Genomic DNA, 50,939 nt, shown 5'->3' on the forward strand with positions numbered 1-50,939 from the left:
CATTGCCCCGCTGAAGCGGCAGGCAGTGTACGATTCGCTCGTACTGGGCTTGAGTGATTTCCATGCCCGCAAGTATACCTAAATACATGCAATATGGCTATTAGAGTTAACAGGCCCTAGACACATTAAATATCAGTTCTCACTCTAAGTACTCGCCGCAGTGTTCGAGCGCCATGTGTACCGCACGCTCATGAACCTCGAGCGAAAACTTGTTTGATTTTTCATGGCTCCATTCTCTTCGGAAACACTTAGATGTAACAGCTCACCAAAGCTTATTCCGGGAAGGGAGGATCGGGGCGCTTTGGACAATGCGCCGACTTGATGACATCGCGCGCCTCCTCGGATTTTTCATATGCTTTATTTCTGAATAAAAACTGCTTTGAGAAATTGATAAAATCCTTCGGAACAGAAATCGAGAACCCCTTAGATTCTTCGATAAAACGCTGCGTATAACCTAATTTGTTCAACAAACCGACAAATTCAACTACTTGGGATGGGGACCACAAAATTGGTTCGTCTCCTTTATACAAGAATGGCTCTTCCATATTACCTCCTAAGTTGCGCTGTGAGCGCTTCACCTAATAATTTTCCGATAGAATCTCTTGCACTACCAGCTCTTTTATAAAAAGAGCTGGAATCCCAATATAAATCAATTTTACCTCCTGATCTAGATTTAGTCAGACTTTAATGTGAAGTAGGTAGATGTCTCCGGCGCGGCTGAGATCATCTCTACCTAAATCTCTACCTAAAGGAGGTCCTTCATCCCCGTTCCATCAGGGAACTGTCCGGAACTCGAGTGACCTCAAATCAGAAAGGCCTTGCTACTGGCGACTTAATCTTATGGACCCTGAAGGGGCAAAAAAGAAAAAAATAAGACAATTTTCACCCTTGATAACCTATTTTATGATGTGTTGAATTAGGACAAGTGGGGATGAACATCTTTCTTTCTAGCGCTAATTTGATGTGCCCCCGGTAATAGTGCCAAGGGCACATCAATACAAATAATCATTTAAAACAAGTATATTGGATGAAATATGTCCGAGAGCGTCTATAGCGGATAAGAGCTCAGAGACCATGACGGGTAAAATACCCTCCAGGTAAATTATTTACCCGTATTTTCACCCATGTTTACCCGGAAGTCAGTGGAAGCAAGTATATTGAAATCCGCAACGCGAAACCAGGGGACAAGCCGCAAGTTGCGCGATGGAAACGGTTCGAACCTGCTGGTGCAAGCAAGGTCGATACGGCCCGTGCCGTGGCGGTGTTTACCGATATCATTGCCGAGGTTCTTCAAAAGGGCGATTCCCTCTCGCTGCTGGGATTCGGCACCTTCGAAGTGCGCAGCCGCGCTGCGCGCATCTGCCGCAATCCAAAGACCGGCGAAGAACTGAAGATTACCGCAGCAAAAGTGCCGGCATTCAAGCCGGGCGCCGCGCTTAAAGCAGCAGTCAATGGTGGATAAAATGAATCGCTTCTCTTCCTCGGCCGCCCCTGCACCTGGGTATTATTAGCGGTGCTTCCTTTCCCCTACGTCATTCTTGACCTGGAAACCACGGGCACCACGCCCCTGCATGACCGCATTATCGAAATTGCGCTCATTCGCTTCGAAGAGGGAATGGAAAGCGACCGCTGGGAAACGCTGGTCAATCCAGGCATGCCCATTTCACCTTTCATCACTCGCCTGACCGGCATCAGCAATGGAATGGTGCAGGATGCACCGTCATTTGAAGAAGTCGCGCACAAACTCTACAGTTTTCTTGAGGGGGCGGTACTGGCCGCGCATAACGTCCGCTTCGACTATGGTTTCCTCAAGAACGAATACCGCCGCATAGGCGCCCTGCTCCAGCATCGGGTGCTATGCACCGTCCGGCTCTCGCGCAAGCTCTATCCCCAACACAAGGGTCACGGGCTGGATGCCATCGTACAGCGTCATGGGCTCCATACCGATGTGCGCCACCGGGCGATGGGTGATGTGGAACTGGTGGTGGCCTATTTGGAGGTAGCCCGGCGCGAACTGGGTTCAAGGCAGTTGCTTGATGCGGCCAGTGCGCTGCTGAAAGATCCCAGTCTACCCGCAAGACTGGATGCGGCGATGATTGACTGTATTCCCGACAGCCCCGGCGTCTATTTCTTCTACGGCAAAAATGACCTTCCGCTCTATATCGGCAAGAGCGTTACGCTAAGATCCCGGGTGATGTCCCATTTCAGCAATGATCATGCCTCTTCCAGCGATATGCGCATTGCTCAGGAGGTCGAGCGGGTCGAATGGACGGAAACAGCCGGAGAGCTGGGGGCCCTTCTCCTGGAATCAAGATTGATCAAGGAACACCAGCCGGTACACAACAAACGGCTGCGACGTTCCTGCACGCTCTTTTCCCTGGCGGTGGCCGATGGGCCGGGCAAGATCCCGCTGGTCAATATCGTAACGGAGGAGGACATCCGCCCAGAAGTGTTCGAACATTTGTATGGACTGTTCCGCTCGAAAACGAAAGCGATCGATGCGCTGCGCGAAATTATCCGGGAAAACAGACTATGTCCCCGGCTCGTGGGCCTGGAAAAAGGGCATGGGGCCTGTTTTTCCCATCAGCTCAACCGCTGCAACGGGGTATGTGCCGGCAGAGAAGCGCCTGAGCTGCATTTTCTGCGGCTGAAACAGGCGTTGATTCCGCTCAGGCTCAAGTCATGGCCTTATCCGGGACAGATCGGTATTCGTGAATACTGCAAATCGTCCGGACGCGCACAACTGCATGTCTTTAACTACTGGTGCCACCTGGGAACAGTGGACAATGAAAGCGATCTTGATGAGATGCTGAAGGTCCGCTCCGCCATGAAGTTCGATCTGGATACCTACAAATTGCTGCTAAAGACCCTGGGGAAGCAAGCCAGCGTCATTTCGCTTGGGTCGTAAACAAATTAATTCGTGAGTTAGAGATATTTACATTTTACGGAGGTGAAGATCCAACCCGGCAAAACTTTATGACTTCATGGAAAGGATGGGCCAAGCCCGACTGTTTCTGCGGACGATACAAGCACGCGAATCTCGGACTCCCAATCTTTGAGTTTCTTCATGGCATGTTTTCGCTGCGCTGCGGTCGTCGCGTTATGGAGATTTGCCACAAAGGCGCAGTTATAAACCCACACTTGTTCTGCGTACTTCCTGTAGTCATCACTCGGCGAGCTATAAATACGTTCCATATAAGCCCGAAGCGCCATTTGTGCCTTATCCTGGCTCGACTTATCCGCGTTCAACCGCCGTAGTAGGTGCACAAGATCCTGCTGGCGCCGATGGCGCTCGGTATTCCAGATATTGACTTCATAGGGTGAGAGTGTCACCCACCGCGTAATAAGCTCTTGTTGCGCGTTGTCGAGGTTACCGTAGAAGAATTCAGCTCGCTCAGCTGTGCGCTTGATTGATTTCTTGAGACGCCGCGACGCGTCGCCCTGAAGGTGTTCGTCGCGAAACTCCTCATTAATTTCGGTGTATCGCAGCTCTATATTCTGTATCTGCTGTGGCGTCAGCGTTAACATTATTTCAGCCGTCATTGGCAGGGCGCGATCCAATGCGCTGTCCATAAACCCGCGCAAGTCAGTCCACAAACCACATGTACGCTCGGCTGTAATATCTTCCAGTACGAGATTCTGCGAGTTTGCAAGTAAATTGGCGTACCCAGGCAAGTGCGCACGCCGATGCCAGGCAAACCATTTCGCGAGTGCTTCACGGGCTCGCGGTTTCTGCACATCGTTGAAATCGACAAACCGGTCAAGCCACCAGTAAGTCAAATGATTTGCCTGGTTATAACCAAAACGGACTACGCTGCATCCCGCAAACGTGGACAGCACCAAAATCAGCACGGCGATAACCGGCAGTTTCAAAGAAGATGCAGTCATGGTACGCAGCATTCGAGGTTTTATACGCCCTCGACACTCCCAGCTCATCCAATCTTATCCAATAAGAGTTTTGACACTACGCTGGAGCAAGCATCGGAAACAGTCCACGTAATCCGGTGGCCATCATCTCTATGGCCATCGCCGCAAGGATGAATCCTCCGACGCGCTGTATTACATCCAAAGTGGATTGACGAATCTTCTTTTCCGCCTGACAAGCCATATAAAAAGTTATCCAGCACACGATACCTACGATAAGAATAGGCACCACCACATGAATCAGATCGGCAGAGGTATGCCATGCACTGTTTCCCATGACATAGCTGAATGCAGCCGGACCGGCTAGCAGTGGCACAGCCAGAGGAACGATTGCGGCTTCCCGAACCCCATCTTCATTAGCAATACTGGGCGATCCCTTGAAGGTTGATTCCTTCCCGAGAACCATTGCTATTGCCAGCAACAAGACAATAACTCCGCCGCCAACCTGCATGGCCCCCAGCGATACGCCGAGCAATCCTAAAATAGGCATCCCCAGAAATGTTGCCACCAGCAACGCCACCGTGACGCTCAACCCGATAGTCCTGGCAAAGCGGCCCTTGCTGCGTGGATCAAAACCCTCCGTAGCGGCGAGAAAAACCGGGATCATGGAAACAGGTCCCATCAACACGAATAGTGTGATGGTTTTCTTGATGGTTAGAGCCAAAATTGAAAGCATTATCTAGCGAGGATGGGGTGAAATAGGTGCGCCCATCCAAGTGCGGAATGGGTGGTTTATTCTTCTCGAAGCGGGCGCTCAATGTTTGATATTAGCGTACGAGTCGGGATTCTCTGTTTACTTCTGTTCTCCGTTTTATCGCATTGTACGCTTCTGCTGCCCCAAGGATTTTACGGAACTCAGCAATATTGGATAGTGGCCCAAGGTACACCACAGAATCGGTATGGGTATGTGGTTTAACAAAGCGGCTTCGGCAATCGAGGTGATGCAACGAGATAATGGCGTAAAGCCAGTGCTCAGCGCTGTTCAAAAAAAGCACAACGCCACCTGGCGAGGACCAATATCGTAGACGGGCATGGAGTCACGCTCGATAGTACAACAAACAAGGGGCACGAAGGCCCCCTGTTCATATCTGCTTCAGTATAAGTTCCGGTCAAGCACGACGGCGGCGTGCGACCGCAGCTATTATGGCAAGACCGGCAAGTAGCATCGCATAGGTCTCGGGTTCGGGTACGGGTGCAAGGAAACCGCGTATCTCGCCCATTGGAAACATGGTGCTATGGATATTTGAATAGGCGCCGCCGGTATTCAGCCCTGTCAGCAGCGCACTGAATGCACCATCAACGTTATTTCCATTGGCTGCGACGAAAGCAGGGTTATAATTCGATGCATCCTTCATATCAAAGGTATGGTCATAGACGCCCTCCCTTACGCCAGACGGAAAATCTGGAAATGTGGGGATTGCGGTTGCCACACCTGCGGTGCCGCTGTTTGGCGCAGTGGTGCAGCAATGGATATGTGAAACTGTGGTATCCGCTATGAGTCCGCTAAAGCTTTCATGAATGTGCATTGTGCGAAGATCGGTGTCTATGCTGACCATTGCCATACCGGTACCGGGAGAAGCATTAGGCGGAGCCTCGCTGGGGCCATCAAGCCTGGCTTGGTAAAATACTTGGTCGGCGGCAGCGGGAACGGCTACTGCCGCGGCCAAAAGACCTCCTGCAAATAAGATTTTGAGTTTCATGATTGTTATCTCCTTCAAGATCAAGACGATTGGACTGCGAAGCGTTATGGATACCGCAATAGCGAGAGCGAACGTGTGTGAATGACCGTGTATCGAAGTGCGAAGAGCTAATGGAATTGTACATATCGGCCATCGTCGTTCAATAGGCCATGTGGTGGGAGTGGCGTTGATGAGCCGCTACAGCTTGAGTCGATGCAACGCCGATTAATGGGCTGTTTAAACGATGTCAGAGATTTGGAGGCTAGTCTGCTTTTTAGTCTGCTTTTTTATCAAAATAATAATTTTTTGGCTCACTCGGCCTGTCGTTATCACTGAACAACGAGGCATTTGTTAAATTAAATTAAAAGATATTTTTCACTTTCGGCTCATACAGGTAATATCAAAGGCTTCGGTACAAGACCAAAGTCTTTGGTAAAAGACGAAAGCTAAGATGTTTTCCATTTTGAGTAATCCGGGTCGACATGTTTAAGAATCTGACCATCAAATCGCGCTTGATCTTCATTCTTTCCTTCCTGCTGATCTTTGTATTAGGAATTCAAGTAGTGGGCTTGTTTGGTATGAGCAGCGCGATAGACGGCCTGAAAACCGTTTATCATGACAGGGCCATCCCGCTGAGCCAGGTGACGCATATCGAGTCGCTTCTGCTGCACAATCGGCTCGCCATCACGTCGGCTCTGGTCATGCCGACGCCCGAGATCATCGAGACCAAGACGGCGATGGTCGAGAAAAATATTGGAACGATTACCAGAACCTGGGAGGCTTACATTGCGACAAACTTGACCCCGATGGAAAGTAAGCTGGCCAATAAATTCGCTTTAGACCACAAGAAATATGTCTTCGAAGGCATCTTGCCGGCAGTAGCCGCTTTACGTGCAAATAAAATCGGCGAAGCGAACCGGATTCTGGTCGAAAAAATTCGTCCCCTCTATCCACCTGTTGGCGAATCAATTGACGCACTCGTCTTGCTGCAAGTTGATGAGACCAAAATAAAATACACGCAGGAACAAAAACGCTACGAGACCGTTCGCAATATCCTCATTGCGTCGATCGTCCTTGCTCTGGTGCTGGCTGCATTGTTCAGCCTCGTTTTCATCCGCGCCATTTTCCGGCCGCTGGAAGATGTAGTAAGCATTGCGCGGAGTGTTGCCGCGGGCAATTTAAGACAGGAAATCCAGGTCCGGTCGAAAGATGAAATCGGTCAGCTCATGCAGGCGCTGAAGGAGATGCGGGACAGCCTGGTAGATACCATCGGTCAGGTTCGCGACAGCGAAGCCCATACCCGCGCCTTACTGAACAACCTGATCGTCGGCGTTACATCGGTTGATGAACAGGGCGTGATCAGAACCTTCAATCCCGCTGCCGAGAGGATTTTTGGTTACCCGGAGAGCGAGATTATCGGGCAAAATATCGAGCTGCTATTCCCGCAACAGGATCAGAGTCAAGGTAGGCATATCGATTATCTTGAAAATTACTTGAAAACAGGCTCCAGAGCGCTTGGTGTGACTACTGAAGTGGCAGGGCTGCGCAGGAATGGCGCAACGTTCCCATTGGACATTGCCGTAGTCGAGATGCATGGCGGGGAGCGCCGGATGTTCGTGGTTATTTTGCGCGACATTAGCGAGCGCAAGCTCGTAGAGGAGCAAAAAGCCAGTTTAATGGCCGACCTGGAAAGCGCCAATGAAGAACTGAAAAGCTTCGCCTACGTAGTCTCTCACGATCTAAAGGCGCCGCTGCGGGCCATCGGCGCATTGGCGGATTGGCTTTCCACCGATTATGTGGACAAATTCGATGACGAAGGCAGGGAGCATATGCGCCTTCTTGTCAGCAGAGTACACCGCATGGGAAACTTGATCGATGGCATTTTGCAATATTCTCGCGTAGGCCGGGTAAGAGAGACACCGGTCGCAGTGGATGTCGGTGAGGTAGTGGAAGATGTGATTGAGCTTCTTGCCCCCCCGCCGAATATCAATATTACCGTGGAAAATCACTTACCCACCGTAGTCATAGAGCCGACCCGTATACAGCAAATACTTCAAAACCTGATTTCAAACGCCATTAAATACATGGATAAGCCCCGGGGCGAGATTCGCATCACTTGTATTGCTGAAGGAGAGCAGTGGAAGTTCAGCGTCGTCGACAACGGCCCTGGTATCGAATCACGCCATTTCGAAAGGATCTTTCAACTATTCCAGACGCTCGCACCTCGGGATCGTATAGAAAGCACCGGCGTCGGCTTGGCTCTGGTGAAAAAAATTGTGGAAATGTATGGCGGTAGCGTCTGGGTAGAGTCCACAATGGGTAAGGGCAGCACATTTTTCTTCACCTTACCCCAAACTTCATCAATTGATAACTCAACTAAAGGAACTGCAGCGTGAAAGTAACTAACAAACCCATTCTCCTGGTGGAAGACGATCAAGTGGATACCATGACGGTTATACGCGCGCTCAAGGAAATCCACGTAACGAATCGGCTCGTACATGTGGAGAACGGGGAGGAAGCGGTAAGCTATCTTCGAGATCCGGAAAGCGAAAAACCATGCATCATCTTGCTTGACCTGAACATGCCTATCATGAACGGGATTGAGTTTCTGCACGTGGTGAAAGGTGATGACTATTTAAGGCGTATTCCGGTAGTGGTATTGACTACATCGGAGGAACAACAGGATAAAGTGAACAGCTTCAACATGGGGGTGGCAGGCTATATGGCCAAGCCGGTCGATTATCGGCAATTCGTCGAAGTCATGCGTTCGATCGATGCCTACTGGACCATAAGCGAGATGCCATGATAAGAACTTCGGTGAGAGACTTCCAGATTTTCACCATCAGCTGATTATTCTATGATCAAACCGCTGATTCGCGTACTCCTCGTCGAAGACGACGCCGTGGATCGCATGGCCTGTCGCCGCGCCCTTGCGCGAAACCCGGACTATGATTTCGTGCTTTCCGAAGCCGAATCAGGTCACGAGGGGCTCCAGCTTGCCCATGAGCAAAAGCCGGATTGCGTTTTGCTCGACTACCACTTGCCGGACCTGAATGGTTTGGAATTTCTGGCTGCCCTGACCGACGAGGCGGGCGACGTTGCCATCCCCGTCATGATGCTTACCGGCACGGACAATGCCGCTATCGCGGTCGAGGCCATGAAACGTGGCGCCAGGGATTATCTCATCAAGGATATGGAGCACCAGTACCTGGAATTGCTGCCTGCCATCATCCAACGCGTACTGAGCGAGCGGCGGATGAGGATGGAAAAGAAGCTGGCGGAAGACAAGTTGGCCCAGGCCGAAGCCAAACATCGTTCGCTGGTGGAGACAATTCCGGCAATCGTATATATCGCTACGTTGGATGGCACTAATCGCTTTCTCTACGTCAGCTCCCGGATTAAAACACTGGGATTTCCTTCGGACGAATGGTTGAACGATCCGGACATACTTCTTGCCCGAACTTACGCGGAAGATCGGCGGCATATGCTCGACGAACGCGCAAGAAGTCGCGCTACCGGCGCGCCCTTGCGCTGCGAATACCGCCTGCTTTCCCGTGATGGATCAGTTTTATGGTTTCGCGATGAAGCGAGCGTGGTTCGGGATGAGTCGGGACGTTCGTTATTCCTCCAGGGTATTCTGGTCGATATTACAGAGAGCAAACTGGCGGAAGCTGAACTGCGGCAACATCGTTATCGTCTCGAAGAATTGGTGGCGAAGCGGACAGATGAATTGGCAAGGCTTAACGAAGAATTACGCCGTGATATTACCCAACGGAAGCTGATTGAAACGGAACTGACCAAAGCCAAGACTGATGCGGAAAAAGCCAATCTCGCCAAATCGGACTTCCTCTCCAGCATGAGCCATGAGTTGCGATCTCCGCTCAATGTCATGCTCGGCTTTGCGCAATTGATGGAATCCAGTTCGCCACCGCCAACGTTCACCCAGATGACCATGCTCAAGGAGATCAATGCCGCGGGATGGTACTTGCTGGAGCTGATCAATAAAATCCTCGATCTGGCCACGATTGAATCGGGCAAACTTGTGGTTTCCCAAGAACCCATGTGTATGGGGGAGGTCATGGTCGAATGCCGGACTATGGTGGAACCGCAGGCGCAGGAGCGCAATATCCAACTGATATTTCCGCCGGCGGATATGCATTTCTTTGTGAGAGCGGATCGAACGCGGGTGAAGCAGGTGCTGATTAACCTTCTGTCCAATGCAATCAAATATAATCGCGAGGGTGGAACGGTTGAAGTAAAGTGTAATGCGACTGCGCCGCACCGTATCCGTATCAGTGTTACGGATACCGGCGCCGGATTGCCACCCGAAAAGCTGACGCAGCTTTTCCAGCAATTCAATCGACTTGGCCAGGAGGACGGTTCAGTTGAGGGTACGGGCATCGGCCTCGTCGTGACCAAGCAATTGATTGAGCTGATGGGAGGCGAAATCGGCGTGGAAAGTACGGTCGGTGAAGGCAGTGTGTTCTGGTTCGAACTGACTGCGGACGATGTGCCCAAAAATTTGCAGGAAGCGTTGTAAAAACAAGGAACTCCAGGCCAAATAACGGTTGTGTCTGTTGGTTCAGCATGGTTATCTGTAACGACACTGCGCCAGGCTTGTAATATTTTATCTTCAGTCACGTCGTCCCGTCTCTGATTTGTCCGTCCTCATATGTTAGTCCTGACACTACATCTTGCCTCGGCAATGTAGCAGCAGCGACCGGTACTGTTCAATCCGATCCGCCATTTTTTATGGTCCTCTCCAAAAGCTATAAGCTTTTTAGATTTATTTGACCTATAAAGTTATTTCCTGGCAAATAAATTTATAAGCCACTGGCCCTGCTATATGAAGGCTACTTCAGGACATTCGTTGCATCCCGCGGAGCGGGCGGGTAACACAATCGAAGCCCTGCGTAAAGCGGCAATGGACTGTCGCGCTTGCCCACTTTGGGAGCATGCAACCCAAACCGTTTTTGGCGAAGGTCCTTCGCATGCATCGATCATGCTCGTAGGCGAGCAGCCTGGCGACAGGGAAGATCTGACAGGCCACCCGTTCGTGGGTCCAGCCGGCCAGCTTCTGGCACGAGCGTTGGCAATGGTCGAGATACCGCATGAAGATGTTTATATTACCAACGCTGTCAAGCACTTCAAATTTGAAGTTCGCGGGAAGCGTCGTATGCACAAAAAACCTGCCGACGCAGAAATTGCCGCGTGTTACGGCTGGCTTAGGCGCGAAATCGAGTTGGTCGCCCCTCGCCTTCTTGTCGCACTGGGTGCGACAGCTTCACGCTCACTGCTGGGCCGCGCAACACCGATTACGGTTAATCGGGGAAAACTACATGAATATGCACCAGGTATATCGCTGCTGATTACGGTTCATCCCTCGTTCTTGTTGCGCGTGCCCGAGCGAGACAGGGATGAGGAATATGACCGCTTTGTCGACGACCTCAAGCTGGCAAGGCCTTTTCTGCACTGACTTTCCGACAGGATCAGGCGCAGCGGGCTTGATCCAGCATACTGATGAGCATGCGGGGCGCGATCTCTTTCTCTAAAGTGCGCGAAACCGTGTCACTTTCCGGCTGTCCAATTTTTTCCTTGACGCAGGAGGCGAAATGAAAATGAAGAACCTGGCGTTCGAAATGGGGTTTGGCGTGGTCCTTGGCAACGAGGGTTCTCAGGCAGCGGAGATGGTTCTGCCACGTGGATGGAACGACTAGTACCGTGAGTGGGATATTTGTCGGGATTTCCGGCTGGCGCTACCCGCCATGGCGAGGAGTTTTCTACCCTTCTGGCCTTCCGCAGGATCGAGAGCTCGAATACGCTTCCAGGGCTCTGCCGACCATAGAGATAAATGGAACGTTTTACTCGTTACAGAAGCCGGAAAGCTTTCAACATTGGTATGAAGCCACCCCTCCGGGTTTCATTTTCAGTGTCAAGGGGCCGCGCTACGTTACTCATGTGCGACGCCTCCGCGATGTTCACGGCCCACTCGCTAACTTCTTTGCTTCCGGATTATTCAACCTTCGAGAAAAACTCGGGCCGATCCTCTGGCAGTTCCCGCCAAGCTTTCGCTATGATCCCGAAAGAATGAAACTTTTTTTTGAACTTTTGCCGCACGATACCCGACAGGCACTGAGCCTTGCTCGCCGTCGCGAGCACCGCATGACAGGTCGCGCACGACTGGCCGTCGATGCCACCCGCACCGTTCGGCACGCTATCGAGATCCGGCACGAAAGTTTCATCGACGAATCCTTTATCCAAATGCTGCGCGAGCACAACATTGCGTTCGTCGTTGCCGACACTGCCGGAAAATGGCCCTACCGGGAAGACGTTACCGCGGATTTTCTCTATCTCCGCTTGCATGGCGACAAGGAACTGTATGCAAGCGGATACACGGATGAGGCGCTGGTGCGCTGGGCAGCGAGGATTCGCGCCTGGCGCACCGGGTCCCAGCCGGACGATGCGCACCTGATCTCGGCACAATCTTCGTTGCAACTTCATGCGCGTGATGTCTATTGTTACTTTGATAATGATGTCAAAGTCAGGGCGCCGTTTGATGCCAAGGCTCTGATGGCAAAATTGTAAGGAATAAAACCACAGTTGACTCACGGTCCATGATTTGATCTTACAAATTCAACCGATAGCAATTCCAGACCGGAATCAATCCGCTGGGTAACTGTGCGAGGTGGTTCAAAAAATAGAAGAAGAGCAGACGAAAGTATTCTCCAAAATCAAAAAACGGATCTCAAGGAAATTGCTCTGAAAGGACCGGACGCGAAGAAAACGCCGGAGAACGATAATGATGTGTAGCAGCCACAGTTGAGGCTACTACACATCAATGAAAGTTGAAGAGCAAGGACAAACTGACCCTCATCACTCTGGGCCGCTATTTATTTTTATGGCTTTGGCTACCGGCTTTGGCATGTTGCTCTGATGTTCCACCCCGGGTTGAATGAGAGGAACTCTTATCATCCGAGTTGCCTTTTCCACGAGATTCTCCACCTTTCCGGCCCGCTTCGCGAGCTTCCTTCGAATCAAACTCGTGCGCCGTACCCTTGTCATGAGCTGCCTTGCCACCTTTGCTGCCGGCTTCACGAGCTTCCTCTGAATCAAACTCGTGCGCAGTGCCCTTCTCATGAGCCGCCTTGCCGCCCTTCCTGCCAGCTTCGCGAGCTTCTTCCGAATCAAACTCGTGTGCGGTACCCTTTTCATGAGCGGCTTTACCACCCTGGCTGGCTATTTCGCGTTGTCTAGCTTCATCCATGGAAGCAAAACCGCGCTTGCTTTCGCGGCCGCTGCTTCGGTCGTCACTTTTTACTTTATCTGAAGCCATCATGAATCTCCTATTATCGATATCTCAAAAGTTTCCCTCTGACATGCAATCCCTCAAACCCAATGTCTTCGGGCTTCTTGTCTCTGTTAATCGAGTTAAACACAACAGAGAGTGACTGCATCCTAATTGGGAAAATCGCTTCGCTCTGTTCGGAAGCATACATAACCTGAGCTGTGGAACCAAGGGGGTATTGGATGAGATATGGTTAAATTCGGGAACGTTAAGCTACCACGAGTTGCGGCGAACTGCCGATCAAGCGGTTGATCAGCCAATAACCGCTGCGTATACATGCCGAGCCGGTTTTTGCCACCCTCGCTGCCATCCTTTCTTACGGCTTGGCCATATTCATGAGGATGAGCCTGGGGCCGTGGAGTACGTGAAATAAGGGGAGTATCAGGAGATTTTTTAGGTTTGTCTGCAGGGTCTGCCTCAAGGCTTGAGGGAGTCTGCCCTAAGGGTTGAGTCACTACCGGTCACTACCCGGATATCCTAAAAAGAAGCCGGTGCGCCGGACAGCACAGGCGTCACATGAGCACCGGCTCGTTGAGTATCAGCTCTGAATTCTGTATGTTGTCATCAGACAATATTCCTTTTTCAGTAGCTCTACTCAAGTATCTAATGGGGTTTATTCTTTCCGTCCGCCGTCCTTAGTCATAAAGAACCAAACAGCAACGGCACCTATACCTACTATGAGAATTGCCATTTCCATGATAACCTCCTTTAAAAATTAAGATGATTCAAGAGTTGACAACTTGACGGCCGAGTACCACAGTGCACTTCTCCCGGTTTTCGTCAGCAAGCACCTTCAGAAACATCCTTCAGTTAAAGAACCCTATCCGCGAATGAAACTTGTCGTACCATCCGCCAACTTTCGACTTAAGTACAAATAAAAAGTTCTGGCTTCAAGCATCAAGAACCGTCTCCGAAGCCATAATAATCCTACTCGCTTTGTGGACAAAAGATATGTGCGGTTTCGCACGTTAGGAGGCTGTCGGTATTTTTTTATTCAGGATCCAGGTTGTGCCTCGGTCATGTCCACTGTATGGAATATAAGCTTGGCATTGGCCGCAACGTCGGCAGGATGCCGGCGACTTAAGGTCTGTCTGCTCGCTACGGTATATGCCTACCTATGACTGCGCCCTTTCTAAACGGGTGGCATCTCGACCTGCGTCCAGCCAGCGGATACAATTTCTATCATCAGTTTTTGAAACATCGGATAGAAATGTCGCTTATGCGATTATTTGCAATCGCCTATGTAATATCTTTTTGTATCACAATTGCGATAATGAAAAGACTTAAAGCAGCTCGGCTGACGCACAAGCCCAAGAGGCTGACGCAGAAGGATGTTGCTACTCGGCGCAAAAATCTCTTACAAAAACAGTTTTAATCCATGATCCGCACGGATGATCTCAACGGGCAACGATGCCAGTTGGTGATCAAGAGCATGGAAACGATGGTAGGAGTGCTGGATGGTGTCATTCAAGGCCGAATGATAAGACCAGTCATTAGAAAGGTAGAGTATGAGCAACGAAGATGATAAGCGGCGACGCGATAACGTTAAGTTCGATAATAATAAAATTTCAGACCTTTGGTCCAGCGAACTTAAGCGATCTCATTTCATTCTTGAGGGTGTTATGGCTTTGCTGTCTCCAGGCGCCCGACAGGAACTTTCAGCGATACTGGAAATTCTGGCGGTAGATGGCGACTCCCAAGAATTACATTCCGTTCGGCAGCAAGCGCTACAGCTTGTAACCGAGGTTTGCAGGCAAGATGTCCCTGGCGAAACTACGCAATATGGATCTGAGCGAAGAACAGGTGACAGACGGCAGCGTGATAGGAGACACCATTCCCGCAATCATGGCAGTCCATGGTCAACCGAAGATATTAGAATTCTGCAAACGCTCGCTGAGCAAAATGTTCCGGTGAGGCGAATCGCGCTAAAACTAGGTAGAACTTCAACTGCAGTCGAAAGCAAGGCCAAAGAGATTGGTACCCCACTAAGACTCATAAAAATACTGAGGTCTTGACCTGCCACCTACCGCTTCAACAGTAATATTTCGATTCAATTTTCCATCACTTTCCTTGGCTTGAACGATAGCGTTGGACAAGTCTTTATCGCCTTGTTTAGCGACAGCACGACGCTTGATGAGGATTCTACGAGGGAACGGGCGCCGGGAAGTTCGGTAAGTTCTTGCGATGTCCTGGGTGCGGCATCAGCGGTAGAGACACCTTCTACACTTCCGGCGGTTCGAGATTCAGGCCCGACATTACCATGATCTCCATTGGCGCGAAATGGCTCAGGTTGGATGCTCTTGCTATCACGTCCTGTTCCTGCAAAAGCTGGTACTGAAACACTTCCTCGTACATATCCTGGATCAGAAGATTCACGACCCTTTTTGGCCAGCCCATCATCCATCGGTTTGCGATCTCGATCCCGATTTCCCCCGATTGCAATATCATTTCCCGGACTTGATCGGGGTATATATCCGGGTTGTACAGTAACTGCATTTTTGTTCTCCTGATTCGTTTCAGGTGTTTTAACATACTGTGTCGGTTCTTGCTTAATCAGACCCTCTCCACGCTCCACCATCGCTTCTTCCACCGGGCTGGCCTCGACGGATCCATTCTCGCCTGCCACCGCAGCCCGTTCAGCTTCGGGTCTTCCATCGGCAACCACATCCGAGGCGGTTCAGTTCCAATACCGAGCAATTTCAAGCACTCTCCCGATATGGTTCCTGTCAGCATCGACCACCGGATGATTGAATAATTTATTCGGCCCGATACTTAACTTCTTGGCTACCTCTTGCTAGCAGTTTATTGCCTCGGCTACTCGCGCAGACTACCAGAAAGGTCATCGCGGTGACCGAGATGACAGTCAAGGGAGAGAGGTTTCATTTTGTATGGGCGTTAAAAAAACGCTGAAATTGGCAGGTCAGAATTGAAAAACCCACCGGGTTAGGGGTGGGTTAGTTTTGGAGTGAGTATTTCGCACTCTATATAAATACTTCTATCACGTTCCTGAGAAAATGCAAGTGGTCGAGAGAACTTATACGCCCAATCCTATACAATCTATAGATGAGTTACCTCCACTATAAATCGAATGCTAAAACTCACAACGCTTCATGAGCCAAGAACTTGAAAGATTAAAAACTCGGCAACGCGCAGCTGAAAGTTTATATGCGATTTTCAGGCAACCTGAGCACGTGCTTGTCATCCATTATTCTTGCGAAAGCTATTATGATCGCCCAGATGGCAGAACTCCTCGAATAACCTCCATCGCTGTTCGCAACCTTCCCTCCGGGCAAACTCAATCTTTCTCGATTCATAAGGTTGCCGAACAACGACATATCGCACTGCCTGACATCGTGCAGTATTTCGATGAACTGGAGAAAACAATGTTGGACGAATTCTTTGAATTTGCCAAGAGTCATCAAAACTTCACATGGATGCACTGGAATATGCGCGACATTAATTACGGATTTCAAGCGATTGAACACCGATACACAGTGCTTGGCGGCATACCCTTTAAAATTGACGAAGCGAAAAAGTTTGATCTTTCTCGCCAGCTTATCGCTATCTATGGAATCGGCTATGTTGGCCATCCCCGTCTTGAGAGTCTGCTCCTGAAGAATAAAATATCAGCCCGAGATTTCCTCTCTGGAGCGGATGAAGCCGCTGCGTTCGACAGCAAGGAATTTGTGAAACTACACCAGTCCACACTCCGTAAAGTGGATGTCCTCGCCAATATCGCAGAGCGCGCCTCCTCAAATTCTCTAATACAGAATGCGGGTTGGCGAGAACGTTATGGAATACATCCATCTGTTATTATTGAGTTAATTAAGGAACATTGGATTTATAGCGGTATCGGCATTGCGCTTTTATTGGTGTCAATTTTAGGACTCTTCTGATTTGGTCATTAATGATCAATGAAAACCTGCGATCGATCCCTATGCAAAATTTCTGCATAGCGTTGATCAAGCCGTGACATTCAAACTCGTCCAGCATCTCCAAAATGGGGTCGATCTGTATCTGACCGGGAAGCTCTTAAGGCATAAATCGCTTACATCAACGAAGCGGTATGCGCACTTTGCGGTTGAGCAAAAACAAAATTCGGTCAAAAAAGCGTTCGGATGATTGCTCTATATTTGCTCTACCTTAGAGCAGAAAAAACCGTTGAACTACTCAAGAACCGCATGAATACTGGAGGGGGGGTCACATTCATATTATGCATGCAAACCGGCTCTGTTGCTGTGCTTTACACACAAGCACATCCATAGTTACCACGTTTGTTACCACGAATAGCACGCCGATACCTCTTGTTTGCAACCGGTTCAAGTTGGTCAATTTACTCATTACTACTTATTTGTTTCAATATCTCTTTCAAGAGCGCTATATCGATTTCGTCCATTTTTAGACTTCTAAGGAACCCTTCGCTTTCGATCGAAGGAGGAACGACGCTGCCCGCTTCGTGCCGGTCCAGGTATTCGGAAAGCGCCAGGCTCACCAGACCGTTAAGGGATAAGCGAGAGCGCGTTAGATATTGATCCAAGCGAGAACGGACATCACTGGGAAGCCGGATTGTTGTAGTCCTGGTTGCCATAATTTATTGTAACTATTTCTGTTATCGACTGAGCAACGCCATCCTTCCCTGATCACGTACAGACATAGGTTATCTTTATAACTTTTTGTTTTTATGGATTGATTTAATGAATATTAGGAGGTAACTTACGCATAAGAGAAAGACTTAGACACACAGGCCACGATGATTAAACACTATTTCAGCGATGGGGTATACGCCAAGCAGATGCACATTGACGCAGGTCAGTACATCGTGTCGCATAAACACAAGTACAGCCACATGAGCATTCTGGCAAGTGGTGAGGTTGTGGTCAGGATTGAGGGTGAAGAGATCCGGTATGAAGCGCCAGCCTGCATAGAAATAGGCGCGGATCAGCACCATATGATCACGGCCATAAAGGATTCTGTCTGGTTCTGCATTCACGCAACGGCGGAAACAGATGTCGAACGGATTGATGAAACATTGATATCCAATCCAGATATGAAAGCTGTAGCTCAGCTTGTGATAGGAGGAAAATAATGCCAGCAATATCACCGTGGCTAGTCGCCGCTGCCGTAGCATCCGCCCTTGCATCTGCCGGCGGAACGATTGCGTCATCGCAAGCGCAGAGCGCGGTAAGGAAGAAACAAGCAACCGCTCAGAACATGGAAGCAGCCCGCCAGCGTGATATCGACCGCCGGCGCGATATCGAGATGCAGAACGCCACGCCTGAGTACACGCCACAGCAGCAGGATGAAAAACAGCAAGGCCTGGCGGATCAGCTGCAACAGTACATGACGCCCACGACGAATACCGCGACCGAGTATATGGCGGATAACTCCAGTGTGCCGCGAGAGATCAAGGATTCGATGTCGCAGCAAATGGTGGGCGCCCTGCAAAAGGGCAAGGACTATGCGAAGAATATGGCGCAAGTGTCCTCGCTGGGTCGACTCAATCTCGACAACAAACTCAGCATGAACCGCCTGGGTGAGCGTGTGGGCATGCTCAATAACGAATCCGCGCGATCAAGCGGAATCTTTCCGATGGAACTGGACGACGCGAACTATGCAGGTGTGGGCGGGACCAATGCCGCTGGTGTTCTGAACGGGATAGGCGGCATCGCCGACGCTATTGGAAAATATTCCATCCTGACGGGTGGGCTTGGCGGCGGGGTTGGCAAGACTTTAGCGAAAGGTTCCCCACTACCGCTTAACTCGAACATTGGTTAAATACAGGACAGTCACGCATGAATAAGATTGGGCTATTTGCTCTCCTGCTTTTAACCAGCTGTGCCGCACAGATTACCGAGGAGGGGCTACAGGTGCGCCAACTCCAGAACAGGCTATCGGAAGGTTGTGAATTTATCGGGATCGTGCAAACCGAAGGCGGACTCTTTTACTCGAGCAAGCCGGAAGCAACGCGGGATATGCTAAACAAGGTCCGCAACGAAACCGCCAACCTGGGCGGAAACGCATTCACGATCACCACCGTAGAAGTCGAGCGTGGATTCAGCCTGCCATTCGCGCAGGCCGACGCTTATATCTGCCCCCGCTTGATTGGCTCTGATCGCCGGGCGGATGGATTGTAGAGCTTCCGCTGCGGCGCTCTTGAGTGTGTGGAAGGTCCGCTCCGCGCCAGGTGCCACTTCCAAGAAGGAAGGCGGCCCGCAAACGTCCGAAACGTTCGGAGCTCGACCAGGTGAAAGCGTAGCAGAATCGTAGCATCAGAGGGTGAGTAAGCTTTTATCCCTTCAGGTTATCGAAGCGATCGAAGCTTGATAGATTGTCTTCTCCGCCGACGAAGGATTGAGCATGCGGGCGGAGCCCCATCGGTATACGCGCCCTCCCCACCCCCCCACCACCGGCACGCGCGCGCGAAACTTCATTGAGCGCCCTCTCCAAAAATTTTCAAAAAATGGAAAAAATCAGTACGGTTGATTCCCCGGCCAACGTTACCGGTCTGCAGCGGCTTGAGATGGTGAAAGCCGATCCGGTGACCATGAGCATCGTTGCGCAGCGTGTGGCTGATGGCGAGACGCTGAAGGAAATGGCACTTGACTGGGACGTGCCGCATGGGCTGTTTCAGTTGTGGATTGGCGCGTCGTCGGACCGGATGGCGGTTTACGAGTCGGCGCTTCGGATGCGCGCGGATGCCGAGATTCACAACGCCCTGAAGGCCTCCCGGGATGAGTTCATTTTGGACAAGGACGGTGAATTCATCCTGGACGAGAACGGCGCACCGATTAAAAAAGATGTGAGGTGGGCCCGGTTGCAGGTGGCCACGAGTTTGAAAGTCGCGGAAAAATGGGATTCCGGTCGTTTCGGTCCGAAGCAGGCCAAACAGGAACGGAATGGAGAGATTTCGGACGAGGGCATCGGCGAGCTGGCGCGACGGTTGGCGGGTGCGTTTGCCGCAAGAAGTGGGTTACCTGGGTGATTCCAAGATGGATTTCACTATCGCACTTGATTGTGCGGGGTCTTGATGGCTAAGCCTCATTGCTTCCAGCCAACTCGTAAACTCCTGCTGTGTCATGCCGGTTGAAAGTACAAAAGCAGACAAGTCGTCGAAAGCCCGGGCCTTTTTCGTCAATTCTGCATCCTCACTCGGCCTTTCCCCCGTCGAGCCAGCCACCACCACATTGCACGGATCATTGAAGGCCATAGAGTAAAGGCCGTAAAGCCCAAGAGTGGCGTATCCGAGTACGAACCTGTCAGTATGGCAACTCTCTACTTCAAGACGGTAGCGCTCACCTTCGACCTGTTCTGGAGTCATCCGCGCAAGACGCTGTCGGTAAATCCCGGCTACTGCAATGTCCCGACTCTCTATTGCGTAATTTTCCAGAGACTCCATTCTATTCTGTGGCAACAGGTGGTAGTGGGGTATGGTTTGCTGCTGATATTGGTGGCGCGATGGCGTTGAGTAGTATTGCCCGTCAGCCGGCTCATAATACTGAGCGTTGACCTGGGCACCTACCAGCATTGCTATTGCAACTATTGCTATTTGTATTTTGGGCATGGCTAACGCTCCTTTGGTTATTGGCTATTGTTATTGGCTATTGGGGGACTCGTAGCCATCACTGCAATATCCTTCTTTTCTTGCTGCTGGCAAGCCCGCCAGCTTGCCCCTGGATCTGAACTGTCATGCAGCCATCCATGAGTAGCAGCTGCTCGACGATATCAAATTCCGGGATAGGTGTATCATCCAAGCGCCGGAAAACTCGCTTGGGCTCGATCGACACGTCCCCTCGCTCTTTGCGTTCGCGCCAGCATCGCTTCGGCTGTTCCCCCTTGTACGGTTCCAGCAGCTTCGGCGATAGCTTTACCTGCTCGCCCGTATCCGCATAGGTTAGATCAACACGTGCGTAATCATCTCGCCGCGATTCCTCCCAATACCTGTTTACCTTGGCAGCGCGGCCCGTTGGTGTCAAAACAATGTCACCGTTTTCGAAGTCGCTCATGATGCCCCCAAATAATGGTACAGTGCGCCGAATCCCCATCTGAGAATGAACTTGTCTCCATCCAAGACATCTGCACTCGCCAAGCTAACGCCAGAGAAACGAAAGGAAGTGATCGACCTGGCGGCGAATATGGCGCTACTGAACCACATCAAAGCGATAGTGGACAAGAGCCGGAACAAGGAAAATCAGGAACCCAGCTCGAGCGTCGACCAGAAGCAATCATAAGCTACCGGTTCGCCTGCGCGACGGTTGAGCCTTATACAGCTTTCTCAGCCGCTGGTTCATTTTCTCATCGTACTCGAACCGCTCCATAACGGTATCGGCGACTTGACTGGTCAAGCGTCGCCATGTAGGCCAGCGCATCCATAGCGGCTTCCCTTGCGGCTGGGCTGGATCCTCATCGCCTCGACGGGTGGCGGCTCTGTTGTAGCGGCGCAAGGCACGCGTGAGCTCACCCTCATTCTCAACCGGATGAGCAAGGTTGAGGCATTTCTTGCACCCGTAGCCGCGCAGCTGCTCATCGCCCGCCGGTGCACGGTAAACGCCTGCTGGTGCACGGTAAAGTATGCAACAGCGCTCCAAGCATCGAGGGCATCGGAAAAAGACACGGTACCCGCCTAAGTGGCATGGTCGCCATTCCAGATTCACCGTTACATTGCCAGCAAGAATAAACGCTTCGCTGTTCGGGCGAAGGCCATATTCACGCGCAAGCTTTCGCACGTCGACCGATAAGAAGTCATCGGTAAAGGCCTTGGCTCCGCGGCGCCAGAAACTTCGGATATCTAATTCATCCATGCTAATGACTGAAGGAAAATTTGTTCGACCAAAGTTAGAAAAAATTATTGGGGATTATTGCCATAGGGATCATACGTTCCAACTCGACACAGATGAACCCATACTTTCCTAAATTCCATTCCCCCAATCCCATTCCCATCCCCCCTAAAGGGGGGATTGGGGAAAATGGAGACTAAATTGGGGACTTTGGGGACTTTGGGGACATTTTGGGGACTTTTTTGGGGACGTTTTGGGGACTCTAAATCTCAGTTTGGGGACGTTTTGGGGAAAATGGCACTTTTTGCCTATTTTTTAACCAGTAGATTGGGGACGTTTTGGGGACTTTTGGGGGCTATTCAATAGCTATTGATTCCATTGTCATGCTATGGAACATATATCCAGCCTTCTCGAAGTATCAGGCAACCCGCGTTTACCAATCCGGTGACAGCAATCCTCACCCGTTCCGGTACTCGATCATTTTCAACGGCCAAGCGACCACGGCAGGACACGATCAGTTCATCCACGCAAATGCAAGGGCGCCCGTAAGGTGCTCCACCCTTACCAGAATCTTTTGATGCCCGGAGAAGTTCGCCGGCCACGTCATATACCACTTTCTGATTTCCGCCCTTGGGGAGCTTCGCGCGTCGCACAGAATCGGCGCGTTCTTCTGGAGAGATGATGCACGAGGTTATCGGGTCCCCGTCATCATCCGTGCCCAGCTCCACAGACGAAAGCCGGAACGCATGTTCTTTGCCGTCAATGCCGTCTTTCGACTTGGTCAGCCGCCAGGACCGCCGGTCATCCTCACGCCTTACTTCGATCACTGCATCGCTGGCGGCAAGCAGGCTACTATGTCCACGTAGACCCCTGGTAGCGTCTTTACCACTGTGGTGGACAAGAATTACGAGCCCGCCGCACTCTTCCCCAATGCGTTTGACAGCATCAAGGATCCGCCCCATGTCTACGCTCGAGTTTTCATCCGCACCGACCGAGGCAGCACTTAAAGTGTCAATCATGACAACGCCGCCATGAATGCCGGCATCTTTTACTGTGGACACCAGCGCGTCGACGTCGTCGCGGTAGAGAAGCGAGAATTGCGCAGTGATGAATCTTATCCTTTGGCCGGATTCAGGCCCATGATACTCACGATAAGCCTGTATTCGCTGCGGTAAGCCGGCTTGTCCCTCAAGGCATACATAAAGTACATCGCATTGTTCAACGCGATAGCCGCACCATTCCCCGCCATCGGATATAGCAAAGGCGAGATCTAGTACGAGAAAGGATTTGCCGCTCCCGGGTGGACCGTACTTAACGGCCACGCCTTCACGTGGAAGAACGTTCTTCACCCGGTACTTGGAATGTGGCATTGCGGACAGTTCCCCTACTGTGAGCAAGCCGTAGCGCCTGGGCTGCGGGTTCGCTGCTACGTTTTCTCCTGTTGCCATGGATGGCTTTGCATTCGAAGGCGCGTAGTCGGCAGCGGCAGCAGTCGGAGCCTGCGATTTTTCCCACGCTCGGCCATAGAGGCTGGCGGCTTCTGAGAACATGTCCAACTTCCCATGAATTAAGGCTTTTTCTCCAAAGTCATCCATGCCGCCACACACCAGCGCCGTTAAACACTCGGCTTCAAGGATTTGCTCATCGGTGGCAGTTTTCCTCTCTGTAGAAAATGACTTTGCCTTGGAGTGGTTGGCCTCATGCCATGCCTTGGCTTGGGAAGTCTTCGCTGCCTTGAGCGCCTGGGCGGCGCCTAAATCGTTGCGCTTGAGTGATTTGTAATTCCATAGTTCCTTGAGGGACCAAAACTCCCCGCCGCTTGCGTATGACCTCGGGGCGGTTGCCCGGCTCATTCCGTCCGCAATCACTGGGTAACCCCGCCGGCTGGGTGACGGTCGATGAGCTCGCGAACGTCCGAGACTTTCCAAGCAACAATCCTATTGCCGAGAGTGCGCACGGGCTGTGGAAAGCGCCCGGACTTCACACCATTTAACCAGGTTGATCTTGATACAGGAATTAATGCGGGAATTGGCGGCTGTGCTTTGGGATTGCCAATGATCTGAATAAGTCTTAAATATCCAACTTCAGGCAAGCGGTGCATTACTGTTTCTCCGTTATGTAAATAGATTTAAGGAGACACAATACGATCGCCTCAACGACTCGTCACGACAAGAACGATCTAGTTAATGTCGCTGGAACTGAGTGGAATTTCTCTCCATAATTTCTGCAATTTCTGCCACTGCCTTGTATTTACCGTATGCCCGTTGTGCGGTCCTAACATCAACACACAGAACTTCAGCAGCCTCTTCTATAGCTCTGCTGACAGCAGCCGTACGCTCGGCGTTGGTTCCGGTATCACAATCTGCCAAGATTCGGCCGACTTCTTTCGCTATCAGAATATGGCGCTGCCTCGTCCTTTTCGACTCGGGGCGGTTCGGATTTCGGATAACACCGAACGCCGCCAGCATCGCCTTTTCATCACTCAGCAAATATCCAAGCAGTTTTTTGAGAGACCCCAACGCGATACGATCGAGCGATGTTTCCTTGTCAATATCGATTTCTGAACTGACCCGTTGAGCGAATTGGAGTAATGCGATTATTGAATCGTCACTACCACCATTCGCATCGGTGCATATCCGCCGCAGACGCGCTCGGATGCCAAACTGATGATCAGGACCAATGCCCACCATTTCCCCATCTATCGGAAAATCATCGGGGGAGTATTCCTTATCGTTGCCCATTTTTTACCTTCCTGGCAGCTGGTGCCGCGATAGGTGAAGGCGAGCTATTGCCCCTGGGGCTCGTCGCTTTCTGACCGAAAGGCAAAGGTGATTTTGTATGACGATTTTGACGCTTCTCTGATTCGGTTTCGCCATCCTCTCTCCTGCTTACCATCCCCGTTTCTGCCCATAGCCAGAAACCCTCCATGTGAATTAGTGTGTGGCCGTCCGGGGCCTTGCGCCATACTCGATTTTCAAGCCATACCCCACGCTTGATCTTGGTGCGAACCGCGTCCTCTGTGTAGCCGGTGAGTTCGCAAAATTTCCAGATTTGTACGTAGCCGATAGTCATTTTCTAGCGTTCACCTTCCTGTTTAATGCCCACTGGAAAGGGCGTGAACCCTTCCCGGTGGACACTAAATACGTAGCTTGTCTATCAGAATCTCAGCTTTCCTGAGCCGATCGACAAGGTCCTGCAGGGAGTAGTACAGGCCGGTAACCTGCCTTGGCTCAAGTACGAGCTCCTTGTCTGCTTCCGCCGTAAGCGCAATGCTCTGGATAAATTCGGCTTGAGAAGTTGCTTGTGCGATGAGATCGCAAGCCTCGCGTAGCCGTATCTTTGGCTGGATATTACGAACTGCATGGGAGTTGAAATTTAGTATGGCGGGCATGGATGTGCCGAGGGAATTAGGCATGCTGTTTTCTCCTTGTTAAGCGGTTTAAGTTTTCCGCTCACCGCTGTCAAATGGTGGGCGGACTCATGCGGGTTGACAGACCGGAACAAGGACCGGCGAGCCTTTCGGCTCCCCACATGAGCCACCCGTAAAGGGCATGCCACGTGTTACGGACGTAAAAAAACCGCTCATAGGCGGTTGTCCGCCTTGTTTCCGAGCTGTCAAACTCGGCCCCTGATTTGCAGAGGCAGCAACAGTATTGCTCCTATAAATCGGATTGTCAACAATTACGCGACCTTACTATGAAGCGGCAACACGTTCGCTCCGCAGGCCAACCCGTCGAGATAATCCGCCCAATGCTGCATCATGCGCTTGCGCTCGGGCAGATACTCAGCCCGGTTGTATGCACCCCTTACCTCGTTCCGTTCGCAGTGGGCGAGCTGGCGCTCAATCACATCAGGATTAAAACCGGTTTCATTGAGAATGGTCGATGCCACTGCCCGGAAGCCATGCCCGGTCATCTTGCCCTTATAGCCCAGACGGTACAGGGCAAACAGCATCGTGTTATTGCTGATGGGCTTATCCCGATTGCGGCCAGGGAAAACGAAGCGGCTACCGCTAGATATCTCCTTGAGTACTGCCAGCATTGCGAGCGCCTGCTTTGATAGCGGGACAATATGCTCGGCTTTCATCTTCATGCGCCTGGCCGGGATAATCCACAAGGCATTGTTTAAATCGAACTCCGCCCATTCCGAGCCTATCAATTCGTTGGTGCGGACGAACGTTTGCGCCAATAGTTGCAGGGCAAGCCGGGTTTGCTTGTCGCCGGTTTCGTCATACTTGGCGATTGCTCTTAACAGTTCCGGCAGTTCCTCAGGTCGAACGGCCGCCTGGTGTTCCATCTTGTGCGGGGTCAACGCACCACGCAAATCGGTGGAAAGATTACGACTGCAGCGACCGGTAGCAACACCATAGCGGAATACCTGGCCGCATACCTGTAGAACGCGGTGGGCGAGATCGTACGAGCCGCGGGCCTCTATCTGACGAAGAGCTTGGAGCAATTCCGGCGCTTCTATGTCGCGGATGGGGCGCTTGCCAAGGGTTGGGAAAATGTTGTTTTCCAAATGCCGATTTACAGCAATCGCATGACGCGGCGCCCAGATATGGAGTTGCTTGCTGTGCCACTCGCGCGCAACAGCCTCAAACGAATTCTCGGCGGCCAGCTTTTTCCGCAGGTTTGCGGCTTTGCGCTCGGCGGAAGGGTCAAGATCCGCTTGCAGTTGCTGGCGCAATTCATCCCGCCTCTTGCGCGCATCGCTCAGGCTGACTTTGGGATAGACACCCAGCGAGAGGGACTTCTCTTTACCTGCCTGCCAGTAACGCATCCGCCAATACTTGCGCCCGTCCTGATACGCCCATAGGTAAAGGCCGTCGCCATCGTGCAACTTGCGGATACCCGCGCCATTGCTGGTGGCGTTCTTGCACTCAGCAGCAGATAACAGATTAGTAGCCATCGTGGTAATTCCTCATCGTAGTAATTTTATTACCACGAAAGTTACCACGGTTTTAGATTGAATTCAATAGAACGTCATTGAACCTCGGTACACCCTAAATGCCTATATATACCTAGGTATGTATGGGTTTTTTAAGCTTTATTGAATGTCTTTGTATGACAATCTGGAGGCGGGGGTCGGAATCGAACCGGCGTCCACGGCTTTGCAGGCCGCTGCATGACCACTCTGCCACCCCGCCATTGCTGCGTTACGCAAACTGGTTACGTTGCACCGTTGCAGTGCGATAGGGAAAACTAAAAAGGGAAAACGGATTCAGCAAGGGCGCGGAATATGCAAACGATGCCTCATGCAGATGAATCCATTTTCCCACTGACTGGAGCGGGAAACGAGGCTCGAACTCGCGACCCCAACCTTGGCAAGGTTGTGCTCTACCACTGAGCTATTCCCGCAAAAAAACAATCTGGCATTATAAGGATGCTGCTGTCTTTGTCAAGAAAAGGCGATGCAAGAGCAGGGTTGGGACGTTTCAGCCATGCTTCAACGCTTGGGGTATCGCGACTTTAAGATAGTAGGCCATGGACCATAATGTCAGTACTGCCGCCAGATAGATCAGCCATGTTCCCACTTCCTGCGGGTTGAAGTTTTCGCCTATTTTTTCGTGATACAACAGCAGCGGAATGGCTGCCATTTGTGAGGTGGTTTTCAGTTTTCCTAAAAAGGAAACCGCCAGATTTTTTCCTTTACCAATTTGCGCCATCCACTCGCGTAGCGCTGAAATGGTAATTTCACGGCCGATAATGATGAAGGCGATAAGTGCATCAAGCCTGCTCAGGTAGACCAGAACGATCAACGCCGCCGCCACCATCAACTTATCCGCCACCGGGTCAAGAAATGCACCGAAAGCCGAAGTCTGGCGGAGCACTCTCGCAAGGTAACCATCCAGCCAATCGGTGATGGCGGCCACGGTAAAGATAATGGTGGAGATGAGGTTCTGCTCGGACGGGGACAACCACGTCGAGGGAAAGTAGAATATGCCTACGAACAGCGGAATCGCCAGGATACGCATCCACGTAAGCACGTTGGGCAGGTTAAGAGGCATAAGGATCAGTATATGCCATTAAGATGCTGCTCTGATGAATCCGGATTGCAAACCTTCGATTCAAATTGTATTGTTACCCTGCCTCGTCGCGACACTACTCTTTACTCAAATAAATATTCCCTCTCATATCAGTCTATGGGGGGTCAACATTTTCGGATTACGCCTCAGCAGCAACAAGCTGTGCCAAACTCGGGATGTTTATATGGCTGGAACTGAAATAAACCTTTTGTAATCAGTGCAATTCCCTGTAAATTTTCTCCGCCAACGCACGACTGATGCCATCCGCTTGCTGCAATTCTTCAATACTTGCAGTCTGTACGCCTTTCAGGCCGCCAAACCTTGCCAGCAAGCTTTGACGACGCTTGGCGCCGATACCATCAATTTTCTGCAAACTTGAGCTGGTGCGTAATTTACCGAGCTTGGCGCGGTGGCCGTAAATTGCAAAACGGTGAGCCTCATCCCGAATCTGCTGAATCAGATGCAATCCGGGGTGGTCCCTTGGCAATTGTAGCGGCTTTTCCGCTCCCGGGAAAATCAATTGTTCCAGTCCGGGCTTGCGTGCCTCACCTTTAGCTACGCCCAAAAGATTTGCGCCATTCAGTCCAAGCTCGACCAGTACATCTCGTGCAACGCTGACCTGGCCTCTGCCGCCATCGATCAGAATCAGATCAGGAAGACTCCCCTCGCCTTCGGCAACTTTATGATAGCGCCGGGAAAGGACATCGCGCATCGCGGCGTAATCATCTCCTGGCGTAATGCCGGTAATGTTGTAGCGGCGATATTCGCTATTGCGCATGGCGAAGTTGTCATAAACCACGCAGGACGCAATGGTCGCTTCGCCCAGCGTATGGCTGATGTCAAAACATTCGATGCGGGCAAGACCGGACATATCCAGGGCCTGTTGCAAAGCTTGCAGGCGCTCCTCCTGGCTGGCCTGCCGGTTCAGCATCTGCTCCAGCGCCAGACGCGCATTTTCCGCTGCCATATCCAGCCATATACGCCGTTCGCCGATAGGATTACAGTTGATGACTACCTTATGGCCGGATTGCTCGGCGAGCGCGGCTTGAAGGATGTCCCGCTGAATTTTCTCGCCGACGATGATAAGATTCGGCACGCTCCGATTGAAATAATGCTGGGTCAGAAAAGCCTCCACCATTTCGGGCGGGTCGTACCCTTCCGCGTTTTGTGGGAAAAAACTCTTGTCTCCCAAGTGGCGCCCTCCCCTTACCATGGCAAGATTGACGCAGGCCCTTCCCCCGCCGTTGGTCTCGACAACGCAGGCAACCACATCGGCATCCAGCGCCTTGCCGCTATCGACGAACTGCTTTTCCCGAATTTTTCGCAGTGACTGAATCTGGTCGCGAAACAAGGCAGCCTGCTCATACTCCTGCAAATCCGCGGCTTCGCGCATTTTTTTGGCGATGCTTTCCAGAACCTCGGTCTGCTTGCCCTGCAAGAAAAGCTCAGCGTCTCTGGCATCCTCTTTATACGCTTGCGCCGTGATCAGATCGACGCAAGGCCCGCTGCAACGCTTGATCTGATAGAGAAGACAAGGGCGGGTGCGGTTGCTGAATACGCTATCCTCGCAAGTGCGAATCCGGAATACCTTTTGCAGAAGCTGTATGCTCTCTCTCACCATTCCCGCATTTGGAAACGGTCCAAAATAATGATGGTTCTTATCCAGTGCGCCGCGGTGAAACCCAAGCCGGGGAAAACGATGACCGCTCAATATCACGTATGGATATGACTTATCATCTCTAAACAGGATGTTAAAGCGAGGAGTTAGATTTTTTATTAAGTTGTTTTCGAGCAACAACGCTTCTGCTTCAGAGCGGGTCACCGTGGTTTCTATGCCCGTGATTTGGGAAACCATCAATTGCATGCGGGGTCCCAGGCCGCTTTTCTGAAAATACGATGAAACACGTTTTCGGAGATCGATAGCCTTGCCGACATAAATCACCTGGCCTGCCGCATTCATCATGCGATAGACTCCCGGCTGCGATGGCAGGCTCGAGTAAAATGCCTTAGCGTCGAAAGCAGGCTCTACCGCCAAGGCGATCAGTCCCCCTCACCCAGCAGTTTGCCCCCGATAGCCCAACTCTCGTGAGGCAATTCATCGAAAGCAATATAGGTATAGGATTTCGGTTTGTGCGCGACTCGCTCGAGCGTATCGGTTATTTCCTGAGCAATCTGTTTCTTCTGCTCACGGCTGAGGGTGCCGGCAATGCGTATATTGACGTAGGGCATGGGTTAGTTAGTCTCCAGTTTGCTGATGAAAAGCCAGGTCGCTGCAAATTTTCGCGAATATCTGTTCGAACATCTCCGCAGTCAGACGCCGGGTCTGGGTATTGTAACGGCTGCAATGGTAGCTGTCATATAGTGTCAGGCTGCTGGGTTTCATGCTATCGGATGCCGGCCCGGCAGTTAATTCATGGATGGCGCCATGGCCGAATGGATAAGCTTTTTGCTTGAGCCCCAGCGCCATGAGCGCTGCCCGATGAGCAACCCCGCCGAGAGTGAGCAGCGCGGTGCCGCCGTCTTTTACGAAATCAGCGATCTCGGCCGCCAGGTATCCATTACATTGCCTGATCTCGCCTGGCTCGGGTTTGTTTTCGGGGGGAAGGCATTTGACGGCGTTAGTAATGCGGCAATGCATGAGCTGCAAATTATCTTCCACCGAAGCCGAACCTTCATGGTTGGCCAAGCCGAATTTATATAAGGTCCGGTACAACAAAACCCCGGCAAAATCACCGGTAAAGGGTCGACCGGTACGATTTGCGCCATGCATTCCGGGAGCGAGACCGATAATGAGGAGCTTGGGCGTCACATCACCAAAAGCCGGCACGGGACGGGCGTGATAATCCGGATAACGAATTTTCACTTCGTCCAGGAATCGGGCCAATCGGTGGCACTGGCGGCAATCCGCCGAGAACATTGATTGCATGGGGTTATCGAGAGCTTTTTATAGTAAGATGCGCGTTTTCTTGATTCACTGGAACAATAATGGCTAAAGTTCTTGCAACGGAAATCCGCGTCGGCAACCTGATCGAATGGGACAAACGCATCTGGCGCGTCCTGAAATGTTACCACGTTCATGTTGGAGGCCGAGGTGGAGCATTCATGCAGGTAGAGATGAAGGATATCGAAGCAGGCACCAAGACCAACCAGCGCATCCGTACTGATGACAAAGTGGAACGCGCCTTCGTCGAGCCGCGCGACATGACATTTCTCTACCAGGAAGGTGACAATTATATTTTCATGGATAAGGAAAACTACGAGCAATTGGGCCTGTCGCAGGAATTTCTTGAGGGCCAGTATGAATACCTGCTGCCGAATACGGACGTGCAAGTCAATTTCCACCATGATCGCGCAATCGGCGTACAGCTTCCCTCCAGCGTAGTGCTGACCATTACAGACACCGAACCCAACTTGAAAGGGGCCACCGCCACCAGTTCTTACAAGCCCGCCACGATGGAGACCGGCCTTGTTGTCATGGTTCCGCCATTCGTCCTCCAGGGCGAAAAGATCAAAATCAATACGGACAGCGGCGAATATATCGAACGGATGTAACAAGACAATTCATCCCCGCTTCCCGCTCTGATCAAAAACTTAGCTGGGTACGGAAGGAAATAACGGAAGGACTGTCCGTACGGTTTGGCGTACCGGCACCGGTATTTCCAAGGTCCGCTTCGGTAAGATAATAATTGAGCATTAATCGCACCCCTTCCCGAACATACCAGTTAACGCCCAGCGTGAGTACCTGGACCTGGCATTTGGTTGTACCGGTGCCGCACGGATTCTCAGCCAGGCTCTGATCCTTGTTTTCAACTGCGTCATAACGCGCAGCCAGTTCAATCGCTCCCCATTTTCTGATCGGCTTGGGCTTGCCGAAAGCTCCGCGCTCCTTCCGGTAGATTGTTCTTTCACCGGTGACAAACCAGCTAGCCTGTACATAATACGCCTGCACGTGAGAGTCCTTCTGCGCGCCCGCCAATAGATGAGTATTGTCGAGTTTTACGGCGGCATATTCTCCTTGCAGATTGACAGGCCCAATCGCATAAGCTGCTTCCAGTGCCCACGTGGCCTCGCTATGGTGGTCGGATAAGCCCGCAGCGGCACCGGCGGAACCGAAGGATTGGCTAAAACCGCGCCGTCCCCCATAAATATCAACTGCTTTTGCAGAAAGTGATCCGGCAGCTTCCGTATCGATACTGTATGAGAAACCAAAGTGGAGGGTATCGCCTTCCTGCGAGCGGGGCACCCAAAATAGCCGGCCGCCATAGCTTGAACCCTTGACAGGCATACCGGTGTGCGTCAGGCTCATGACATTTACCGCATAACCGAGCTGGTCTGCAAAAATGCCCTTGTAGCCGACCCCCATCAGCCACTGCCGCCCCGCATAAATGCCGGTGGACGATGTCGAGGGCCGCTCCATCATCGTGATTTCATTTGAGCTCGTCAGTTCTTCCATGCCACGATAAGGCTTGAACTGGCCGACCATGAGTTGGCCTGGGCCGATTTTGGCGGCGACCCAGGCTTCACGAAGACTGCCAGGAAATGTTCCGGCCGCAAAATCGTTCTGAAATTTGAAGCTGAGGTCGTAGAACCTGGCGGTTACATCGGTATAACCGCGGCGAAAATTGAAACCACTGCGCGGCTGACCATCGGCTATCTGGCTTCCAAAAGCGGGATAGGCGGGATCAGGTTTGTCGTTGTCAAACGAGTGCACGTCGAGATGAGCGCGAGCACCGAATACCATTTCAAAATTGCCATCATTTGTCTTGATTTTAGGGCTACCTTTAGTATCAATGACAAACGGATGGGTCCAGCCGACGTTCGCGCTTATCGACACAACCAGAGCGCAATATTTCAAGACGTTATTTATCGATTCGACTGTGAGTTTAATTGGATGATCCCGGTTTACTTTGTCTTTTTGTCTTTGTGGTGCTGAACGGCATAATTCGTATATATGCGATCCGGCCTCAGAACGCCTGCCTGCCACAGGCCCATCATATTACTTGGGTGTGAGTGTAATGAGTAATGGAGCACTGGACGATGGCGCACTGAACGTTCGATATGCGCCGTCCAGTATCGCCATGGCAGATCCATACGGCGCCCCGCATAAGAACAGTTCCCTCTACTTTTCCAATATTATCAGTAAAAACATTGGCATTGAATTGGCGCACCGGCTTCCGGCGCAGCGAGTATCGTGTAATGCCCGGTTATCATGGAATGGAGAGCGTTTTTGGTGTGGTACCGCACTGAAGAGTTGCGAGGCGGCACGTAACCTTTTAAACACAGCAATATTGCTGGATAGACAAGAAGGAACAGCCATGAAATTATTCTCTACATCATCTTTTTTAGCCTTGGCGAGCACGGCGATATTCAGCGTCGCGGGCATAGCGCAGGCCCAATACGGCGGTAGCACGTCCGGCCAAGGAAGTTCAGCCGGCCAGAGCGGTTCCACCGGCAGCAGTTCTACCGGTAGTAGTGGCGCTTCTGGCCAAGGTAAGTCCCAATCCAATCAAGGTGGAACTGCCGGCGATGGAATGGATACTGGATATGTGGATCAGCAAAAAAGAATGGAACGGAGCCAAGATGCAGGATCACCGAGCAAAGATTCCCACGTGCCCGACTTCCCTGTGGATAAAGAAGGAAAGCCGAAAAAAGACCCCAGGTATGAGCAAGGGGGCCCTATCGGGCCAAACTGATCCGATAAAACTAAAAATTATCTCGGATTTTAGACGTGAATATCTTGATTGCTGCGGCCGAATAAATTCAGGCCGCAGCCCTATTCCGTACGCCAAGCTCTTGCTTGGTATGGGCGCCAGCCCTTGAAGTCTCCTTGCGGTCTAACGGTTACTGGGCTCGTGATTGTTATTAGTCAAGCGGTAAGCCCTGGAGCGATAAGCGTGCTCGTCAGTCCACTTATTTTTGCGCCCGCGCTACTCAATTAAGAAAAAGTGAAAAAATTAATTTATATTTTTCTGGCAGGGTTTAGCCTCCTTCCAAGCACATCTTCATTTGCCGAGAACGGTAATGCGGCCGGTGCCGTTATCATCAGCGTTGGCAGTACCGACGACAACGTGGATAACGCATCGCTGGAATTGGTCCGAAAAGCGATCGGCAACGCCATTGCCTCCGATACCGTCGATACTTTCGATGTTTATTATCCCAGAGTGGGTGGCCCGACATCAACCAAGGTGGGTTTATCCGCTTGCGCGGAAGCAGGCCTTAGCTCTACACCACGTGAATTTCGCAATTTCGTCGAGCAACTGCGTTCTATTCGTCCGAAACCCGGAACCTTTATCAAGGTGGAATTAACGGACCACTGCAAGGAAATCGAACCCATCGAACCATTGGACTGTGGCGGACTTCTGGGAACGTTATGCCCCGATGCGCAATACTGTGAGGTCGGTGCCGGGCAATGCAAGATTCGTGATGCGCAGGGAACCTGCAAGGCCATACCCAGCATCTGCACCAAAGAGCACAGACCTGTTTGCGGTTGCGACGGCAAGACCTACGGAAACGCTTGTGAAGCGGCACGCGCGGGTGTCTCTGTGGAGCATCACCAGAAATGTGAGCTCGAAGAATTGGTGCGATGACGTTACAGCAAAGTGATTTGATCGCGGCTGGATCAAGAGCCCTGACAAGGTATCGGTGCTCAATGGTGTTTGCTGTCATTCATACGCCGTCGCATTTACTGATTGGCTTGGCAGCGCCGACAGACTGGCGTAATTTTGCAGCCATTATACCGGCGGCCACTATCAAGCCCATGCCGAGCAGCGCCATAACCGTCACCGGGTCGCTGAATAGCAGCACTCCATATATATAGGACCACGCAATACTCAGGTATTGTAGGCTGGCATTGACGAGTATGCGGCCGGTAGCATAGGCGCGCGTCATCAGCAGTTGTGCGAATGTTGCCAGCAAACCAACAGCGAGCAACATGCCCAGGCTTTTGAGAGTATGGGCATGCCAGCCGCCGGTCAGCGGCACGACTGCGGCACCGGCACAGATACTGCACAGCGAGAAATAAAACACGACACGGGCCTCCGGTTCGCCGGCCCTGCCAAGAGCGACCACCTGCAGGTAAGCGAGCGCGGTAAGCAGGCCCGAGAGCAGGCCTATCAGGCCCGCCCTTAGCTGATCCCCCGCCATTGTTGGCTGGAGAATACAGATCACACCGGCGAAACCAGCAAGCACTGTACATGCCAAACGATTATCAACTTTCCTGCCTCCACCGAGAGCGGCCCTGACGAGAAGCAGCAGCGTCATCCAGATAGGCGACATGTAGTTCAATGTCACCGCAGTGGAAAGCGGTAAAGCGCCGATTGCATAAAACCAGAGACCGAGCGCACACACGCCTGCCAGGCTCCTCCCGAAGTGCATCGCCGGCAGACGGGTGCGAAGCGTTTGGCCATGTACGCGCGTAAGCAGTATCATGGTGGCTGCCCCTATGACGCCACGGTAGAACACGATTTCGGCCGTACTATAGTCCGCGGAAGCGAACTTCACACACATACCCATCGTTGCGAAAAGCAACGTTGCGGCAATCATCAGCATGGGTGACGACATTCTTCCTTCCTTTTTGGAGATGCGCGTTTTGACCCTCACCGCGCCGTAAACGCGGTTGATATCGGGTAGCCTGTAAGATATTACAGCTATTCATGCCGGCTAATCCCGAGTTAAATGGCCGTCATTGTGGAAACCGTTCACAAGCTGTAACCATTGTGGAGGTATAGTGAAGGCGGATAAGCAAGGGAATCCCCTGCGCGCTACCGCGGCCTTGAGAAATTCTCCGCAAAATGCGGGGAATGCCCCTGCGGCGCATCATCCTAGACCGGTCACCGCACGGAACAATCCAGTGGTGATGCATTATGCGAACAAGAAACGCGCTGAAGACGAAACGCTTCTGGAAGAAGCGCTGCTGCTGTGGAAACAGCGCTGGGGCGGGTGCGATCTCGATGTAGCAGCCAGCCTGAGCAATCTGGCCGAGATTCATCACGCGCAGGGAAACCTCGAGCTGGCTGCGCCGCTTTTTCTGCGTGCATTGAATATTCGGGAAAAAGCCCTGGAGCCGAATCATCCCGAGATTGCTGTGAGCCTGCATAACCTCGCTACACTCTACCGCGATCAAAAACGTTATGCGCAAGCCGAGCATCTTCTTCAGCGGGCACTGGAGATTTCGGAAAGCAGGTTCGGCCCGAATAATCCGGTGGTAGCGATCTGCCTGAACAACCTGGCTGAGATGCAGCGCGAATTGGGGCAGCTTCAAAACGCAGCAATCCTTCTTGCACGCGCATTGCAAATTGGCGAGAAAATCTTGGGCCGGCACCATCCCGATGTTGCCACAAATTTAAATAATCTTGCGTTGCTGCATCTCGCGCAGCGGCAGTATGCCCAGGCCGAACCGCTTCTTAAACGCGCGCTGAAGATTTCAAGGAAAACCCTGGGTCTGCATCATCCCGATGTTGCCACCACGCTGCACAATCAGGGTGCGCTTTATGCGGGTCAAGCTCGATATACGCAAGCGGAGCGGCTTTATAAGCGGGCGCTGAGGATAAATGAAAAGAGCTTCGGCCCAAACCATTTGAGTGTGGCCATCACGCTGAAGAGTCTGGCCACGCTATATCGGCGTACACGTCAGCCAGAAAAAGCGGAGTCTTTCGAAAAGCGGGCATCGGCTATTTCATCGATACGAAAATAGCCAGTTAGATAATGGCACGAATCTTCCATAAGCCGGCCGGATTTAGGTTCATGCGTCAGGAGGCGGTATCGATTCTCAGGCTATCCGTATAAAATTGTTGGCATGAATGCAATTTTGCCATCATTTATTGATTTTTCCGCCCCGTCCGTTGATGTGGCTCGGTCTCTGATAGGCGCAACCTTACTCCTCGATGGCGTCGGGGGACGCATTGTGGAGACGGAAGCATACGATCACGAAGATCCTGCGTCGCACAGCTTTGGCGGGCCCACCAAGCGTAATAGTGTGATGTTCGGCCCGCCCTGTCGAGCCTACATCTATCGCTCCTACGGAATTCACTGGTGCCTCAATTTCGTTTGCCGCACGGAAGGGCATGGCGCAGGTGTCCTGATTCGCGCAATCGAACCGCTCGCAGGGCTGGAGACCATGCGGGCGCGGCGCGGTCTCAATGATGTGCGCCTCCTTTGCTCCGGACCGGGGCGTGTCTGCCAGGCGCTCGGTATAACGAGTGAGCATAGCGGTATGCCCATCGACGCACTACCATTTCAACTCACACTTCCCAATTCCGGGGAACAGATTCCAATCGTGACAGGCCCGCGCATCGGTATTTCAAAAGCCGTGGATGTGCCTTGGCGGTTCGGTCTTGCCGGGTCTCGCTTTCTGAGCCGTCCGTTTCGTTGACCGATCATGACTGCCTGTCCCCTATCTCTTATCTCCCAATCTCAGGTAATGGGAAATTCATCACCACAAAATCCCCTTCTAATCGTCGCTTTCTTCTCTTCTTTCTAATTGCTGACGTTTTGGCTTAAATGCTCCCCGTTTTCCGCTTGAAGTCGTGAACCTGCGCTGATAATCGCAGACTGAACAGAACCTGCCTGAATCGTGTCCTTGTCAGCCTTTCTGGCCCAATGATAGCAATTGCGTATTGCCTCACGATACATCCGTTTCTCACGTTTACCCATGTCGATATCGCCTCGATCCGTTACCGGCATTTTGAGGCAACGTATCTCTTGGGACATTCCTTTTTTATTAAGGCAATTCGCAACGCACTACCTGGCTTGCTATTTTAATTCTGTGATCTATAAAACAAAGGAAGGATGTTTTATACCCTTTGAAAATATAAACATGTAGTCAAAGGCGCTTGCCCGCTTGCTCCGATAGTAAAAGTAAATTTTTAACACGCCGATTAACGAGGAATCAGCCATGGCAACCAAGTACCTCAGTAATTATTACAGCTACAAAGTCGTCCCGCAGGTTTTCGGCTTCCAGGTGGCCGAAGTCGATCCGAAACTGGCGCTGGAAAAACAAGTGCAGGGGCATCTCGCGAACGGACATCGTTATTTTTTCCAGGACGAGTTCCAGAACGCCCTGAGTGAGTATCAGACAGCCTACTCCCTGTTGCACAAGTTCCTTCATCCCTATTTCCCCGTCAACGTCACTGTAATCACTACTTCGGTGCTCAAGCAGATGCAACTGACAGATGTAATGGTCAGCGCTGCCGCTCAGGTTGCAAGATACCGCTCTGCCGTCGCAGACCGCCCGATAGTAGCGCCCGGTAATCCCCCGCGGGAAATCTCGTCCATCGTACAGAAGTTCGGTGGCACGGGCAGCACTGTGGTGGCATCGCCAGCGGCCATCCTTTACGAACAAGCCTCGACGTATCTTCAGGCCGGGGCTACCGCTGAAGCCCGGCCCATCATTCGGCAGGCGCTCGAACTCAATGGGGGACGCGACCGTGAACTGGAATCGAATCTCCAGGTGGCTTCCGGCATAGCGGCCGTGCAGCAGAGCGAATTCGATAACGCGCGCGACAGTTTCGCGAAGGCATTCCAGCTTGCGCAGCGCACAGGCGCGAGTATTGAGCCGGCGAACATACCCGGGGTACCCGGCGCGGTGGTCGCACCCGGAGCGCCTGGCGCCGCCGCAGCCGTGGCGGGACAATCGCCGCAAACCCCGGAACTCGGGGCAATCAGCAACAATCTCGGTGTCGTGGCGGCCCTGGTCGGGGATGCGCGCAGTTCCGGCGCCGCTTTCCAGGCGGCGGGCGACTCCGTTCCCCTGTCGTTCGGGCGCACGCTTTCGCAGCCGCTCAATCCCGGCACAGCCACTGCAATGCAGAGGCCGATGGGCAGTGAGGGACTCGGCTTCATCCTTAATTCACCGTCAGGTTCCAGCCAATATTTGAACGTATCGCCGGCGGTTTCCCTCGCCAGCGGCGCTCAGCAATTCGGAGTGTTCAAAGGCGACCAAATTGTCAGCGTCGATCTTCAGGTCAACGCGGCCGCAAACCTGACTGCAAGCATCTATCAGCCGCGAATCAGCGCAAGCACACTCGCGGCACTCGCCACTTTCGAGATCATCGACACCAATTTCATCGCCTATATCCCGCACACTTATGGCTTCACCATTCCGTTGAGTCTCGGCGATTGCCATCTGGAGCTGGGCGATTATGAGGAGGCCATCACTTGGTACGAAAAGGCCCGCGACTATCAATACCTGAACCAGGCCATTGAGGCGCCTATGGTCTGGCTGAAGCTGGCCAATGCCTACACCAGGTGGGGGAATTTTCTGTTCGAAGCCGGTGAGAAAGCCGAAGCCAGAACGCGGTATGAACAGATTGTCCGCCTGACCGATCCCATCCTGGATCCAGCCTCGGCGCTCTACAAGTCGCCGGTGTTCGACGGACTTACGGCGCAGGTACAAGCCATGCTCGCTGCGCCACAGCCCCTGGATGCCGACGTGCACAATCCGTCCATCGCAGCAGTGGTATTGCTTGCAAAACTCAACATTCAGAACATCGAGGATGGGATCGACTTTCCATTGCTCAGCCTGGCGCGCGAGCAGATTCCTGTGTTTCGTTTCGACTACTTACAGAATACCGCGCGCTACTTCGCCGAGCATGCGATTCAGGCGGAGCGGACTTACATCAATTTCAAGACCAGCGCCGAGCAGGAGGAATTCCAGCGGTCGATGCTGGAGAATGCGGTCGATCTGGAAGCTGCGAACGAACAACTCGAGACCAAGAAAGTTGAAATTGCGCAAGAACAGAAGGAAGCAATCGAGGCGAACCAGGCCTATGCGAATACGCAGCTCGAAAACGCCAAGGATCTGAAAACGGAATATGCGGACGTGAGTCTCGAAGAGATGGCTTTGGACTCCGAGATTACGTATGTCGGCGCGCCTACGACCGAGTACGACTTCTCGGGCTATGAGGAGTATGGAATCTCGAACGGAACCCACCGCGTCGATGAAGTGCTCCGTACGCTGACACAGCGTCGGAGCGAGATCTCGCGTGAGTTCGAGCTCAATAACATGGATCGCCGGATCAGCGAATTGGAGGCTGCGAAGAAAGTCGCGGATGAGCAGGTGGACATCGCAACCAAACAGAAGGAGGCCGCCGATATCCAGAAGAACATCGCCACGCTGCGCAAGCAGCAGGCAGAGCAGCAACTGGCGTTGTTCGACTCGCAGGAGTTTACGCCCGACCTCTGGAACCGCTTGGCGAACGAGATTCGCCAGATCTCCAAGTCATATCTCAGCCAGGCTATCGTGATAGCCCGATTGATGGAACAGGCTTACGAGTACGAGGTGGGCAAGGCGGTGAATATCATCAAACCTGCGTATAACCGGAATGATCTGGCGGGTCTTCTGGGCGGTGATTTTCTGCTTCAGGACATCGATTCGTTCACTTTCATGCGGATTATCCTGGGCGAGAAAAAACAGCCGATGAAGGAAATCATCTCGCTGGCGGATCGCTACCCGGTCCAGTTCCTCCGCGATTTTCAGCGGACGGGAACCATGGGTTTCCGTACCGAGCTGAGCGATTTCGACCGGAACTACCCTGGCGCCTACCTGCAGCGCATCAAGCGCGCCGAGGTGATTGTCGAAGGGTTGATCGGCCGCGGCGGAATACATGCGAGCCTGATCAACACCGGACTCTGCCTGTCGCGAATGCGCAACGGGGGCATCAAGATGCGGCTGCTACAGCCGGAAACGCTGCTGGTGTCGCAATACCGCATTGCTGCGGACGCCGTAATCTTCACGCCCGATGTCGAGATGCTGGCGATCTTCGAAAACAGCCCGGTCTCGACCTCATGGGTATTCGAACTCAACCCCGCCGCAAATGACATCATCCTGAACTACATTACCGACATAAAGCTCGTGCTCTATTACGAGTCGTTTTTCGATCCGAACCTGAAGCCGAAGGTGCTGGAAGAACTCGCGGTCGAGCAGATGAATGCCGGACGCCGCACCGTCGCGCTCCGGTACGAGCTTTTCGATGAGTTCTTTGCGTTCCAGGATACCGGAGAGGTGACGTTCACGCTTCGATCGACCATGCTCCCTTTCTATCACCTGGACCCGCGCGTACGCGAACTCACGTTCCTGATTGAAACGGACGAAGGCGTAACGCCGGGGAACCTGGTCGTCAAGGTATCCACCGCCGATGGTACTGCGGCCACCCAGACCACGACCGCGGACGGGGCGCTTTCGACGGGTGGGTCGAATCCGCTCAATGCGTTCATCGGCAAGCCATGGTTACAGGAGTGGAAGATTGTGATTCCAACGGCGGAGAACCAGGCCCGATTCGATGCCGGTTTCGAGTGGTCGCAAGTGCAGAACATCATAATGACTACGGAGTACGAGTTCACCCCCCGCCGCATCCCTGGCCAGCCATATCTGTTGCTGCTGGATCGCTTCGATGCGGACACGCTTGCGGATTTCGACATTGTCGACGATCCACAGGCCACGGTATCCGCGCCATCGGAGTGGGTCTTCAATGCTGAGGCGCGTCGCATCGATCAGCTGTCGGATATACACGGGGGTGCGTTCGGAACCGGTGCGACCGGGCCCGACAAGCCCGGTACCTACCTCGTTCGGAAAACAACGACCGCACTGCCGGCAGTCCAGAATTGCATCGTGGTCGTCGATGTCAGCTCGGAAGACAACGATGGCATCGGTGTGGTGTTCCGCTGGCAGGACGCGGACAACTTCTATTACTTTCTGATGGACCAGCAGCGCAACTATCGCCGGATGGGGAAGAAAGTCGCCGGCGTATTCCAGGAACTCGATACCGCCGCACTCGATGCGACTCACGGATACGAGGCGGGAATAAGCTACTCGCTGAAGATACGCATCAGTGGGACACAGTTGAACGCGTACCTGAATGACGAACTGGTATTGTCGGGACAGGATGCGTCGTTACCCGGCGCAGGGCGTGCCGGGCTTTTCTGCTGGGGCAGCGCGGGAGCACACTTCGACAACTTCCGCATCGTCGATCTCTGACATAAGAGGATAGCCTGTGGCCAACAAATCGCCTGTCAATCGTCAATCTGCGTCCAATCCGGCCGGCGGCGGCGACGTTCGCGGTCTCGGCGAGACATTTCAGCCGGACCTGAATTCCGGTGTCGGCAATTATCGGGTTCCGCTCGACCTGCTGCCGGGCATCCGAAATTTCCAGCCCAGCCTCGCTCTCGGCTACAGCACCGGCGCCGGCAATGGTGTCTGGGGCCTGGGTTGGTCGCTGCCTTTTGCCGCCATCAGCCGTCGCACGTTCCGGGGCACACCCGCCTATACGGATGACGATACATTCCTGTTCGCCGGACAAACGGAACTTCTCCCCGTGGGCTCCGGCACCTTCAGGGCGTCAATCGAGAACGGATTCGAGCAGTTCAGCCGCACGGCGTCCGGGTGGCAGGTTACGGAGAAGTCCGGCATGCGCCATACCTTCGGGACTACGGCCGAGAGCAGGATCGAATTCGACGATAATGGGACGACCCGGGAATTCGCATGGCTTATCGAACGTACAGAGGACACCGCGGGCAACTCCATTACCTACCGGTATCGAACGGAACAAGGCCAGCGATATATCGAGGAGATACGCTACGCCGTCTATGCGGTCCGGTTTGAGTATGAAGCCCGCCCCGACCCGTTCTCGGATTTTCGCAGCGGCTTTGAGATGCGCACCGCCCTGCGTTGCTCACGTATCACGCTTCACGTCGAACCGCTGGGTCCGGCCGCTGTACGCACATGGGCGCTGGCGTATGATACCGAGCCTTTCTCGGGTTTTTCGATTCTTCGGTCGGTCACTTTTTCAGGCAACAATCCGGAAACGGGGGAGTCGGCGTCGCTGCCGCCGCTGGAATTTTCTTATACCGAGTTTGCTCCCTCCAGTCGCCGTCTAAGAAAATTCGTGGCCGAAGCGGGCGCCGCGCCGCCCGGACTTGACCAGCCGAACCTGGAGCTGATAGATCTGGACGGCCGCGGTCTCCCCGGCATTTTATCGATTGAAAACGGCGTGGCGCGATACTGGTCCAATACGGGTGGACTCAGGTGGGGACCACCCCGTTCCTTGCCGCAGTTTCCGGCTGTTTTCTCCACCGCTGAAGATCGCGTGCAATTCGCCGACATGGACGGAAACGGTGCGGCGGATGTGCTCGTCGGCAGCGGAACGCTGAGCGGCTTCTACCGCAATGAGGGAACCGGCGCTTTCGCCGATTTCAACCAGTATATCCGGCAACCCCAGCTCGCTTTTGAGACTGGTGGCCTGCAGTTGATGGATGTCAATGGCGATGGTCTCGTGGATGCGGTGCATGACGGTAGCACCGGTCTTCAGGTATACGACAATCTGGGGTCCGCAGGGTGGAAACCTCCGAGACTGGTGCCAAAGGACGACCTGCCGACGCCGGTTCCCAATCTATCTTCCGGCGACCCCCGCGTCCGTGTTGCCGACATCAATGGCGACGGACTTGCGGATGTGGTGTTATTCAGCAGCGGTTACTTCGAATACTGGCCTTCGCGCGGCGGAGGCCACTTCTCCGAGTCGCGCAAGATGACCGCCGCACCGAGATTCCCCTATCCGTTCGATCCGGCGCGAGTGTTCATTGTCGATATCAACGGGGATGGCTTGGCCGATGTCGTTTTTGTTGGCTATGACGAGGTAACGTACTGGATCAATCAATCGGGAAACTCGTTCAGTGCTCCGCAGACGATTCGCTACACCCCGCCAACCTCGCGCGCCGACACCTTGCGCATCGCCGACATGAGCGGAACCGGAACGGCGGGGATCTTGTGGACGAGTCCATATCCGGACTACCGCTACCTCGACTTTACCGGCGACGTGAAGCCCAGCCTGCTTTCGCGCATCGATAACGGACTTGGCCGCATCACGGCCATCGAATACACCACCTCGACCGAAGAGGCAAGGCGTGACCGCGAACAGAGGGAACCATGGGCGTCGTTTCTTCCGTTTCCTGTGCAGGTGGTTTCCGCCGTTACGGTCGATGATTCGATCAGCGGCCTGCACAACGTGACCCGCTACCGCTACCACGAAGGCCACTATGACGGACATCGACGGGAATTCGACGGATTCGGCCGATCCGAGCAGATTGAAGAAGGTGATGACTCGATTCCTTCGTGTCGCACTGTTTTTCATTACCACACCGAAGCTTCCGGGCGACCGACCGTTCCCGATCCCGAGCTTCGGCGTAGCCTGAAACGCAAACTTTTTCGGGTGGAGGTATTCGGAGAGGACGGCGGTCCGCTGGCAGGGGCCCCATACCGGGTGGAGGAGAGCCGATGGATCGTACGTGTCGAGCAGACGCTGCCGGATAGCCGGCGAGTTCTGTTCCCGTTCATTGAGGAGACGACCACGTCGACGTTCGAGCGCACGTCCGAGGCGCGTATCGAGCGGCGCCTGCTCACGTTCGATATATCCGGAAATGTGACAAGCGAAGAGCGTCGTGGGGAAGGAGGGGCAGGCGCAGCTATTGCTATCGTTGTAACAACCCACGCCGAGTATGCGCTGGACCCGACAGGACGCGTTCGCGACCGTGTCTCCCGCATTGTCCAGCGGGACGGCGACGGCAACTTGCTTAACGAAGTGCGCCAGTACTATGACGGCGCCGCATTCCAGGGCCTGGCGCTCGGCCAGGTCACAAATGGGCTGCTCACCCGCACCGAAAAGATCGCGCTGCACAAGGATGTGGCCGCGTCCACATACGATGCCCATGAGCCCGACTTTTCCGCATTGGGGTATCACGACGGAGAGGATCAGGATGGTAAGCCCGCCTGGCTGTACGATCATAGACGGGTCAGCCTCGATGAGCGCGGCAACGTTCTGGTCAGCCGGGATGCACGCGGGAACGACACGACCTACACCTTCGACGAGTTCGGTTTATTTGCTACGTCGATCACTGATGCAAAAGGTTTTGTTGCGACGGTCGAGCACGATCTTAGGGTAGCGAGGCCCCGGCGGATGGTGAATCCCAACGGCGGCGTGACCGAGTCGCGCTACGATCCCTTGTCACGTATCGCCGTGGTAGTGGCGCCCGGCGATACCCTCGCCATCCCCACCGTCACCTATTCATATGAGACAGCGACGCTGCCAGCGCTTCGTGCTGCCCATTATCGCGTCGTTTCGGGTGATACTCGTACCATCTCCGTCAACGAGTATCTCGATGGAGCCGGCGCGCTGTTCCAGCGCCGGACCGAACATGACGGCAATATGGTATCGGTCAGTGGGCAGGTCGTTCCCAACGCCCGGGGAAAAACAGCCGAAAAATTTGAATCCTTCTATGCCGAGGGATTGGGGTTTGAGCCGTATTTAGCTGATCCCTCCGCGCCACGGCGCAGCTTTTTCTTCGACCCATTGGGCCGCGCGATCCGTACCTTGCATCCGGATGGCGGCCAATCCGGCGCGGAATATGGAACGTTCGACACGCTGTTTTCCGATGCAGGCGATAATGACCCTGCCCTGGCGGATTCATTCGGGACACCACGACGCGAGATCTATGACACATGGTATCGCCTGGTGGCAGTGGAAGAGCGCGACCAGGCATCGGTCCGCACCACCAGCTACGAACTTGATGCCACCGGCCGTTTGCGGCAGATCACCGATCCCCGCGGGGTGGTCCTTAGCCGCATCACCCGCGATCTTACGGGACAGGAGATCTCGATCGATCACGTGGATGGGGGTCGTCGTCTGCTGGCTTATGATGCGGCCGGCAACCTCGCACTGCAGGTGGACGGGGCCGGTGAGCCGATCAATCGCCGTTACGATGAACTGAATCGCATCATCGGGACGGCTTATGGGGGAGCCGAGCCGGAAACCTATGTCTACGACGCCGGGGCAGGCGCAAATCTGACGGGCCGGTTGGCACGCTCGATTGATCCCGCCGGCGAGACCACCTACAGCTACGATTCCCGCGGCAATGTAGTCGAGCGCTCGCGCATGGCGCCGGGCCAGACTGAAGCCCTGGCGCTGACCTATTCATTCGACCGGATCGGCCGCATGACCCAGCTGACCTATCCCGATGAAGCCGCTATTGATTTCGAGTATTACTCGGGATTTCTGCTTCGGCGCATCCCGGGATTTGTGAACGCAATCGAATACACAGCCGCCGGTGTGCGAATGGGGATGGATTATCAAAACGGAGTCCGCACTGAATACGGCTATGACCCGGCTTCTCTTCGCCTACGGGAAATCCGGACGTTCCGGCCCGATACGGGAGACGTATACTTTCATACCCGTTACGATATCAATACGGTCGGGAACGTTGCGTCAATCGAGGATCTGAGGCTCGGTGCACCGGGATTTGTGCGGACGCAGAGCTTTGGATACGATGCATTCCACAATCTGCTGGAGGCTTCCAGTCCCGATCCGGCGGCAGGATACTCGCATGTCTACGAGTATGATGCAGCGGCGAATTTTATTCGCAATCCGCTGATCAGCCCCAACCCGCTCTTTTATGAAAACGGCGGCAACAGCAACCGGCTGAGCGGTCACCTGGACAACGGCGGCATCAATCCCGTCAGCCTGTTCGGGTATGACCTGAACGGCAATGTCGTGTCCATGCCGGGGCGCACCCTGACATTTGACCCCAAGCAGCAACTCGCGCGCGTGCAGCTGGATAGCGGCGCCGATGTTGCTTTTTTCTACGACCATAAAGGCGTGCTGAGCCGGCGCGAAGCAACCGAAGCCGGCTCGAAGGAGGTGACGCACTACGTTGACAACCTGTTCGAGTCGCGCGATGGTTCAGACATGCGTTGGGTGATGGCGGGAGACCTGCCGGTCGCTCGTATCTCCGGCGGGACGACCGTATTCATACACAACGACCATCTGGGCAGTGCGGTCATCTATACCGATGCGGATGGTAACCTTCTGACCGAGACCGCGTTCCACCCATTCGGAAGTGTACTCATTGCACCGTCCGGTACGCTGCCCCCCGCGTTCGCGACGAAAAGACTGGATGCGGATATCGGCCTGTACTACTTCAACGCACGCTGGTACTCGCCGACGATGGGCCGCTTCATTTCACCGGACCCGCTCTACCTGTACCAGCCGGAACAAGGGCTCCAGGAACCGAAGCGCCTGAACCCTTACGCATACGCCGGCAATAATCCGGTGCGCTATGTCGACCCGAGCGGCCTCGGCTTCTGGGATGTGCTGGGCGCAATCGTCATCGCCATTGCCGTGGTAGTGGCGGTCGTTGCCGTTTCGGTGCTGACCTTCGGCGTCGGGACCGCAATCGGGTTCGGCACGCTCCTGGCCTATGCGGCCGTTGCGGGACTTGCGGGCGCCGCAATTGGGGCTGTCGTGGGCGGCATTGCCTACGGTAGCTGGGAAGGCGCATTGCGCGGCGCGCTGATAGGATTTACCGCGGGCGCCAATGCCATGATCGGCGGCATGATCTTCGGGCCGATCATCGGCGCCGCGCTTGGCGTCATCACCTTCCTGTCGGTCATTCCGCCGGTGGCAAAGAGCGATGTCTACCAGGGCATACTCGGCTGGACCAGCTATCTGATGCCGATGAGCTGGCCGGGTCATGCGATTGGCCTTACCTTGTTCGCGCTGAATGTCATCGGTTATCTGGTTACGTTCGGGCAGGTGGATGCGCTGCGGATTCGCGACATGCAGGTCGACTGGAAAACGGGAAACATTTTCACGGTGGGCGGATGGGTGGGCCAGCTGGACGGAAGAGCGTTCAACTTTGGCGCATTCAGTTTCGTGAACACATCCCGCTATGTCGGGGGGGAAATCATACCGGCCACGTTCGAGCATGAATCGGGGCACATGCTGAGCAATGCAGCATTCGGTTTCTTCCAGGCAACGCGCGTATTCGAAGGAAACGGGCTGGACAGCTTCTGGGAGCGCATCGCCGAAAGTAATGTGCCGCCGGGGCTGCGCGGCAGCGATCCCGTCACGCCGGAACCCGATCGCCCCAAAATCCCACAATGGGGTTGATTCGAGGTATCCGGGCGGTGCGCTAAGCTCGCGTGTTGGGTGTTGGGTCAGAGTCGGTTGGGAATTCTTCGCCCTGACCATCAAGTTTCGGCGTCAGCGCTTGCAAATACCAACGCGGATACCGTACTGATAAACTCGTCTTTTATGATGCCGATTCCATGCGAATGCGGTCATAAGAGCCATTTGCAAAAAAGTGGCTATCATTGTTCTTTTTCTCGGAATACATGGCCTCGTCGGCATGTCTGAGAAGCTGGTGCGCCTCCTCTCCATGATCGGGGTAGAGTGCGATCCCGATGCTCGGTAGTATGCAGACGTTACAGCCCTCTATTTTTATGGGTTGGCTGATAACACTGCGTATTTTTTTGGCCACGTTCGAGGCGTGCTCGGGCAACTCGATGTTTTCGAGCAGCACCACAAACTCATCGCCGCCCATGCGCGCGACGGTATCCAAATCGCGTACGCACTGCTGCAGGCGATTGGCGATCACCTGCAGCAGTTCATCCCCTGCAACATGACCCAAAGAGTCGTTGACTTGTTTGAAATTGTTCAAGTCCAGGTAGAGCAGGGACATTTGCCCTTGTTCCCGTCGTGTTCTTGTCAGCGCCATTTTGAGGCGATCGTATAAAAGTCCTCGGTTGGGCAGTCCCGTCAACCCGTCGTATTGCGCCATGTGCTTCAGTCGGGCGTGTAACTGTTTGCGCTCGATAGCGGTGGCAACTTGAGTGGAGACAAATTGCAGCAGTTCCTTGTCCTTTTCGGTGTAGCGCGCACCGTCCGAGTTGCTTTTCAAAATCAGGGCTCCGATAGTACCCTTGTGTGAGTTGAGCGGAACGACCAGACAACCCATCACATTGCCTTCGTTGACAGATCGTAATTCCTCGGGAAGGCTGGCCAGCGACTCAGGCCCCAGCAGCAGGGGCTGCCTGGTGCGAATGACTTCTGCGCAGAGGGTTCTTACGGCTGTTTGCTGCAGTTCGGACGCCTCGTCATAGCCGCGGGTGTAGTAGGGAAAGCTCAACTGATCATTATTCTCATCGTACATTGCCACGGAAAAATGAGTGGCTGACAGCAGCTTGCCGATTATTTGATGAATTAGCTGAAATAAAGAGAGTAGATCCTCTGCGGTATGCGCAGCTTCGGAAATGGCATAGAGCGCTGCCTGCATCGATTCGGCCTGCTTGCGCTCGGTGATGTCTCGTGCAACGGCAATCCTCAGTTGATCGGCTTCGGACCAGCGGGCCGACCACATGATGTGCACCACTCGCCCATCCTTGCGGATATAGCGGTTCTCAAAATCAAGTGTGGGGTGCCCTGATTTGATTTCATTGGCCGCCTGGAGAGTTCTCTCTCGATCTTCGGGTACCACCATCTCCAACATAACCTTGCCGATCATTTCTTTCGGCGTGTAACCAAAAATGCGTTCGCATGCTGCACTCACAAAGATAAAACTACCCTTTGCATCAACAACGCAAATAGCGTCGAGCAGTTGATCTATAAATTTAGCCAAAGGTGCGTAAGTTTTTGTATTCATATGTGAAGGACACTAGCCGGGGTTTGACCGGGCTGGCTTTTTGTAGACAACTCCAGAGTTACCCCCCGGCTGATGGCTCCGAATCATACTGGATATATCGAATCATGACTGAAGGTCTGAAGGTGCTAAAGAGCGATAAACGCGCAATTTTCACAGCGGCCAACCAAGCCAGCAAGGCATACCTCTATATTACGGATTTAGCGGAAAGCAACCAAAGCGAACAGAAAGCTGTTAAAAAAAGGCTGGAAACTGTACTGTTTATAGTACAATCTGCTTATAACAGTAACGGATGAACAAGAAGATCACCGCGCGATTTTATCATACAGAGTCCGGTGCTAGTCCCGTGCTGGAATGGTTGCGGTCGCTGCCATCTGATGATCGTTATGAAATCGGCCAAGACCTCGCACGTGTCGAGTTTCGCTGGCCCATCGGAATGCCGCTTTGTCGTGCTCTATCTGACGGGCTATGGGAAGTTCGGTCAACCCTTCCCAGTTGTCGCATTGCACGGCTTATTTTCTGCGCTGAAGATGGTGAACTGTTTGTGTTGCATGGCTTTATCAAGAAGACCCAAAAAACGCCCGCCGTTGATCTGAGCTTGGCGTACAAACGTATGAAGGAGATTAAATCATGAGCAAGAAATCAAAGAACCCGCACCGTGGTTCACATGTCGATGACTGGCTAAAAAAAGAAGGTATCTTCGAAGAGGTAACAGCTAAAGCGATTAAAGAAGTTATAGCATGGCAACTCGCAGAAGTTATGAAAGCTCAAGCAATCACCAAAACCGAAATGGCACGGCGCATGAATACCTCACGCTTTCAGCTTAACCGCGTGCTTGATCCTGAAAATGTCGGGGTGAGTCTTGACACGCTTAGCCGTGCTGCCGCTGCTGTTGGCCGCAAGGTACGTCTTGAGCTGGTGTAAGCGTTTATTATGAAGGGGGTAAAGCATGAACAAAGATCGCCAAGGCTTTCGCTTCTTCGCGCGCAAGGCGGAGCTACACCTCGATCAGCTCGACGCAGCGACTTCGATGCGGGACCTGGGATTTACCGGGAAACCGATTTGAAGCGTTGAAAGGCGATCGAAAAGGCCAATACAGAATTCGCTCGATGATCAGTGGCGGATTTGTTTTGTGTGGCCAAAAGGGGCGCGCGACCCAAGCAATGTCGAGATCGTCGATTATCACTAGGAGGTGCATCATGGGTCGCAGTGTGATTCATCTCGGCGAACATCTCGCCGAACAGTTGACGGCGCTCGGACGTCAGCTCAATGTGCCGGCTAACCGCATTACCGAAATTCTGAACGGTCAGCGCGCAATCACCGGTGACACCGCGCTACGCCTGGGGCATTTCTTCGGCACCCACCCGCAATTCTGGTTGAATCTGCAGATGATCCATGACTTGCACGTGGCTGAACAAAAGACCGGTGCAGCCATCAGGACCTTGCCGACATTGAACGCAAGCTACAAAAAGTACGACAGCAATCAGCCAGGGCCGGAATAAAAGAAAGGCTAAGAAGTAGTGCGGCAGTTGAGCGGGAGCAACTGGCATTGCCGAGTAGGCCCAACGAAGCGTGGTCGATGGGTTTGTCAGTGATACGCCTGTCGATGACAAACGCATCAATGTGTTGGCTATTGTTGGGGGTGTAAATAATTTTGTGTAATCGGTCATTAGACAGGAGACTGTCATCCATAAGGAAGAACGATGACCAAACGCAAAATAGTAGAGCCCGAC

The 50,939-nt window shown here is 53.1% G+C and carries 46 protein-coding genes and 2 tRNA genes; 24 read left to right on the top strand and 24 right to left on the bottom strand.

All coding sequences use genetic code 11. From position 1 onward, the window contains the following. Window positions 1-272: 272 nt before the first annotated feature. Window positions 273-545 (bottom strand): hypothetical protein, encoded by a 273-nt coding sequence (locus tag BLP78_RS12220; protein ID WP_090459578.1) that lies wholly within the window; start codon window positions 543-545, stop codon window positions 273-275. 617 nt (window positions 546-1,162) lie between these two features. Here BLP78_RS12220 and BLP78_RS12225 point away from each other — a divergent pair. Together BLP78_RS12225 and BLP78_RS12230 are read left to right on the top strand one after the other, a co-directional pair. Further along, window positions 1,163-1,462 (top strand): HU family DNA-binding protein, encoded by a 300-nt coding sequence (locus tag BLP78_RS12225; RefSeq protein ID WP_090459580.1) that lies wholly within the window; start codon window positions 1,163-1,165, stop codon window positions 1,460-1,462. Between the two features lie 51 nt (window positions 1,463-1,513). After that, entirely contained in the window at window positions 1,514-2,908 is a 1,395-nt protein-coding gene (locus tag BLP78_RS12230; protein WP_090459582.1) for an exonuclease domain-containing protein, read from the top strand. Between the two features lie 74 nt (window positions 2,909-2,982). Here BLP78_RS12230 and BLP78_RS12235 read toward each other — a convergent pair whose 3' ends face one another. The 3 genes from BLP78_RS12235 to BLP78_RS16070 all read right to left on the bottom strand — a co-directional run bounded on the left by BLP78_RS12235 (window position 2,983) and on the right by BLP78_RS16070 (window position 5,624). After that, window positions 2,983-3,888 carry a DUF6279 family lipoprotein gene (locus BLP78_RS12235; protein WP_143002955.1) on the bottom strand — a complete coding sequence of 302 codons (906 nt, stop codon included), beginning with the start codon at window positions 3,886-3,888 and terminating at the stop codon, window positions 2,983-2,985. 76 nt (window positions 3,889-3,964) lie between these two features. Then, entirely contained in the window at window positions 3,965-4,588 is a 624-nt protein-coding gene (locus BLP78_RS12240) for a MarC family protein (RefSeq protein ID WP_176752862.1), read from the bottom strand. A gap of 445 nt (window positions 4,589-5,033) precedes the next feature. Continuing rightward, complete coding sequence (locus BLP78_RS16070) at window positions 5,034-5,624, bottom strand: CHRD domain-containing protein (protein ID WP_090459587.1); 591 nt, start codon at window positions 5,622-5,624, stop codon at window positions 5,034-5,036. Window positions 5,625-6,085: 461 nt separating this feature from the next. On the opposite strand from BLP78_RS16070, the gene BLP78_RS12250 reads away from it, so the two are divergent. The 5 genes from BLP78_RS12250 to BLP78_RS12270 all read left to right on the top strand — a co-directional run bounded on the left by BLP78_RS12250 (window position 6,086) and on the right by BLP78_RS12270 (window position 12,188). Continuing rightward, on the top strand, window positions 6,086-7,999 hold the full coding sequence (locus tag BLP78_RS12250; protein ID WP_090459588.1) for a Tar ligand binding domain-containing protein: 1,914 nt from the start codon (window positions 6,086-6,088) through the stop codon (window positions 7,997-7,999). Further along, on the top strand, window positions 7,996-8,409 hold the full coding sequence (locus BLP78_RS12255; RefSeq protein ID WP_090459590.1) for a response regulator: 414 nt from the start codon (window positions 7,996-7,998) through the stop codon (window positions 8,407-8,409). Before BLP78_RS12250 ends, BLP78_RS12255 begins: the two co-directional genes overlap by 4 nt. 51 nt (window positions 8,410-8,460) lie before the next feature. After that, complete coding sequence (locus tag BLP78_RS12260) at window positions 8,461-10,143, top strand: hybrid sensor histidine kinase/response regulator (protein ID WP_090459592.1); 1,683 nt, start codon at window positions 8,461-8,463, stop codon at window positions 10,141-10,143. 306 nt (window positions 10,144-10,449) lie between these two features. Continuing rightward, window positions 10,450-11,079, top strand: coding sequence for a UdgX family uracil-DNA binding protein (locus tag BLP78_RS12265; RefSeq protein WP_090459593.1), 630 nt, complete (start codon window positions 10,450-10,452; stop codon window positions 11,077-11,079). Between the two features lie 245 nt (window positions 11,080-11,324). Next, the gene (locus tag BLP78_RS12270) at window positions 11,325-12,188 is read left to right on the top strand and encodes a DUF72 domain-containing protein (RefSeq protein WP_090459595.1); all 864 of its coding nucleotides are present in this window, start codon (window positions 11,325-11,327) and stop codon (window positions 12,186-12,188) included. 301 nt (window positions 12,189-12,489) lie between these two features. Here BLP78_RS12270 and BLP78_RS12275 read toward each other — a convergent pair whose 3' ends face one another. Both BLP78_RS12275 and BLP78_RS12285 read right to left on the bottom strand, forming a co-directional pair. Further along, a complete protein-coding gene (locus BLP78_RS12275) occupies window positions 12,490-12,939 on the bottom strand; it encodes a KGG domain-containing protein (RefSeq protein WP_256330258.1) in 450 nt (149 codons plus the stop codon). A 2,229-nt stretch (window positions 12,940-15,168) separates the two neighbouring features. Continuing rightward, window positions 15,169-15,444, bottom strand: coding sequence for a hypothetical protein (locus BLP78_RS12285; protein ID WP_090459600.1), 276 nt, complete (start codon window positions 15,442-15,444; stop codon window positions 15,169-15,171). A gap of 614 nt (window positions 15,445-16,058) precedes the next feature. On the opposite strand from BLP78_RS12285, the gene BLP78_RS12290 reads away from it, so the two are divergent. From BLP78_RS12290 to BLP78_RS12315, 5 genes are all read left to right on the top strand, one after another. Then, window positions 16,059-16,844, top strand: a complete 786-nt coding sequence (locus tag BLP78_RS12290) for a hypothetical protein (protein ID WP_090459602.1) — start codon at window positions 16,059-16,061, stop codon at window positions 16,842-16,844. Window positions 16,845-17,698: 854 nt separating this feature from the next. Continuing rightward, a complete protein-coding gene (locus tag BLP78_RS12300; RefSeq protein WP_090459605.1) occupies window positions 17,699-18,034 on the top strand; it encodes a cupin domain-containing protein in 336 nt (111 codons plus the stop codon). Beyond that, the gene (locus BLP78_RS12305; RefSeq protein WP_090459607.1) at window positions 18,034-18,723 is read left to right on the top strand and encodes a hypothetical protein; all 690 of its coding nucleotides are present in this window, start codon (window positions 18,034-18,036) and stop codon (window positions 18,721-18,723) included. The genes BLP78_RS12300 and BLP78_RS12305 overlap by 1 nt, the downstream gene beginning before the upstream one ends. A gap of 17 nt (window positions 18,724-18,740) precedes the next feature. Beyond that, a complete protein-coding gene (locus BLP78_RS12310) occupies window positions 18,741-19,082 on the top strand; it encodes a DUF4156 domain-containing protein (protein WP_090459608.1) in 342 nt (113 codons plus the stop codon). A 326-nt stretch (window positions 19,083-19,408) separates the two neighbouring features. Further along, window positions 19,409-19,930, top strand: a complete 522-nt coding sequence (locus tag BLP78_RS12315; protein WP_143002956.1) for a terminase small subunit-like protein — start codon at window positions 19,409-19,411, stop codon at window positions 19,928-19,930. Here BLP78_RS12315 and BLP78_RS12320 read toward each other — a convergent pair. Both BLP78_RS12320 and BLP78_RS12325 read right to left on the bottom strand, forming a co-directional pair. Then, window positions 19,919-20,509 carry a hypothetical protein gene (locus BLP78_RS12320; RefSeq protein WP_090459612.1) on the bottom strand — a complete coding sequence of 197 codons (591 nt, stop codon included), beginning with the start codon at window positions 20,507-20,509 and terminating at the stop codon, window positions 19,919-19,921. The genes BLP78_RS12315 and BLP78_RS12320 overlap by 12 nt on opposite strands. A gap of 58 nt (window positions 20,510-20,567) precedes the next feature. Then, the gene (locus tag BLP78_RS12325; protein ID WP_143002957.1) at window positions 20,568-20,951 is read right to left on the bottom strand and encodes a hypothetical protein; all 384 of its coding nucleotides are present in this window, start codon (window positions 20,949-20,951) and stop codon (window positions 20,568-20,570) included. Between the two features lie 51 nt (window positions 20,952-21,002). Here BLP78_RS12325 and BLP78_RS15640 point away from each other — a divergent pair, with 51 nt between their 5' ends. Further along, entirely contained in the window at window positions 21,003-21,176 is a 174-nt protein-coding gene (locus tag BLP78_RS15640) for a hypothetical protein (protein ID WP_176752863.1), read from the top strand. Here the strand turns inward: BLP78_RS15640 and BLP78_RS12335 are convergent. The 13 genes from BLP78_RS12335 to BLP78_RS12395 all read right to left on the bottom strand — a co-directional run bounded on the left by BLP78_RS12335 (window position 21,171) and on the right by BLP78_RS12395 (window position 30,673). Continuing rightward, window positions 21,171-21,746 (bottom strand): hypothetical protein, encoded by a 576-nt coding sequence (locus BLP78_RS12335; protein ID WP_090459617.1) that lies wholly within the window; start codon window positions 21,744-21,746, stop codon window positions 21,171-21,173. The two genes, BLP78_RS15640 and BLP78_RS12335, sit on opposite strands and share 6 nt — an antisense overlap. Before the next feature lie 362 nt (window positions 21,747-22,108). Further along, window positions 22,109-23,590 (bottom strand): AAA family ATPase, encoded by a 1,482-nt coding sequence (locus tag BLP78_RS12340; RefSeq protein ID WP_090459619.1) that lies wholly within the window; start codon window positions 23,588-23,590, stop codon window positions 22,109-22,111. Further along, window positions 23,587-23,823, bottom strand: coding sequence for a helix-turn-helix transcriptional regulator (locus BLP78_RS12345; RefSeq protein WP_090459620.1), 237 nt, complete (start codon window positions 23,821-23,823; stop codon window positions 23,587-23,589). The genes BLP78_RS12340 and BLP78_RS12345 overlap by 4 nt, the downstream gene beginning before the upstream one ends. An 82-nt stretch (window positions 23,824-23,905) precedes the next feature. Next, window positions 23,906-24,463 (bottom strand): hypothetical protein, encoded by a 558-nt coding sequence (locus BLP78_RS12350; protein WP_090459622.1) that lies wholly within the window; start codon window positions 24,461-24,463, stop codon window positions 23,906-23,908. Beyond that, the gene (locus BLP78_RS15645) at window positions 24,450-24,794 is read right to left on the bottom strand and encodes an excisionase (protein ID WP_176752864.1); all 345 of its coding nucleotides are present in this window, start codon (window positions 24,792-24,794) and stop codon (window positions 24,450-24,452) included. Before BLP78_RS15645 ends, BLP78_RS12350 begins: the two co-directional genes overlap by 14 nt. A 64-nt stretch (window positions 24,795-24,858) precedes the next feature. Further along, window positions 24,859-25,137 carry a hypothetical protein gene (locus BLP78_RS12360; protein ID WP_090459624.1) on the bottom strand — a complete coding sequence of 93 codons (279 nt, stop codon included), beginning with the start codon at window positions 25,135-25,137 and terminating at the stop codon, window positions 24,859-24,861. Window positions 25,138-25,403: 266 nt separating this feature from the next. Further along, window positions 25,404-26,630: a tyrosine-type recombinase/integrase gene (locus tag BLP78_RS12365; RefSeq protein WP_090459626.1), complete on the bottom strand. Its 1,227-nt coding sequence runs from the start codon at window positions 26,628-26,630 to the stop codon at window positions 25,404-25,406. 164 nt (window positions 26,631-26,794) lie between these two features. Further along, window positions 26,795-26,868, bottom strand: a tRNA-Cys gene (locus BLP78_RS12370). A 136-nt stretch (window positions 26,869-27,004) separates the two neighbouring features. Next, a tRNA-Gly gene (locus tag BLP78_RS12375) sits at window positions 27,005-27,079 on the bottom strand. Between the two features lie 77 nt (window positions 27,080-27,156). Beyond that, the gene (gene pgsA / locus BLP78_RS12380; RefSeq protein ID WP_025039798.1) at window positions 27,157-27,729 is read right to left on the bottom strand and encodes a CDP-diacylglycerol--glycerol-3-phosphate 3-phosphatidyltransferase; all 573 of its coding nucleotides are present in this window, start codon (window positions 27,727-27,729) and stop codon (window positions 27,157-27,159) included. 232 nt (window positions 27,730-27,961) lie between these two features. Further along, entirely contained in the window at window positions 27,962-29,782 is a 1,821-nt protein-coding gene (uvrC, locus tag BLP78_RS12385; RefSeq protein ID WP_090459627.1) for an excinuclease ABC subunit UvrC, read from the bottom strand. Window positions 29,783-29,787: 5 nt separating this feature from the next. Then, window positions 29,788-29,976, bottom strand: a complete 189-nt coding sequence (locus BLP78_RS12390; protein WP_025039800.1) for a tautomerase family protein — start codon at window positions 29,974-29,976, stop codon at window positions 29,788-29,790. 7 nt (window positions 29,977-29,983) lie between these two features. Beyond that, window positions 29,984-30,673: a uracil-DNA glycosylase gene (locus tag BLP78_RS12395; protein WP_090459629.1), complete on the bottom strand. Its 690-nt coding sequence runs from the start codon at window positions 30,671-30,673 to the stop codon at window positions 29,984-29,986. A 59-nt stretch (window positions 30,674-30,732) separates the two neighbouring features. Between BLP78_RS12395 and efp the strand changes: the two genes are divergently transcribed. Further along, window positions 30,733-31,299 (top strand): elongation factor P, encoded by a 567-nt coding sequence (gene efp / locus BLP78_RS12400; protein WP_090459631.1) that lies wholly within the window; start codon window positions 30,733-30,735, stop codon window positions 31,297-31,299. Window positions 31,300-31,330: 31 nt separating this feature from the next. On the opposite strand, the gene BLP78_RS12405 is transcribed toward efp, so the two are convergent. Next, window positions 31,331-32,602, bottom strand: a complete 1,272-nt coding sequence (locus BLP78_RS12405; protein WP_256330259.1) for an OprO/OprP family phosphate-selective porin — start codon at window positions 32,600-32,602, stop codon at window positions 31,331-31,333. A 160-nt stretch (window positions 32,603-32,762) separates the two neighbouring features. On the opposite strand from BLP78_RS12405, the gene BLP78_RS16075 reads away from it, so the two are divergent. Both BLP78_RS16075 and BLP78_RS15810 read left to right on the top strand, forming a co-directional pair. Further along, window positions 32,763-33,440: a hypothetical protein gene (locus BLP78_RS16075; RefSeq protein WP_256330260.1), complete on the top strand. Its 678-nt coding sequence runs from the start codon at window positions 32,763-32,765 to the stop codon at window positions 33,438-33,440. Between the two features lie 252 nt (window positions 33,441-33,692). Then, entirely contained in the window at window positions 33,693-34,334 is a 642-nt protein-coding gene (locus BLP78_RS15810) for a Kazal-type serine protease inhibitor family protein (RefSeq protein WP_218118978.1), read from the top strand. A 79-nt stretch (window positions 34,335-34,413) separates the two neighbouring features. Here the strand turns inward: BLP78_RS15810 and BLP78_RS12420 are convergent, their stop codons facing one another. After that, window positions 34,414-35,307, bottom strand: coding sequence for a DMT family transporter (locus BLP78_RS12420; protein WP_256330261.1), 894 nt, complete (start codon window positions 35,305-35,307; stop codon window positions 34,414-34,416). 166 nt (window positions 35,308-35,473) lie between these two features. Between BLP78_RS12420 and BLP78_RS12425 the strand changes: the two genes are divergently transcribed. The 4 genes from BLP78_RS12425 to BLP78_RS12445 all read left to right on the top strand — a co-directional run bounded on the left by BLP78_RS12425 (window position 35,474) and on the right by BLP78_RS12445 (window position 47,678). After that, on the top strand, window positions 35,474-36,439 hold the full coding sequence (locus tag BLP78_RS12425; protein WP_256330262.1) for a tetratricopeptide repeat protein: 966 nt from the start codon (window positions 35,474-35,476) through the stop codon (window positions 36,437-36,439). Window positions 36,440-36,541: 102 nt separating this feature from the next. After that, window positions 36,542-37,117, top strand: coding sequence for a DNA-3-methyladenine glycosylase (locus BLP78_RS12430; protein ID WP_090459633.1), 576 nt, complete (start codon window positions 36,542-36,544; stop codon window positions 37,115-37,117). A 522-nt stretch (window positions 37,118-37,639) separates the two neighbouring features. Further along, on the top strand, window positions 37,640-41,719 hold the full coding sequence (locus BLP78_RS12440; RefSeq protein WP_090459636.1) for a Tc toxin subunit A-related protein: 4,080 nt from the start codon (window positions 37,640-37,642) through the stop codon (window positions 41,717-41,719). 16 nt (window positions 41,720-41,735) lie between these two features. Next, window positions 41,736-47,678, top strand: coding sequence for a toxin TcdB middle/N-terminal domain-containing protein (locus BLP78_RS12445; RefSeq protein ID WP_090459638.1), 5,943 nt, complete (start codon window positions 41,736-41,738; stop codon window positions 47,676-47,678). A 142-nt stretch (window positions 47,679-47,820) separates the two neighbouring features. On the opposite strand, the gene BLP78_RS12450 is transcribed toward BLP78_RS12445, so the two are convergent. After that, the gene (locus tag BLP78_RS12450) at window positions 47,821-49,209 is read right to left on the bottom strand and encodes a sensor domain-containing protein (RefSeq protein WP_090459640.1); all 1,389 of its coding nucleotides are present in this window, start codon (window positions 49,207-49,209) and stop codon (window positions 47,821-47,823) included. Between the two features lie 104 nt (window positions 49,210-49,313). Between BLP78_RS12450 and BLP78_RS12455 the strand changes: the two genes are divergently transcribed. From BLP78_RS12455 to BLP78_RS12475, 4 genes are all read left to right on the top strand, one after another. Continuing rightward, a complete protein-coding gene (locus tag BLP78_RS12455) occupies window positions 49,314-49,502 on the top strand; it encodes a hypothetical protein (protein ID WP_090459642.1) in 189 nt (62 codons plus the stop codon). Beyond that, a complete protein-coding gene (locus BLP78_RS12460) occupies window positions 49,499-49,840 on the top strand; it encodes a type II toxin-antitoxin system RelE/ParE family toxin (RefSeq protein ID WP_090459643.1) in 342 nt (113 codons plus the stop codon). The genes BLP78_RS12455 and BLP78_RS12460 overlap by 4 nt, the downstream gene beginning before the upstream one ends. Then, window positions 49,837-50,130 (top strand): helix-turn-helix domain-containing protein, encoded by a 294-nt coding sequence (locus BLP78_RS12465; RefSeq protein WP_090459645.1) that lies wholly within the window; start codon window positions 49,837-49,839, stop codon window positions 50,128-50,130. The genes BLP78_RS12460 and BLP78_RS12465 overlap by 4 nt, the downstream gene beginning before the upstream one ends. Before the next feature lie 275 nt (window positions 50,131-50,405). Next, complete coding sequence (locus BLP78_RS12475) at window positions 50,406-50,708, top strand: HigA family addiction module antitoxin (RefSeq protein WP_090459647.1); 303 nt, start codon at window positions 50,406-50,408, stop codon at window positions 50,706-50,708. The last annotated feature ends 231 nt before the right edge of the window (window positions 50,709-50,939 follow it).

Origin of the sequence: Nitrosospira sp. Nsp1, from assembly GCF_900100985.1 — a bacterium.
Taxonomy (GTDB): domain Bacteria; phylum Pseudomonadota; class Gammaproteobacteria; order Burkholderiales; family Nitrosomonadaceae; genus Nitrosospira.

What these genes read in the sequence shown, in the direction of transcription:
- BLP78_RS16075 (WP_256330260.1), top strand. Translation starts at nt 32,763, where the DNA reads ATGAGTAATGGAGCACTGGACGATGGCGCACTGAACGTTCGATATGCG.
- BLP78_RS12290 (WP_090459602.1), top strand. Translation starts at nt 16,059, where the DNA reads ATGAGCCAAGAACTTGAAAGATTAAAAACTCGGCAACGCGCAGCTGAA.
- BLP78_RS12310 (WP_090459608.1), top strand. Translation starts at nt 18,741, where the DNA reads ATGAATAAGATTGGGCTATTTGCTCTCCTGCTTTTAACCAGCTGTGCC.
- pgsA (WP_025039798.1), bottom strand. Translation starts at nt 27,729, where the DNA reads ATGCCTCTTAACCTGCCCAACGTGCTTACGTGGATGCGTATCCTGGCG.
- BLP78_RS12460 (WP_090459643.1), top strand. Translation starts at nt 49,499, where the DNA reads ATGAACAAGAAGATCACCGCGCGATTTTATCATACAGAGTCCGGTGCT.
- BLP78_RS12235 (WP_143002955.1), bottom strand. Translation starts at nt 3,888, where the DNA reads ATGACTGCATCTTCTTTGAAACTGCCGGTTATCGCCGTGCTGATTTTG.
- BLP78_RS12305 (WP_090459607.1), top strand. Translation starts at nt 18,034, where the DNA reads ATGCCAGCAATATCACCGTGGCTAGTCGCCGCTGCCGTAGCATCCGCC.
- BLP78_RS12365 (WP_090459626.1), bottom strand. Translation starts at nt 26,630, where the DNA reads ATGGCTACTAATCTGTTATCTGCTGCTGAGTGCAAGAACGCCACCAGC.
- BLP78_RS12315 (WP_143002956.1), top strand. Translation starts at nt 19,409, where the DNA reads ATGGAAAAAATCAGTACGGTTGATTCCCCGGCCAACGTTACCGGTCTG.
- BLP78_RS12325 (WP_143002957.1), bottom strand. Translation starts at nt 20,951, where the DNA reads ATGAGCGACTTCGAAAACGGTGACATTGTTTTGACACCAACGGGCCGC.
- BLP78_RS12395 (WP_090459629.1), bottom strand. Translation starts at nt 30,673, where the DNA reads ATGCAATCAATGTTCTCGGCGGATTGCCGCCAGTGCCACCGATTGGCC.
- BLP78_RS12390 (WP_025039800.1), bottom strand. Translation starts at nt 29,976, where the DNA reads ATGCCCTACGTCAATATACGCATTGCCGGCACCCTCAGCCGTGAGCAG.
- BLP78_RS12275 (WP_256330258.1), bottom strand. Translation starts at nt 12,939, where the DNA reads ATGATGGCTTCAGATAAAGTAAAAAGTGACGACCGAAGCAGCGGCCGC.
- BLP78_RS12360 (WP_090459624.1), bottom strand. Translation starts at nt 25,137, where the DNA reads ATGCCTAATTCCCTCGGCACATCCATGCCCGCCATACTAAATTTCAAC.
- BLP78_RS12220 (WP_090459578.1), bottom strand. Translation starts at nt 545, where the DNA reads ATGGAAGAGCCATTCTTGTATAAAGGAGACGAACCAATTTTGTGGTCC.
- BLP78_RS12250 (WP_090459588.1), top strand. Translation starts at nt 6,086, where the DNA reads ATGTTTAAGAATCTGACCATCAAATCGCGCTTGATCTTCATTCTTTCC.
- BLP78_RS12285 (WP_090459600.1), bottom strand. Translation starts at nt 15,444, where the DNA reads ATGCAGTTACTGTACAACCCGGATATATACCCCGATCAAGTCCGGGAA.
- BLP78_RS12440 (WP_090459636.1), top strand. Translation starts at nt 37,640, where the DNA reads ATGGCAACCAAGTACCTCAGTAATTATTACAGCTACAAAGTCGTCCCG.
- BLP78_RS12465 (WP_090459645.1), top strand. Translation starts at nt 49,837, where the DNA reads ATGAGCAAGAAATCAAAGAACCCGCACCGTGGTTCACATGTCGATGAC.
- BLP78_RS12420 (WP_256330261.1), bottom strand. Translation starts at nt 35,307, where the DNA reads ATGTCGTCACCCATGCTGATGATTGCCGCAACGTTGCTTTTCGCAACG.
- BLP78_RS12350 (WP_090459622.1), bottom strand. Translation starts at nt 24,463, where the DNA reads ATGGGCAACGATAAGGAATACTCCCCCGATGATTTTCCGATAGATGGG.
- BLP78_RS12335 (WP_090459617.1), bottom strand. Translation starts at nt 21,746, where the DNA reads ATGGATGAATTAGATATCCGAAGTTTCTGGCGCCGCGGAGCCAAGGCC.
- BLP78_RS12475 (WP_090459647.1), top strand. Translation starts at nt 50,406, where the DNA reads ATGGGTCGCAGTGTGATTCATCTCGGCGAACATCTCGCCGAACAGTTG.
- BLP78_RS12345 (WP_090459620.1), bottom strand. Translation starts at nt 23,823, where the DNA reads ATGCACCGCTTGCCTGAAGTTGGATATTTAAGACTTATTCAGATCATT.
- BLP78_RS16070 (WP_090459587.1), bottom strand. Translation starts at nt 5,624, where the DNA reads ATGAAACTCAAAATCTTATTTGCAGGAGGTCTTTTGGCCGCGGCAGTA.
- BLP78_RS12260 (WP_090459592.1), top strand. Translation starts at nt 8,461, where the DNA reads ATGATCAAACCGCTGATTCGCGTACTCCTCGTCGAAGACGACGCCGTG.
- BLP78_RS12455 (WP_090459642.1), top strand. Translation starts at nt 49,314, where the DNA reads ATGACTGAAGGTCTGAAGGTGCTAAAGAGCGATAAACGCGCAATTTTC.
- BLP78_RS12450 (WP_090459640.1), bottom strand. Translation starts at nt 49,209, where the DNA reads ATGAATACAAAAACTTACGCACCTTTGGCTAAATTTATAGATCAACTG.
- efp (WP_090459631.1), top strand. Translation starts at nt 30,733, where the DNA reads ATGGCTAAAGTTCTTGCAACGGAAATCCGCGTCGGCAACCTGATCGAA.
- BLP78_RS12265 (WP_090459593.1), top strand. Translation starts at nt 10,450, where the DNA reads ATGAAGGCTACTTCAGGACATTCGTTGCATCCCGCGGAGCGGGCGGGT.
- BLP78_RS12430 (WP_090459633.1), top strand. Translation starts at nt 36,542, where the DNA reads ATGAATGCAATTTTGCCATCATTTATTGATTTTTCCGCCCCGTCCGTT.
- BLP78_RS12320 (WP_090459612.1), bottom strand. Translation starts at nt 20,509, where the DNA reads ATGCCCAAAATACAAATAGCAATAGTTGCAATAGCAATGCTGGTAGGT.
- BLP78_RS15645 (WP_176752864.1), bottom strand. Translation starts at nt 24,794, where the DNA reads ATGACTATCGGCTACGTACAAATCTGGAAATTTTGCGAACTCACCGGC.
- BLP78_RS12300 (WP_090459605.1), top strand. Translation starts at nt 17,699, where the DNA reads ATGATTAAACACTATTTCAGCGATGGGGTATACGCCAAGCAGATGCAC.